The organism is Pseudomonas anatoliensis (genome assembly GCF_017976235.1).
Lineage (GTDB): Bacteria > Pseudomonadota > Gammaproteobacteria > Pseudomonadales > Pseudomonadaceae > Aquipseudomonas > Aquipseudomonas anatoliensis.
Genome location: NZ_JACVHC010000006.1, coordinates 402,519 through 446,770, shown reverse-complemented (window position 1 = coordinate 446,770; position 44,252 = coordinate 402,519). Strand labels below are relative to the sequence as shown.

General features: G+C 56.9%; 41 protein-coding genes and 2 pseudogenes (1 of these 43 only partly in view). 18 read left to right on the top strand and 25 right to left on the bottom strand.

Going from position 1 to position 44,252, the window contains the following annotated elements:
- The 3 genes from ICA16_RS21710 to ICA16_RS21700 form a co-directional block, all read left to right on the top strand.
- The coding region (locus ICA16_RS21710; protein ID WP_210701507.1) for a type VI secretion system Vgr family protein at window positions 1-1,811 on the top strand (1,811 nt) is incomplete at its 5' end.
- On the top strand, window positions 1,808-2,641 hold the full coding sequence (locus ICA16_RS21705) for a DUF4123 domain-containing protein (RefSeq protein ID WP_210701505.1): 834 nt from the start codon (window positions 1,808-1,810) through the stop codon (window positions 2,639-2,641). The genes ICA16_RS21710 and ICA16_RS21705, both read left to right, overlap by 4 nt.
- Before the next feature lie 19 nt (window positions 2,642-2,660).
- Window positions 2,661-5,168, top strand: coding sequence for a LysM peptidoglycan-binding domain-containing protein (locus ICA16_RS21700; RefSeq protein ID WP_210701504.1), 2,508 nt, complete (start codon window positions 2,661-2,663; stop codon window positions 5,166-5,168).
- Between the two features lie 58 nt (window positions 5,169-5,226).
- On the opposite strand, the gene ICA16_RS21695 is transcribed toward ICA16_RS21700, so the two are convergent.
- Window positions 5,227-6,219 (bottom strand): formylglycine-generating enzyme family protein, encoded by a 993-nt coding sequence (locus tag ICA16_RS21695; RefSeq protein WP_210701502.1) that lies wholly within the window; start codon window positions 6,217-6,219, stop codon window positions 5,227-5,229.
- 67 nt (window positions 6,220-6,286) lie between these two features.
- On the opposite strand from ICA16_RS21695, the pseudogene tssI reads away from it, so the two are divergent.
- Window positions 6,287-6,998, top strand: a pseudogene (tssI, locus tag ICA16_RS21690) (type VI secretion system tip protein TssI/VgrG); the annotation flags it as partial.
- A 79-nt stretch (window positions 6,999-7,077) separates the two neighbouring features.
- Here tssI and ICA16_RS21685 read toward each other — a convergent pair.
- Window positions 7,078-8,070 carry a formylglycine-generating enzyme family protein gene (locus tag ICA16_RS21685; protein WP_338049952.1) on the bottom strand — a complete coding sequence of 331 codons (993 nt, stop codon included), beginning with the start codon at window positions 8,068-8,070 and terminating at the stop codon, window positions 7,078-7,080.
- Window positions 8,071-8,146: 76 nt separating this feature from the next.
- Between ICA16_RS21685 and ICA16_RS28235 the strand changes: the two are divergent.
- From ICA16_RS28235 to ICA16_RS21670, 4 genes and pseudogenes are all read left to right on the top strand, one after another.
- Window positions 8,147-8,401: pseudogene (locus ICA16_RS28235) on the top strand (type VI secretion system tip protein VgrG); the annotation flags it as partial.
- The gene (locus ICA16_RS28540; RefSeq protein WP_414704751.1) at window positions 8,388-10,304 is read left to right on the top strand and encodes a hypothetical protein; all 1,917 of its coding nucleotides are present in this window, start codon (window positions 8,388-8,390) and stop codon (window positions 10,302-10,304) included. The pseudogene ICA16_RS28235 and the gene ICA16_RS28540, both read left to right, overlap by 14 nt.
- The gene (locus tag ICA16_RS21675) at window positions 10,297-11,265 is read left to right on the top strand and encodes a tetratricopeptide repeat protein (RefSeq protein ID WP_228734209.1); all 969 of its coding nucleotides are present in this window, start codon (window positions 10,297-10,299) and stop codon (window positions 11,263-11,265) included. The genes ICA16_RS28540 and ICA16_RS21675 overlap by 8 nt, the downstream gene beginning before the upstream one ends.
- A 157-nt stretch (window positions 11,266-11,422) precedes the next feature.
- Entirely contained in the window at window positions 11,423-12,394 is a 972-nt protein-coding gene (locus ICA16_RS21670) for a tetratricopeptide repeat protein (RefSeq protein WP_210701500.1), read from the top strand.
- Window positions 12,395-12,494: 100 nt separating this feature from the next.
- On the opposite strand, the gene ICA16_RS21665 is transcribed toward ICA16_RS21670, so the two are convergent.
- Both ICA16_RS21665 and ICA16_RS21660 read right to left on the bottom strand, forming a co-directional pair.
- On the bottom strand, window positions 12,495-13,217 hold the full coding sequence (locus ICA16_RS21665; RefSeq protein WP_210701498.1) for a tellurite resistance TerB family protein: 723 nt from the start codon (window positions 13,215-13,217) through the stop codon (window positions 12,495-12,497).
- Between the two features lie 203 nt (window positions 13,218-13,420).
- Window positions 13,421-13,606: a hypothetical protein gene (locus tag ICA16_RS21660; RefSeq protein WP_102357616.1), complete on the bottom strand. Its 186-nt coding sequence runs from the start codon at window positions 13,604-13,606 to the stop codon at window positions 13,421-13,423.
- A 404-nt stretch (window positions 13,607-14,010) separates the two neighbouring features.
- On the opposite strand from ICA16_RS21660, the gene ICA16_RS21655 reads away from it, so the two are divergent.
- Window positions 14,011-15,642 carry a glucan biosynthesis protein D gene (locus tag ICA16_RS21655; protein ID WP_150603778.1) on the top strand — a complete coding sequence of 544 codons (1,632 nt, stop codon included), beginning with the start codon at window positions 14,011-14,013 and terminating at the stop codon, window positions 15,640-15,642.
- Between the two features lie 341 nt (window positions 15,643-15,983).
- Here the strand turns inward: ICA16_RS21655 and ICA16_RS21650 are convergent, their stop codons facing one another.
- From ICA16_RS21650 to ICA16_RS21640, 3 genes are all read right to left on the bottom strand, one after another.
- On the bottom strand, window positions 15,984-17,090 hold the full coding sequence (locus ICA16_RS21650) for an NADH:flavin oxidoreductase/NADH oxidase (protein ID WP_210701497.1): 1,107 nt from the start codon (window positions 17,088-17,090) through the stop codon (window positions 15,984-15,986).
- A 252-nt stretch (window positions 17,091-17,342) separates the two neighbouring features.
- Window positions 17,343-19,052, bottom strand: a complete 1,710-nt coding sequence (gene recJ / locus ICA16_RS21645) for a single-stranded-DNA-specific exonuclease RecJ (protein WP_210701496.1) — start codon at window positions 19,050-19,052, stop codon at window positions 17,343-17,345.
- Between the two features lie 51 nt (window positions 19,053-19,103).
- Complete coding sequence (locus ICA16_RS21640; protein ID WP_042557838.1) at window positions 19,104-19,646, bottom strand: YaeQ family protein; 543 nt, start codon at window positions 19,644-19,646, stop codon at window positions 19,104-19,106.
- A gap of 146 nt (window positions 19,647-19,792) precedes the next feature.
- Here ICA16_RS21640 and ICA16_RS21635 point away from each other — a divergent pair, with 146 nt between their 5' ends.
- Both ICA16_RS21635 and ICA16_RS21630 read left to right on the top strand, forming a co-directional pair.
- On the top strand, window positions 19,793-20,992 hold the full coding sequence (locus ICA16_RS21635; protein WP_210701495.1) for a CaiB/BaiF CoA transferase family protein: 1,200 nt from the start codon (window positions 19,793-19,795) through the stop codon (window positions 20,990-20,992).
- Window positions 20,973-21,899, top strand: a complete 927-nt coding sequence (locus ICA16_RS21630; protein ID WP_414704750.1) for a TIGR02285 family protein — start codon at window positions 20,973-20,975, stop codon at window positions 21,897-21,899. Before ICA16_RS21635 ends, ICA16_RS21630 begins: the two co-directional genes overlap by 20 nt.
- 176 nt (window positions 21,900-22,075) lie before the next feature.
- Here ICA16_RS21630 and ICA16_RS21625 read toward each other — a convergent pair whose 3' ends face one another.
- The 13 genes from ICA16_RS21625 to ffh all read right to left on the bottom strand — a co-directional run bounded on the left by ICA16_RS21625 (window position 22,076) and on the right by ffh (window position 33,649).
- The gene (locus ICA16_RS21625; protein WP_150617237.1) at window positions 22,076-22,357 is read right to left on the bottom strand and encodes a DUF3509 domain-containing protein; all 282 of its coding nucleotides are present in this window, start codon (window positions 22,355-22,357) and stop codon (window positions 22,076-22,078) included.
- A 164-nt stretch (window positions 22,358-22,521) separates the two neighbouring features.
- Window positions 22,522-22,929, bottom strand: a complete 408-nt coding sequence (locus ICA16_RS21620; RefSeq protein WP_150617236.1) for a response regulator — start codon at window positions 22,927-22,929, stop codon at window positions 22,522-22,524.
- Between the two features lie 117 nt (window positions 22,930-23,046).
- The gene (locus ICA16_RS21615; RefSeq protein WP_210701493.1) at window positions 23,047-24,420 is read right to left on the bottom strand and encodes a transporter substrate-binding domain-containing protein; all 1,374 of its coding nucleotides are present in this window, start codon (window positions 24,418-24,420) and stop codon (window positions 23,047-23,049) included.
- Window positions 24,421-24,540: 120 nt separating this feature from the next.
- Complete coding sequence (thrC, locus tag ICA16_RS21610; RefSeq protein WP_150617234.1) at window positions 24,541-25,950, bottom strand: threonine synthase; 1,410 nt, start codon at window positions 25,948-25,950, stop codon at window positions 24,541-24,543.
- Between the two features lie 105 nt (window positions 25,951-26,055).
- Complete coding sequence (locus ICA16_RS21605) at window positions 26,056-27,360, bottom strand: homoserine dehydrogenase (RefSeq protein WP_150617233.1); 1,305 nt, start codon at window positions 27,358-27,360, stop codon at window positions 26,056-26,058.
- A 131-nt stretch (window positions 27,361-27,491) separates the two neighbouring features.
- Window positions 27,492-28,223 carry a bifunctional protein-disulfide isomerase/oxidoreductase DsbC gene (gene dsbC, locus ICA16_RS21600; protein WP_150617232.1) on the bottom strand — a complete coding sequence of 244 codons (732 nt, stop codon included), beginning with the start codon at window positions 28,221-28,223 and terminating at the stop codon, window positions 27,492-27,494.
- Between the two features lie 326 nt (window positions 28,224-28,549).
- Window positions 28,550-29,446 (bottom strand): site-specific tyrosine recombinase XerD, encoded by an 897-nt coding sequence (gene xerD, locus ICA16_RS21595; RefSeq protein WP_210701492.1) that lies wholly within the window; start codon window positions 29,444-29,446, stop codon window positions 28,550-28,552.
- Window positions 29,447-29,515: 69 nt separating this feature from the next.
- Window positions 29,516-29,929 (bottom strand): acyl-CoA thioesterase, encoded by a 414-nt coding sequence (locus ICA16_RS21590; RefSeq protein WP_150603767.1) that lies wholly within the window; start codon window positions 29,927-29,929, stop codon window positions 29,516-29,518.
- 149 nt (window positions 29,930-30,078) lie between these two features.
- Window positions 30,079-30,429, bottom strand: a complete 351-nt coding sequence (rplS, locus tag ICA16_RS21585) for a 50S ribosomal protein L19 (protein ID WP_003175895.1) — start codon at window positions 30,427-30,429, stop codon at window positions 30,079-30,081.
- A gap of 45 nt (window positions 30,430-30,474) precedes the next feature.
- Entirely contained in the window at window positions 30,475-31,227 is a 753-nt protein-coding gene (trmD, locus tag ICA16_RS21580) for a tRNA (guanosine(37)-N1)-methyltransferase TrmD (RefSeq protein ID WP_042557825.1), read from the bottom strand.
- A gap of 2 nt (window positions 31,228-31,229) precedes the next feature.
- Window positions 31,230-31,766 (bottom strand): ribosome maturation factor RimM, encoded by a 537-nt coding sequence (rimM, locus tag ICA16_RS21575; RefSeq protein WP_034154824.1) that lies wholly within the window; start codon window positions 31,764-31,766, stop codon window positions 31,230-31,232.
- Window positions 31,767-31,771: 5 nt separating this feature from the next.
- Entirely contained in the window at window positions 31,772-32,023 is a 252-nt protein-coding gene (gene rpsP, locus ICA16_RS21570) for a 30S ribosomal protein S16 (RefSeq protein ID WP_042557823.1), read from the bottom strand.
- A 249-nt stretch (window positions 32,024-32,272) separates the two neighbouring features.
- Window positions 32,273-33,649: a signal recognition particle protein gene (ffh, locus tag ICA16_RS21565; RefSeq protein WP_150617231.1), complete on the bottom strand. Its 1,377-nt coding sequence runs from the start codon at window positions 33,647-33,649 to the stop codon at window positions 32,273-32,275.
- A gap of 210 nt (window positions 33,650-33,859) precedes the next feature.
- Between ffh and ICA16_RS21560 the strand changes: the two genes are divergently transcribed.
- From ICA16_RS21560 to ICA16_RS21550, 3 genes are all read left to right on the top strand, one after another.
- Complete coding sequence (locus ICA16_RS21560) at window positions 33,860-34,672, top strand: cytochrome C assembly family protein (protein ID WP_150603765.1); 813 nt, start codon at window positions 33,860-33,862, stop codon at window positions 34,670-34,672.
- Window positions 34,673-34,684: 12 nt separating this feature from the next.
- Window positions 34,685-35,926: a transporter associated domain-containing protein gene (locus ICA16_RS21555; RefSeq protein ID WP_210554583.1), complete on the top strand. Its 1,242-nt coding sequence runs from the start codon at window positions 34,685-34,687 to the stop codon at window positions 35,924-35,926.
- 312 nt (window positions 35,927-36,238) lie between these two features.
- A complete protein-coding gene (locus ICA16_RS21550) occupies window positions 36,239-37,555 on the top strand; it encodes an MFS transporter (protein ID WP_210554582.1) in 1,317 nt (438 codons plus the stop codon).
- An 88-nt stretch (window positions 37,556-37,643) separates the two neighbouring features.
- On the opposite strand, the gene purT is transcribed toward ICA16_RS21550, so the two are convergent.
- The 5 genes from purT to ICA16_RS21525 form a co-directional block, all read right to left on the bottom strand.
- On the bottom strand, window positions 37,644-38,825 hold the full coding sequence (gene purT, locus ICA16_RS21545) for a formate-dependent phosphoribosylglycinamide formyltransferase (RefSeq protein WP_210701491.1): 1,182 nt from the start codon (window positions 38,823-38,825) through the stop codon (window positions 37,644-37,646).
- A 100-nt stretch (window positions 38,826-38,925) separates the two neighbouring features.
- A complete protein-coding gene (locus ICA16_RS21540) occupies window positions 38,926-39,393 on the bottom strand; it encodes a preQ0 transporter (protein WP_210701490.1) in 468 nt (155 codons plus the stop codon).
- A 143-nt stretch (window positions 39,394-39,536) separates the two neighbouring features.
- On the bottom strand, window positions 39,537-39,752 hold the full coding sequence (locus tag ICA16_RS21535) for a DUF1289 domain-containing protein (RefSeq protein WP_150603762.1): 216 nt from the start codon (window positions 39,750-39,752) through the stop codon (window positions 39,537-39,539).
- The gene (locus ICA16_RS21530; protein ID WP_047538150.1) at window positions 39,749-40,273 is read right to left on the bottom strand and encodes a gamma carbonic anhydrase family protein; all 525 of its coding nucleotides are present in this window, start codon (window positions 40,271-40,273) and stop codon (window positions 39,749-39,751) included. Before ICA16_RS21530 ends, ICA16_RS21535 begins: the two co-directional genes overlap by 4 nt.
- Window positions 40,274-40,324: 51 nt before the next feature.
- Window positions 40,325-40,924 carry a CoA pyrophosphatase gene (locus ICA16_RS21525; RefSeq protein WP_150594921.1) on the bottom strand — a complete coding sequence of 200 codons (600 nt, stop codon included), beginning with the start codon at window positions 40,922-40,924 and terminating at the stop codon, window positions 40,325-40,327.
- A gap of 146 nt (window positions 40,925-41,070) precedes the next feature.
- Here ICA16_RS21525 and ICA16_RS21520 point away from each other — a divergent pair, with 146 nt between their 5' ends.
- The 4 genes from ICA16_RS21520 to nagA all read left to right on the top strand — a co-directional run.
- A complete protein-coding gene (locus tag ICA16_RS21520; protein WP_210701489.1) occupies window positions 41,071-41,622 on the top strand; it encodes an NUDIX hydrolase in 552 nt (183 codons plus the stop codon).
- Between the two features lie 98 nt (window positions 41,623-41,720).
- Window positions 41,721-42,236, top strand: coding sequence for a L,D-transpeptidase family protein (locus ICA16_RS21515; protein WP_150617226.1), 516 nt, complete (start codon window positions 41,721-41,723; stop codon window positions 42,234-42,236).
- 282 nt (window positions 42,237-42,518) lie between these two features.
- Window positions 42,519-43,250, top strand: a complete 732-nt coding sequence (locus tag ICA16_RS21510; protein ID WP_042557811.1) for a GntR family transcriptional regulator — start codon at window positions 42,519-42,521, stop codon at window positions 43,248-43,250.
- A gap of 24 nt (window positions 43,251-43,274) precedes the next feature.
- Window positions 43,275-44,252: the 5' portion of an N-acetylglucosamine-6-phosphate deacetylase gene (nagA, locus tag ICA16_RS21505; RefSeq protein WP_210554579.1), read on the top strand. The gene runs 129 nt beyond the window's last position; the window shows 978 of its 1,107 coding nt (coding positions 1-978); its start codon is at window positions 43,275-43,277; its stop codon lies beyond the right edge, outside the window.

The following is a 44,252-nucleotide window of genomic DNA, read 5'->3' as shown; positions in this document are numbered from 1 at the left end:
ATTCGGTGACCCTGCGCCCGCAACTGTCGTACCTGGCGCACCGCGTCAACCAGCGCATCTTCCAGAACCTCACAGTGCCGAAAATCATCGGCCAAGTGCTGGAAGAGCACGGCATCCAGAGCAACGCTTACGAATTCAAGACCGGTTCGATCTACCCCGAGCGCATCTACTGCGTGCAATACGACGAATCCGACCTGCATTTCATCCAGCGCCTGTGCGAGGAAGAAGGTATCCACTACCACTTCCAGCACAGCGCCACGGCGCACAAACTGGTGTTCGGCGATGACCAGACGGTGTTCCCGAAACTTGCGCCTGTGGCCTACCAGCAAGACTCCGGCATGGTCGCCAGCGACCCGGTGATCAAGCGCTTCGACCTGCGCCTGGAAACCCGCACCAGCCGCACCACGCGCCGCGATTACGACTTCGAAAAACCACGCCTGACGCTGGAAAGCGAAAACCGTGGCGACGCCCTGCCCGACCTCGAAGACTACGATTACCCGGGCCGTTTCATCGACCGCGAGCGCGGCAAACACCTGGCCAAACGCGCCCTCGAACGCCACCGCAGCGACTTCCAACTGGCTGAAGGCAAGAGCGATCAGCCGTTGCTGGTCAGCGGCCATTTCCTCGCGCTGACCGCGCACCCGAAAGCCAAATGGAACGACCTCTGGCTGCTCACCGAAGTCCTCCACGAAGGCAAACAGCCGCAAGTGCTGGAAGAGTCGGTGACCAGCGACACCACCGCGCTCAAAGACGATTTCCATCAGGGCTACCGCAACCGCTTCCAGGCCACCCCGTGGGACGTGCCGAATCGCCCGCCCCTGCGCCACCCGAAACCGCGCATCCTCGGCAGCCAAAGCGCCGTGGTCACTGGCCCCAAAGGCGAAGAAATCCACTGCGACCAATACGGCCGCGTCAAAGTGCAATTCCACTGGGACCGCGAAGGCCAGGCCGACGACAAAACCAGCTGCTGGCTCCGCGTCTCCAGCGCCTGGGCCGGTGCCCAGTACGGCGGCATCGCCATCCCACGCATCGGCATGGAAGTGCTCGTCACCTTCCTTGAAGGCGACCCCGATCAACCGCTGATCAGCGGCTGCCTGTACCACAAGGAAAACACCGTCCCGTACGCGCTGCCGGCGAACAAAACCCGCAGCACCTTCAAAACCCTCAGCTCCATGGGTGGTGGCGGCTACAACGAACTGCGCATCGAAGACAAGAAAGGTCAGGAGCAGATTTACCTGCACGCCCAGCGCGACTGGGACGAGAACGTCGAAAACGACCAGAAAATTCGGGTCGGCAACGAACGCCACGACACCGTGGAGAAGAACAGCTACACGGAATTCAAAGCCGAAGAACACCACACGGTTTATGCCGATCGTAAAGTCGAAGCGCGCGCCAACGATCACCTGACGGTTGGGGTGAATCAGCACATCAAGATTGGGACTGGGCAGTTCATCGATGCCGGCCAGGAAATCCACCTCAGCAGCGGCATGAAAGTCGTGCTTGAAGCGGGGGCGGAACTGACGCTCATTGGCGGCGGTAGTTTTATCAAGATCGATGCCGGCGGCGTGACCATGAGCGGGCCGGTGATCAATATGAACTCCGGCGGTGGACCGGGTAGCGGCACGGGGGCTGCGCCGTTGTTGCCGGGGCCGTTGAAGCAGGCGGATGCGGATAAGGCTGGGCAGGTCGTGAAACCTTCCCTTGGCTCGTTCAAGGTTCAGTCGAAAGCGGGTGTGTTACTGCCGACACCTTCGTGTCATCTCGATGCAACAGGTTGCTGCCCTATTCACCAATCGGGTGCGTCTGCATGATTGTCTCCATTGCGTCGCCCTTCGAACAGCCTGCGGCTACCGGTGTGATGTGTCTGATTCTGGATCGCAGTTTTGATCCGGATCTCCTGAACCATTTGTTTCATGGTGAAGAGCAATCCAGGCCTGACTGCATTCCCCTGTTTACAAGCACACCCTATGCCGATCTCCAGCCTGCCGGCCCCTATGTCGTCATGTACCTGGGAAAACAATCAGCCACAACCTATGCCAGCACGCTACTGGAACAGTCCGACGCAGGATGTGTCGCTTGGTTGAGCAATCCCGGATTGCTGGATCAGGCCCTTGAACACTGGCGCAGCCTGTTGACCGTGAGAACCGATGAAGATCCGCTGCAAATGATGCGTTTTTTTGATCCGCGCTGGCTGGAGCCATTGCTGCTTTCACTCAGTGAAACCGAAAAGGCACAGTTCCTTGGGCCATTCAGCGGCCTCGCGTGGAGAAACGAGATCGGCTGGCGTTATTACGCAATAGCGCCGCAAAACCAGAAGAATGTGGTCCAGCCTCCCGCTTGGTTGTACTTGAGTCCGGAGCGTCAGGCGTTGATCGAGCAGAATCGGTTGAACGTCATAGCGACCCGCTTTGCCAACGATTACCACGAGGTTTTACCCTCAGAAGGCAGCGTCGAGTTCGTCTACCGCCAATTACTGGCCGGACAAGACCAAGGCTATGAACAAATAGCCGAGCAGGAACGATGGCTGCGTTTAGCCATTCAGCATGGTGACAGTTTCTGGACTAACGCCCCTGCCGCCGAATTGCTGGCACGGGAAGACATCGCGCTGGGCGACAAGCTGACTCAACTGGAAAGTCTATAAATCACAAGGACGACGAGCAATGAGCAACACCTACACCGTTAAGAGCGGCGACACTCTTGGCAGCATTGCCGCCGCCAATAAATGCTCTGTGGCTGATCTGCGGGCCCTGAATCCGATCATTACCGACCCCAACCACATCAAGACCGGTTGGGCGTTGAAATTGCCTGCCACTTCGGCCAAGGCAATGCCACCGCCTAAGCACGCGGACAACCAGAGCACGACAGCCGTTAAAGGCGCCGTCGAGTGCAAAGATGAATTGGTCGAAGTCATCCATATCACCGGCGAAGAGCATTTCTACATACTGACGGAGAAACAGTCGAACGCGCTCAAGAAGCAGTCCGACCTCGTCAAAAAACTGATGGACGAGTTGCATCAGAATCTGGCCAGCGCGACCGAAGCCGCCAAGTGCACCAAGACCAAAGACCCTCAAGCCTCTTGCTCCTGCACGAGTTGCGTTAAAGATAAGTGGAATGCCAAGGCTGAAGAAGCCGGCCTGCTGCAGCGCTCCCCTCCAATTGTGGCAAAACCGAAAACCGTCATCGAGCGCAAGGAAGATCTGCAGGGCCAACTGGCAACCGTGCAACAGGCTCGTGACTGGTATAGCCGTTACACACCCCAGCCGGCCTTTGAAGGCAACTATCTGGAAACCAACTGGGAAGGCTTGCGAAACAAAAAAGTCACCGAGCTGAACGCCGAGATTCAATCGCTGCGTACCCGGATAGCTGCGCAAGGCAAGGCCGAAGCTGGGGACAGCTCCACAAGCGCAAACGGTGCAGCACCGGATATCAAGCATGGAAAGGGAAAAGCCTCTGATACCCAGAAGGGAAAGCAGGTAAAAACCGGTATCACCACCGTCGAATACATTTCCTTCCGTGATCCGACCCGGCGTCATTACATCCCGATTCGCACTCGCGAGCAGTTCACCTGGAGTGTCAAAGTTCCTACCACAGTGATGCAAGGCAAGCCTTTCGATAAGAATCTCGCGAAAAATCTGATCAAGGACATCAGAACAGCTGTATCCGATGGCCGCAAAACCAGCCCTCTCGGCAGCCTGGAAGCCAAACTCACTTCTTGGACGAGCAAGGACGACAACCTGCTTAACGCATTGCACAAAGAGTGCTCCTGGACCTCCAACGAAGCGGACTCGGCGATATACGCAGTCTCCGCTGAGGCTCACGCCTTTCGCTTTGCTGCCTCGGCCAGTGCCGGAATCAACAGTTGGGAGCCAGGCAAGGGCAATATCGAGGTCGGCGTCAAAGGCAGCGCGGCGATCTCATTGGCGGAAGGCTCCGTAGCGATGAAGGGCTACTTTCCCGACCAGGGTGGATACGTGGTGCGCATGCCGTACCGTAATGCCGAAGGCAAGGAAGTCGTCAGCGATATCGGCATCTTCCGCCTCGAAGGCAAAGTGGAGTTGTCATGCTTCGTCGGCGCCACCGCGCAAGGTCAGGCCGGCGTCAAAGCCCAATACAAACCAAAAGAAGCTGAAGCCTCTGGCGCAACCGCTTTGCTAAGCACGCCCGACATCGCTGTCGACAAACGACGCGGCGGCAGCCTGGGCGTGAAGGGTAACGCTTTCGCCGGCGTACAAGGCGGCGGCACCGTGACCGGAACATTGAAGTGGCTTGATTCAACTAAACAAGGGGTCGGAAAAATCGTCGCAGGACAGGCAAACGACAGCGGCAGTACGGATTGGTCGAGCCTGGTGGAGGTCAAGGCGGAAGGTAATGCGGCACTGGGTATTGGAGCGGGTTTTGATTTTGGGATTGAGATTCGCGCGGATCGTTTGGCGATTAACTGTAAAGCCAGTCTGGTTTTTGGACCTGGTGCAGGGGGAGGCTTTGGTACAACGGTCGACATCGAAAAAATCGGTGATTTAATCTATGTTTTCTGCAGTGCATTATCTAAAGCCGACTTCCACTATCAGTTGGCGGTAACTGAAGAAGCTTTTAACTATATGGCTATGGGATTATTTCAAGTCATCAGCCAGCCAGGCGAAACGTTAGGTAAGGCTTTTTCAGATAACGTTGAGGACATGAAGGAATGGTGGAAAAAGCGAATTGCAACTAAGCATGAAGCGCAAAAAATAGCTAATTACCTGCTCAACAACCAAGCCATCAAGGTGAATGGCAAGAACATCCCTATTAGCCTCCTGCCACCCGAAACAATTGGACCAATGATCTATCTTCTGACAGAAAGCTTTGTCGAAAGCTGGGCGGAAGACCAAGAAAAGGCTGTTGTATTCTTACTATCCCATCTCCGCACATGGCGACATCTTATCCAGGTATTAGAGCATTGCTCAAAAGACGGGAAAAAAGTTGAGGCAATTAAAAGCCTGAACCGAATCAATGCATTACTGGATGGATCTGAGCAATTACAATTCAACCAATTCATAAAATCTTTGGCAACCAACAATGACTCACTGACCTCGACCACAATGCTCGCTTGGACCCCAAAACTTTCGTGGTATAAGGAAAAAACATTGATCGCCGCCCGAAAGAGCCGTTTATTTGACGGAATAGCTTGAGATTAAGTGCCCCCCCGGGGGGGGGGGGGGGGCTTTAGGGGCGCTTAATAATATCCAATTAAAGCGGCTCACCTTGTTGAATAGCACACCTGAAACTCATAGTACTTGAGTGATATTTATGCATTAATTTCGCAGGCCAACGACGAACTAGCGGAGCTGCCGATAATGGTGCATCCGAAATATTCGAACCTCGCCTAACTTTTAGTTCACCAGACTTTGGCCCCTGCGGATTTTCGAGAGGGGAAATTTTGTAGTAATCTTCCCCATACCAATCATTTACCCAATCAGTGGAATTCCCAGCAAGCCCGTATATCCCAAGGGGATTGGGTGCAAAGCGATTCACCGGGTGGCTTTCACTTTCATTTTCAACGGGGAAATTCTTACCATAATCCAGGCTTCCGGTATTAGTGGGGAACAAAATATGCTGCCCGCGGTTACGGGCCGCAAACTCCCACTGGGCCTCTGTAGGCAAATCAACTTCATAACCACTTAAAGATCCAATCCATGCACAGTAATTTTTTGCCTCCTGCCAGCTTTGGGTAGGTGCTGGGAGTTCAGGTAAATATTGATCTTTCAAATCCTCGCGCTTTCGATCCTCTTCATCATAGAGTGGCTTACCGTTAGCCACGAAAAACAGATCAAAATCCCGCAAGACAGCCTGATACTTCGAAAGATAATAGCTGCTCAATTTTACCGGATGAACAAAATCGTCATCTCCATTCCCGCTTATATTACAAAGCTGCTCCGGCTCCTGCCCACAAGGCCAGGTACAAACATCTTTTTCATCGTACTCACAAATCCAGCCAAAATCGCCCATGTCAAACTGGCCACCTTCGACAAACACCATATTGTCGATCGACTGAACAACCGTATTGAGCACCTTGTCGCGCAGTTCGTTCGAGAGGTCCGGATATTTCGTCTTGATCGTCGCTGCAATCGATGCGACTTTTGCCGCAGGCAAGCTTTTGCTGGTTGGCAAAGGGCCTGACTCGGCTTCGCAACCTACCAGCAGCATAATGAAAGGAAGGGCAAGTAAAGACTGACGTAACACGAGCAATATCCTTATAAGGTGCGTCAAAGCACAAACCTTAACATCCCATACCAAGACTACAAAACACATGAACAGCCACCGCAGCGACTTCCAGCTCGCCGAAGGCAAAAGCGATCAACCGTTGCTGGTCGGCGGCCACGTTCTAGCGCTGACCCAACACCCGCAAACCAAGTGGAACGACTTGTGGCTGCTGACCGAAATCCTTCACGAAGGCAAACAACCACAAGTGCTGGAAGAGTCGATGACCAGCGACACCACCGCGCTGAAAGACGATTTCCATCAGGGTTGTCGCAACCGCTTCCAGGCCACGCAGTAGGACGTGCCCAACCGCCCGCCCCTCAAGCACCCGAAAGCCCGCATCCTCGGTAACCAGGGCGCCGCGGTCACCGGCCCCAAAGGTGAAGAGATCCACTGCAACCAATACGGCCGCGTAAAAGTGCAATTCCACTGGGACCGTGAAGGCCAGGCCGACCACAAAACCAGCTGCTGGCTCCGCGTCTCCAGCGCCTGGGCCGGCGCCCAATACGGCGGCATCGCCATCCCGCGCATCGGCATGGAAGTGCTGGTCACCTTTCTTGAAGGCGACCCCCGACCAACCGCTGATCAGCGGCTGCCTGTACCACAAGGAAAACACCGTCCCATACGCCCTGCCGGCGAACAGAACCCGCAGCACCTTCAAAACCCTGAGCTCTATGGGTGGCGGCCGTTACAACGAACTGCGCATCGAAGACAAGAAAGGTCAGGAACAGATTTACCTGCACGCCCAGCGCGACTGGGACGGGCGCCAAAGGCGCCTTATAAATATTTAAATGAAACAAAAGTGGCCAGATCTAGATAAACAGAAAACTTACTATCATCCTATAATTTTTGATCTGACTGGATAGAGCAACGAAAACTCGTTCCGCCAGAGTATCGATCATTGGAAGGATCTACTGCCCAACGACGAACAAGCGGTGCAGAAGATAATGGCGCCTCCAAAACGGTTGATCCGCGCCGAATTCGTTTAAGACCAGTGCTTGGGCCTTTTGGGTTTTTCAGAGGGGAGTTCTCATAGTAATCTTTGCTATACCAGTCGTTTACCCAGTCAGTCGAATTTCCAGCGAGTCCATAAATACCTAATGGGCTTGGAGCGAACCTACTAATCGGAAAATTATTCCCCTCATCATCAAGTGGAAAATTTTTCCCATAATCAAGACTGCCGCTATCCGTTGGAAAAAGTATATGCTGCCCTCTATTACGGGCCGCGTATTCCCACTGTGCTTCTGAGGGCAAGTCAACAGCGTACGCGCTTATTTCTCCAAGCCATTCACAGTAGTCTTTTGCCTGTTGCCAACTTTGAGTCGGAGCTGGCAAGTCCGATTGGTAGCGAAACTTTAAATCTTCACGCTTACGTTTTTCAGCGTCAAAAAGAGGCAACCCTTTTGCGGTAAAAAACACATCAAAATCACCCAGCGAAACTTGGTACTTTGAGAAATAGTATGAAGTGAGCGTTATAGGATGAACAAAATCATCATCACCATTACGACTGATATTACAGAGCTGCTCCGGCTCTTGCCCACAAGGCCAGGCACACACATCCTTCTCGTCGTACTCGCAAGCCCAGCCAAAATCGCCCATGTCAAACTGGCCACCTTCGACAAAAACCATATTATCGATCGACTGAACTACTGTTTGGAGCACCTTGTCGCGCAACTCGCTCGACAGATCCGGGTATTTCGCCTTGACCGTGGCCGCAATGGACGCGACCTTCTCCGGCGACAGGTTTTTACTGCTTGGCAAAGAGCCGGATTCGGCTTCACAACCGACCAACAGTGTCATAAAAGGAAGGGCAAGCACGAACTGACGTAACACGAGCAATATCCTTATAAGGTGCGTCAAAGCACAAACCGTAACATCCCATACCAAGACTACAAAACACACGACCAGCCACCGCAGCGACTTCCAGCTCGCCGAAGGCAAAAGCGATCAGCCGTTGCTGGTCGGCGGCCACTTTCTAGCGCTGACCCAACAACCACAAGCCAAGTGGAACGTCTGTGGCTGCTGACCGAAATCCTCGACGAATGGCAAACAACTACAAGTGCTGGAAGAGTCGGCGACCAGCGACACCACCGCGCTCAAAGACGATTTACATCAGTACTATCGCAACCGCTTTCAGGCCACGCCGTGGGATGTGCCGAACCGCCGGCCGCCACCCGAAACCTTGCAGCCTGTTTCTCTGGGACGCGGAAAGCTACAAGCCAAAACCCCTCGAACGTCTGGCCAAAACCAACATTCCGCTGCGCGAACTCAGCAGTGCTTCTTCCACGTCGATCCTTAACCACATCAGCCTGAAACATCTGGCTCAAGCGGGTGGCAACGCGTTCCAAGGCCAACTTAAAGAGCTGGCGACCAGTTTGCCCAAGTCGATTGCCAAAGAAGCAGACGATGATCTTGTGTTCAATGATTGGCTGGAACAGGAAGGCGCGCTGCAATTCGATGAAAAAGGCCCATGGTTCGATGAGCATGGTCTGTTCCTGCCAGAAAAATTCTTCGCTGCGCTGGAAGCCAAAGGCTACAAAGTCGAAAGCATCAAAGCCGAAGCCAAGAAAAAAAGCTGGGGCGAAAACCTCAAAGCCATGGTTTTCGAAGACAAACAGCTTCGTAACCTCATGCTTTTTGACAACAGCCCGCAGGCTCAACTGGTGCGTTGCCTGCTTCCGGAAGGTGCCAACCTGCTGACCGAAGTCAAAATGGAAGGACCCACGTTGAAAAGTGGCAGTCCCCAACTCGCGAACGTTGAGGTCGCGCTGGATGTGGCGGCATGGCGAGGGGAAGTGACCTTGCTGAAATTCGAGTACCCCAAACGGGCCAAGGCCGAGCCTTGGACCGCTCAATACACCGCCCACGACGGCAGCATTCGCAGTGTCAACTTCGGCAAATTATCCCTTGATCTGGAGGCCAAGGCCTGGGGGTTCGCCGGTGCCAGCCTCATGCTGTCGCGCGATCTCACTCTCGATCAAAAAACCGGTTACACCAGCCTTGTCGGTGTAGACCTTGCCGAAAAATCCGGCGACCTCGCCAAGTACGAGATATTCGCCGGCGCCCAGGCCGGATGCAAAGTCACCGGCAAACTGGTCTGGTGCCCGCCACCCAGCGTCCTCCCCCCTGCCCCAGTACCCAATCGCGTATTAGCCAACCAATGGCGCCCGTTGGCCAAACTGGAAGTCGAAATGGCGGTTGCACTAGGCGCAGGCATCTCGGGCGATATGCACCTTCGCATGCAAAACGGACACCTTTTGCTGTCGATCAAAGGCTCACTGGTCTGGGGTGCGGGTGTTAAAGGTTATTTGACCTTTGAAGTGGGCTACGACAGCATCGTCGCATTGACGGAACTGGTGCGACAGGAAATGGCCGCGAACCAATACAAGGATCTCGATTGGGTAGATAAGGAAGCCTCAGCCTATATGGAAAAACTGAGTTTCCTTGGCGCCACAGGTATTGATGTCGTATTTGCGTATGTGCGTGGGTATGCAATTGTTAAAGAGATTTTTGATGCGCTGACCGAAGGGGATCGGGGTGGGCAGATTGCGTATACGTTAGTTAGAGATAAGAACCCGCAAGTGATACGGGACTGGGTGATCAATCTTCAACCCCAAGCGCTGGGCCCACTTCTTTTAACTTTGAGCAACGCTCCACAGGCTTTCACTTCTGAAGATGAAGAGCAAACTGAAGCCTTCGACGAAGATCAAGCGTATCTTCTTCAACAGCGAGCTATTGAGAAGTGCTTAACCTGGATTTCGGCCAAACCTAACGCCTCTCTTCAATTTGAAGAAGCGATCATTTGCATGAATAGAGACGGGGCGCGGCCAAGTCAGGCTGGGTTCGTTTACTGTGCAAATAAGCTAAAGCTGGACACTTTTATGGCTGAGGGCGTTTTGTCTTTACAAGTTGGTGCAAACGAAATGAGAAAACGTTATCGATCGCTAGTTTCGACTATGGGTGCTCGCTTAAACGGCCATTGCAGTTATCAGACAGAATACAAAGGACCCGCTTTCGCCCCCGTCCAAAAAATCAAAAGCACCTACAAAGGGCCAAACATTGATTAAGCAACTTACTTTTTTAGTTTTCATGTCATTGGCGCTGTGTGGAACAGCAAGCGCTGAACTAACTTCAACACAAAAAAATGCTAGGGATAAGGGTATCGCCATTTTCCATCAAAGTGACTGGTACGATTCCCAGCCTCTGTTGGAAATTGCAGCAGAAGCAGGAGATCGTGACGCCCAATATTATTTGGGAGAAGCGATTAGACTCAGTCAACGCTACACCACTCCAGAAGCAAAAAAATGGTATGAAGCATCAGCCGAACAAGGAGCCTTATACGCAATGCTTCGATTAAGCAATAAAAATGACTTATGCGGAAGCATGGATACTTGCGCTAATAAAAACGGGATTGATTGGCGAGAACATGCTCTGATTACCGCTCAAGAAAGAGCAAAAAAAGGCGATACAGAGGCAATGACTGTTCTATTTACGGCCGGCCAGGGTCTGTCATGGCTAGAGAAAGCGGCTGAAGCGGGTGACAGTTATGCCCAACAACTGTTGGCTAGCGCTTATAAAAGTGGCGCTGGATGGTTCTTGATTCCGGGCAGTAGAGAAAAAGCAATAATCAAATGGTTTAAAGCATCATCTGAAGGTGGCAACCCAAGAGGCATGTTCCTCTATGCGAACTATTTATATGACCATAACGGCAGTAAAGAAGATATAGCATACTGGGTCAAAAAAGCAGCGGAACACAGCCACATAGATGCAGTGGGCACCTACGCATACAAAGTTTCAGACCCATCTAACGAACTAGGTTACCCAGAAAACCTGGCTGAAGCTTATGGCTTGACGCTTTTACTTTCGAAACTCGAGGCAGGTACAGCACCTGAAGATGCGAACAGACTGCTCCCAGAGTTAGAAAAAAAAATGAGCCCTGAAGAAATAAAAAAAGCAACGGAGTTCTCTAAAGACTGGGAAAGATCTCACGCGCCTTTATCTTATTTTGATCCCATTTACGGTTACTAGTCATGCCGCTACAATCAGAGAAAAACCAACAACACAAAAGAGATGGGTTTATTTAATAAAAACTACAATTAAATAAACCCATCCTATTTTGCTGCCCCTTTTTACCCGCCTCAACACCATAACAACGATCTCAAAGCCATTAACAACGGATCTAACATTGATCAATCGAGCAATTTTAAGTTTCCTTATATTCCTTTTCTTATCCAACGCTTCCGCTGGACAATTGACAGAGTCCGAGGCAAAGGCCAGAGACAAGGGAATTGTTTTTTATCAACAAGGAGCATGGACTTCCTCGCAACCGTTTTTGCGAGCTGCGGCCGAGGCTGGCGATAAAAAGTCTCAATATTTCCTGGGCGAGGCGATACGACTGAGTAATCGATACATGACGGAGGAAGCCAGAAACTGGTACGTAGCTGCGGCAGATCAGGGCGACCTATACGCCATGTTACGTCTAAGTAGTAAAAAGGATCTGTGCAACTTATTAGATGATTGCGCAGGGAAAGGTAATATTGACTGGAGAGAGCAAACTTTAAGAATTGCTCGTGAGCGTGCCGAAAAAGGTGACACTGAGGCAATGGTTGTGCTGTTTACAGCAAATCAAGGATTGGAATGGCTGGAAAGGGCCGCTGAATCGGGTGATACGTATGCTCAAAAACTACTCGCTAGTGCTTACAAAAGTGGAGAGGGCTGGTTCTTGATCCCCGGCAGTCGCGAGAAAGCAGTTAAAAAATGGTTTAAGGCTTCAGCAGAAGGAGGTTACCCCCCGGGTATGTACCTGTATGCAAACTATTTATATGAACACAATGGCAGTAAAGAAGAGATCGGAACCTGGCTCAAAAAAACAGCCGAATCCGGACATATAAACGCACTAGGGGGGTATGCACTAAACATCGCCCATCTTCCTGACACTTATGGATTTCCTTTAGATTTGGTTAAGGCTTACGGATTCACCTACTTAATAGCAAACCTCAAAGGCGGAGCAATCGCACCGGAAGATGCAAGATTGAATCTCGTGGAAATTGCAAAAAAAATGCAACCTGAAGAAATAAAACAGGGAATCGCACTTTCTAAAGAATGGGAAAACAATCACCCTCCTCTTTCTTACTATGCCCCCATTTACGGCTACTAAGCAGTTTCGCTGAAGGGTAGATTTGCAAAGCGCGTAATTTCATCGCCACAAAAATGCAAAAAAATCGCAGCCCAACGCTGCGATTTTTTTTTCGTACCGTTTACACAGCAGCCAACCGCACCTGCTTCTCCAACTCCACCTTCAACCCCGGCTCCAGCTTCAACTGCCGCGCCAGTTCATCCAGGTAGCTCTTCTCCATAAAGCTCTCCTCGTCCACCAGCATCACACTGGCGATGTACATCTCAGCCGCCATTTCCGGGGTGCTAGCGGCGCGGGCGACGTCTGCTGGGTCGAGGGGTTTGTTGAGTTCGGCGTGTAGCCAGTGTCGCAGTTCCTGATCGTTGTCGAGTTTGGTGAATTCGCCTTCGATCAGTTGGCGTTCGCGGTCGTCGATATGGCCGTCAGCTTTGGCGGCGGCGACCAGAGCCTTGAGGATCGCCTGGCTGTGTTGTTCGACTTGCGCCGGTGGCAAGCGGTCGAGGGTTTGTGGTTCTGTCTGCGGAGCTTTGCCTTGCTGGGCGTTCCAGTTGCCGTAAGCCTTGTAGGCCAACACGCCCAGCGCGGCGAGGCCGCCGTAGACAGCCACTTTGCCGCCGACATTTCGCGCCTTTTTACTGCCGAGCAGCAGGCCCATGGCGCCCGCCGCCAATGCACCACCACCCGCGCCTGAGAGCAGACCGCCGAGGCCTCCGCCGCCGGAAGACCCGCCAAGCAAGCCGCCCAAGCCACCGGCAGCCGATTTGTTCTGCGATCCGCCGGCCTTGTTCTGTAACAGATCCTGGCCGGATTTGAGAAGTTGATCGAGCAAGCCACGGGTGTTCATGTTTCGCCTCCAAACTGGGGTTATCAGGATCTATAAGGCCCTCAGCCTAGTTCGAAAGTGCCCTGGACAGACTTACAAGTGTGCTTCCAGATGTTGCTCGCCCTCCCTATCAAGCCCAGCCCCGTGACTACGCGCTTAGCTCGCATTTCCTGCAGGCAAAAAAAGGGCGGACTGTTCAGTCCGCCCTTTTTTCATTTCACAACTCAAAACCGCGAAACACTCCTCATCGCGTCCACCAGATAGCGCATCGCTATCCGATCACTCTCCGAAAGCTCTCGATAACGCTCCACCAGTTTCAGCTCATCGGAGCTTAGCCGGCGTCTTCTGCGGCCGCTGCCCAGACACGGAAAGATGCCCAACATGTCGGTGATGCCTTGTATTTTTGCCATGGACGATGTCCTTCTCTAATACGTCAAAGAACTGCTAAACCACCACATCGCCCTGCCCCTGTCAGCAGCGTCGAGTGCCCCACCGGTCTGAAGGTTCGCAGCCGGTCATGCCTATAGAATAGAAATTAAATCGGTGCTGAAAAGGGTTATTTAGAGTAATTAGTCGATAAAAGCAGATATGTCGTATAAATCAGAAAGCACTGTCGGAAAAAATACAGACATGTCTTGTTTCATTGCCAGATGGCGCCTTGTAATCAATCATTTCTGCTCGACAATCGAACGGTTTAAGCTATCCGGCATCTGTTTATAGTCCGTTGCGTTTGGTCGAAGGCTTGTCCGAACCGTTATTTATGATCCAGCACGTGCCAGGAAAGGCGCGGGATTGCACACGACAGGTTGTATTTATGCACCGCAGGAATTTGCTCAAAGCGTCCATGGCCATTGCGGCTTACACCGGTCTTTCGGCCACCGGCCTGCTGGCCAGTCGTGCCTGGGCGGCCCCCAGTGGTGGCGCCGCCGATGGCGAGGCGCAGGCCTTCGATTTCGAAGCGCTGAAGCGTCAAGCCAAGCAACTCGCTGGCAACGCCTATCAGGACACCAAACAGGTACTACCGCCGACCCTGGCGACCATGACCCCGCAAAACTTCAACGCGATCCGCTACGACGGCGAGCATTCGTTGTGGAAGGAGAACAAGGGTCAACTGGACGTGCAGTTCTTCCACGTCGGCATGGGTTTCCGTCAGCCGGTGCGCATGTACAGCGTCGATGCCAAGACACGCACCGCCCGCGAGGTGCATTTCCGTCCGGCGCTGTTCAACTATGAAAACACCTCGGTCGACACCCAGCAGCTCAAGGGCGACCTGGGTTTTGCCGGTTTCAAGTTGTTCAAGGCTCCGGAACTTGATCGGCATGACGTTCTATCGTTTCTCGGCGCCAGCTATTTCCGTGCAGTCGATGCCACTGGCCAATATGGCCTTTCGGCGCGCGGACTGGCGATCGACACTTACGCGAAGAAACGCGAAGAATTCCCTGACTTCACCAAGTTCTGGTTCGAGACACCGGACAAGAACGCCACGCGTTTTGTGGTGTACGCCTTGCTCGATTCGCCGAGTGCCACAGGCGCTTACCGTTTCGACATCGATTGCCAGGCCGAGCGCGTGGTAATGGAAGTCGACGCACACATCAATGCGCGTACTGCCATCGAACAGTTGGGCATCTCGCCGATGACCAGTATGTTCAGTTGCGGCACCCACGAACGCCGTATGTGCGACACCATTCACCCGCAAATCCACGATTCGGATCGCCTGGCGATGTGGCGTGGCAACGGCGAGTGGATCTGCCGCCCGCTGAACAACCCGGCAACCCTGCAATTCAACGCGTTTGCCGATACGGATCCGAAGGGCTTTGGCCTGGTGCAGACCGACCATGAGTTCGCCAACTATCAGGACACCGTCGACTGGTACAGCAAGCGCCCGAGCCTGTGGGTAGAACCTACAACCGCGTGGGGCGAAGGCTCTATCGATCTGCTGGAAATTCCTACAACCGGCGAGACCCTCGATAACATTGTGGCGTTCTGGACACCGAAAAAACCGGTGGCTGCCGGGGATTCGCTGAATTACGGCTACAAGCTGTACTGGAGCGCCCTGCCGCCGGTGAGTACGCCGTTGGCGCGAGTGCACGCCACGCGCTCCGGTATGGGCGGTTTCGTCGAAGGCTGGGCACCCGGCGAGCATTATCCGCCAGTCTGGGCGCGTCGTTTCGCCGTGGACTTCAACGGAGGCGGTCTCGACCGCCTGCCGCAGGGCACCGGGATTGAGCCGGTGATCACCTGCTCGAACGGCAAGGTTCAGGACTTCAGCGTGCTGGTGCTGGATGACATCAAGGGCTATCGGATCCTGTTCGACTGGTATCCAACCAATGACAGCGTCGAGCCGGTTGAGCTGCGGTTGTTCATCCGTACCAATGACCGCACGTTGAGTGAGACCTGGTTGTACCAGTACTTCCCACCGGCGCCGGACAAGCGTAAGTACCCTTGATGGTTCCATAGCGTCTGAACGGACCTCATCGCTGGCAAGCCAGCCCCACATGGATTCTATGTTCACATTGGCAACTAGTGACTGTACGGGGTCCATGTAGGAGCTGCCGGAGGCTGCGATTTTCTGATCTTGCTGTAGGTTTTCTGAGTCAAAATCAAAAGATCGCAGCGTGCCGCAGCTCCTACACGGAGCGAAGTTGAAATGTGAAGTGTGTTTCACCACAAAACCTGTGTGAGCTGGCTTGCCAGCGATGGCGGCTCCCCAAGCACTACAGAATCAGAAAGATGAAAACAAAGCCCCGACCATCACTGGCCGGGGCTTTTTGTTTTCTGGCGGTTCAATCAATCGCGCAGGTCAGACTCGTGAATCGGCTGATCACGATGGGTCGCGCGCTGATATTGCGCCGGCCATACGGCTTTGCGCCCACCCAGGTCATCATCGGCGTGCAGCGGCCAGTACGGATCACGCAGCAGTTCGCGGGCGAGGAAGATGATGTCGGCCTGACAGGTTCGCAGAATGTGCTCGGCCTGGGCGGGCTCGGTAATCATTCCCACAGTGCCGGTGGCGATGCCTGACTCCTTGCGCACGCGTTCGGCGAAACGGGTTTGATAGCCCGGCCCAACGGGAATCTCAGCGTTGGCTGCGGTGCCGCCCGACGAAACATCGATCAGGTCCACACCGAGGGTGTGCAGGCGACGCGCCAGCTCCACGGTTTCGTCAGGGTTCCAGCCATCCTCGACCCAGTCGGTAGCCGACACGCGGACAAACACTGGCAACTCTTCCGGCCAGACAGCGCGAACGGCTTCGGTGACTTGCAGCACCAGACGAATGCGGTTTTCGAATGAGCCGCCGTACTGATCCCGCCGTTGATTACTCAGCGGCGACAGAAACTGATGCAGCAGATAACCGTGGGCCGCATGCACTTCGACCACACTGAAACCCGCAGTCAGCGCGCGCTTGGCGGCATCCACAAAGGCTTGAATGACGTCGGCGATTTGCCCTTCATCCAGTTGTTTGGGTTGGGTATGTTGCGGGTCGAAGGCAATGGGTGAAGGGCCAACCGGTGTCCAGCCGCCATCATCGGGTTTGACGCTGCCATGTTTGCCAATCCAGGGGCGGTGAGTGCTGGCCTTGCGCCCGGCGTGGGCCAGTTGAATGCCGGCGACCGCGCCCTGAGCGGTAATGAATCGGGTGATGCGTTGCAGCGCTTCGATCTGTTCGTCGTTCCACAGGCCAAGGTCTTCGGCGGTGATCCGCCCGTCGGCCGTGACCGCCGTGGCTTCGGTGAATATCAGCCCGGCGCCGCCCACTGCGCGGCTGCCGAGGTGCACCAGATGCCAGTCGTTGGCCAGGCCGTCGACGCTGGAGTATTGGCACATGGGCGATACGGCGATGCGGTTGGGCAGGGTCAGTTGGCGAAGGGTAAAAGGTTCAAGCAGCAGACTCATGGGGCACCTCTCAAATCAGTGGGCAGGCTCCAGGGTTCTGTTTGAAAAGTCGACGAGTGACAGGAAAAGGTGCAGCACCCGCCCCCGCGGGCAAAAAATTCGACAAGACGTCACAAGGCCAATCAAGCAGTGCTTAGAGCCTAGTCGACAACGGGGGATCGGGGGAAATTCAAGAAAAGATCGCAGCCTTCGGCAGCTCCTACAGGGCGCATTCCCATGTAGGAGCTGCCGAAGGCTGCGATCTTTTGGTCTTCAGCGCGGTTCGATGTGGGCAATCATCAGTTGCACTGTCTCGTTGCCGCGGAACTCGTTGACGTCGAGTTTGTAGGCCAGCTCTACCCATTGAATCGTCGGATTGGGCCAGATATCACGATCGATACCGAACGCAATGCCGTCGAGCTTCACCGAGCCGCATTCGCTTTTCAGAACCACTTTCAGGTGACGCTCGCCGACCACGCGCTGCTCGACCAACTGGAACACACCGTGGAACAGCGGCTCAGGGAAGTGTTGCCCCCAAGGCCCGGCATGGCGCAGGGCGCGGGCCAGTTCGAGGTGGAATTCTTCAACGGCCAGCGTGCCATCGGACAGCAAACGCCCGGTCAGGTCTTCTTCGCGAAGTTGCCTACGTACTTCGGCGTCGAATGCTTCGGCGAATAACGGAAAATTCTCTTGCGGCAAGGTCAGGCCAGCCGCCATCGCGTGGCCACCGTACTTGGCGATCAGGTTTGGGTATTGCGCCGCGACCACGCTCAACGCATCGCGAATATGGAAACCCTGCACCGAACGCCCAGACCCCTTGAGCAATCCGTCGCCAGCGTCGGCGAAGGCAATGGTCGGACGGAAATAACGCTCTTTCATCCGCGAGGCAAGAATACCGATAACACCTTGGTGCCATTCAGGATCAAACAGACACAGGCCAAACGGCATCGACTCAACGGGCAGATCCTTGAGTTGGGCCAGCGCTTCACGCTGCATGCCCTGCTCGATGGATTTGCGATCCTGATTCATGCCATCCAGTTGCGCGGCCATTTCCCGGGCCAGGTTGGCGTCGGCGGTGAGCAGGCATTCGATGCCCAGGCTCATGTCATCCAGACGCCCGGCGGCGTTCAGGCGAGGGCCGACGATGAATCCCAGATCGGTTGAAGTGATACGCGCAGCATCACGCTTGGCCACTTCGAGAATCGCTTTGATCCCCGGCCGCGCGCGCCCGGCCCGAATCCGCTCCAGCCCCTGATGCACCAGAATCCGGTTGTTGGCGTCCAGCGGCACCACGTCAGCGACGCTGCCCAGCGCCACCAGATCGAGCAGTTCACCGATGTTCGGCTGTGGGCTGTTCTCGTACCAGCCGAGGCTGCGCAGGCGCGCCCGCAAGGCCATCAACACGTAGAAAATCACTCCGACCCCGGCCAGCGCCTTGCTTGGGAACTCGCAGCCCGGCTGGTTTGGATTGACCAGCGCATCGGCCAACGGCAGTTCATCGCCGGGCAAGTGGTGGTCGGTGATCAATACTTTGAGCCCGGCCTTCTTGGCGGCAGCCACACCTTCGACGCTGGAGATGCCGTTGTCGACAGTGATCAACAATTGCGGCTCACGGGTCAGCGCGACTTCGACGATTTCCGGGGTCAGGCCGTAGCCGTATTCAAAGCGGTTCGGCACCAGATAGTCGACATGCGCCGCGCCCAACAAGCGCAAGCCGAGCATGCCGACTGTGCTGGCCGTCGCGCCATCGGCATCGAAGTCACCGACGATGAGGATGCGCTGACGTTGTTCCAGCGCCGTCACCAGCAGGTCTACCGCGGCCTCGATGCCCTTGAGTTTCTCAAACGGGATCAAGTGCTTGAGGCTCTTGTCCAGTTCCACCTCGGACTGCACGCCCCGCGCCGCGTACAAGCGCGTCAGCAGCGGCGGCAGATCACCGAGAAATGGCAGAGTGGCAGGCAGTTCGCGAGGTTCGATGCGCATGGGGTAACGGATACTTCTCTTCAATACGTAGGATTAGTCAGCGAAGGCGGATCAGCCGCGCTCGCCTTGCAGCCATTGCAACTGGACTTCGTGTTGACCACGGTCGTCGGTGACGAAAATCGTCCCTTCGCTGATCATCACGTCCCACTTGATGACGCGGGGCATGTCCTTGGCCAGGGTTTCCAGGACTTCTTGCGGGACGGCGGCGATGTTGACGTTTTTCAGGTTCTTGATCGCCGGAATCACCTTGGTCTCCCACACGCGCAGGCTGCCGTAGGCGAGCAGGCTGGTGCGTTCGGTACGGCGCGAGCACCAGGTCAGACGGTCGGAATCCGGCTGGCCGACTTCGATCCAGTGCAGGACACGGTCGTCCAGGCTTTTTTCCCACAGCGCAGGTTCATCCACGTCTGACAGACCACGGCCAAACGACAACTGCTCGTTGTACCAGAGGGCGTAGGCCAGCAACCGCACGGTCATGCGCTCTTCGGTCTCCGAAGGGTGACGGGCGATGGTCTGCTTGACGCTCTCGTAGACACTGCGGTCGAGGTCGGTGAGGTTCAGTTCAAACTTGTAAGTGGTGGAAGGCTGGGCCATGAACGGGCTTCTTGATACGAGGAAAGTCGGCAAGTCTAACCGATGCGGTAGGCAATCATCGAATTGATGGCGATCAACTTTGGGCGCCTGACGGCCGGCTATGTTAAAACGCTGTATACGCTCAGCCTTGTCCTACAGGATTCAGTATGCCGTTCGCCAATAAACCGCTCAGCGGTGTGAAAGTCATTGAATTGGGTACGTTGATTGCCGGGCCGTTTGCCTCGCGCATTTGCGGCGAATTCGGCGCCGAAGTGATCAAGATCGAATCGCCGGACGGCGGTGATCCGCTGCGCAAATGGCGCAAGTTGTACGAAGGCACGTCCTTGTGGTGGTTTGTTCAGGCGCGCAACAAGAAGTCGCTGACACTGAACCTCAAACATCCTGACGGTTTGGCCATCCTGAAAAAATTGCTCGCTGAAGCCGACATCCTGATCGAGAATTTTCGACCCGGCGTCCTGGAGAAACTCGGTCTGAGCTGGGAAACCCTGCACGCCTTGAACCCGAAACTGGTGATGGTGCGACTCTCCGGTTTTGGTCAAACCGGGCCGATGAAGGATCAACCAGGTTTCGGAGCCGTGGGCGAATCCATGGGTGGCTTGCGCTACATCACCGGTTTCGAGGATCGACCGCCGGTGCGTACCGGGATCTCCATCGGCGATTCGATTGCGGCGCTGTGGGGCGTGATCGGCGCGCTGATGGCGCTGCGTCATCGCGAGGTCAACGGCGGTTTGGGCCAAGTGGTCGATGTCGCACTGTATGAAGCGATCTTCGCCATGATGGAAAGCATGGTGCCGGAGTTCGATGTGTTCGGTTTCATCCGCGAGCGCACCGGCAACATCATGCCCGGCATCACGCCCTCCTCTATCCACACCAGCGCCGACGGCAAGCATGTGCAGATCGGCGCCAATGGCGATGCGATTTTCAAGCGTTTCATGCTGACCATCGGCCGTGAAGATCTGGCCAACGACCCAATGCTGGCCAGCAATGACGGGCGCGACAGTCGACGTGACGAGTTGTATGGCGTGATCGATCGCTGGGTCAATTCGCTGCCACTGCAAACCGTGCTGGATCTGCTCAATCAGGCCGAGGTGCCGGTCAGCCGGATCTTCAGCGCCGAGGACATGTTCACCGATCCGCAATACCTGGCCCGGGAAATGTTCCTGCACGCCAAATTGCCGGATGGCAAACCCTTCAAGATGCCCGGAATCGTGCCGAAACTCTCAGAGACACCGGGCTCCTCCGAATGGGTCGGACCGCAGCTCGGTGAACACAATGCGCAGGTACTCCACGATCTTGGCTACGACGAGAAGCAGATCGCCCAGCTGCGTGAAGACGGAGCCATTTGAGCTGAAAAGCCTGCAGAAATCGAACGCCAACCGCGCCCACCACTGGTGGACGTGGCGGCTGTTCGGCCTGTTGTTTCTGCTGGCCCTGCCAGCCTGGGTACAGGCGAAACCGACGTTGGTCTGGTTACTGCGCGATCTGCCGCCACTGACCATTTTTGAAGGCCCGAAAAAGGGTCAGGGAGTCATCGACCACCTTATGCCGATGCTGATCGCCGGCATGCCGCAATACGAACACACGCTGATGCGGGTCAACCGCGCCCGAGGCATGCAGATGCTTCAAGAAGCATCCTTCACGTGCGACCCGTCGCTGATGTGGAGCAAGGAGCGCGCGCAATGGATCGCTTTTTCCATCCCCGCGTTCCGCGCTGTCAGCAATGGGCTGGTGGTGCGTCAGAAAGATCACGGCGTGTTGGCGCCTTTTCTGGTGGACGGTGAAGTTGATCTGGCGGCGCTCCTGGCCAATGGCGAAGACAAGGTCGGCGTCGTGGCGGAGCGCAGTTACGGTGAGCTGGTCGACAATTTGCTGCGCCAGGCACCGAAGGATGCACTGACCGCCCATTACGGCAACGACGCCCTTAACAGTCTGCTGCTGATGCAGCGCCTCGGTCGTTTGCAGGCGGTGCTGGGCTACTGGCCGGAGATCCGTTATCAGGCTCATCTGGCGCAAATTGCCGAAGACGAATTGCGCTTCTATCCGATTCGGGACAACGGAAAATATCTTTCGGGTTACATCGGCTGCTCCGACACACCTGAGGGGCGCCAGGCGATCACCGAGATCAACCAGTTGCTTCGCACTCTGCCTCACGATCCATTGAACCAGCGCTACGCCGACTGGCTCGATCCTGAGATGCGCACCGATTACGTCGAACAGGCCCGAAGGTTTTTCGAACACCAATCGGCGCAGTGAATAAATCGCGGACAAAAGAAACCCCGAGAAGTGGGGAGACGACTCGGGGTTAAACGTGGCCTACATAAAGGCCAGTAGCAGCAAGCGACAAGCACCGGAGCACAATGCTTGATCTTGCTGTTACGGGGTCTGACTGACAGGGATGCAGGAAGGTTCCCACAAAAAATAATTCATCTTTAGAGCACAGGACGTTTGTCCAGAGCGGCATTGCGCAAGGCCGCGATCACGCAGGGTTCCAGGCGTCCTTCGGCAATCAGGATGTCACGGTGCAAGCCGTCGACAACATCGGTCAACTGACGCTTGTCGGTCAGCTGCGCCTGATTGAATTCGCGTTCCACCACAATTGCGCCGCTGCTGTTCTTCAAGCTCACCAGGCATTCGCCATGAGCACCGTTTGGAGACAACGAAACCTGATACGGGCTCAGAGCCTCACCGAGCAATAGACTGATACTTTCCATCTCGATCTCCACTCAATAGTCCGAAAACATTGTGTCTGGGGCATGTCTACATTAAATGACAATCGGCCCGAGAAGAAAGTTCTGTATTCCGGTCGCAAGCATTGGAGTGTCACCGGTCTGTCAGAGCATGCACGGCGAAGGTGACATAAAAATAACCGTACGCATCAGACCTCGACAGGTTGCATAGAGGCGATCAGGTAGCTGTCCAGCAGCCCTCTCATCAATACCGCCGATACCGGCGTTTGCAGACGTCCCAACAGTCGCAATCGATGTTTGCTCAACAACGGCTCAAGATCGCTCAGCAGACTCGGTGCGACCGTACCCAATAGAATCAGCGCACGCGCCTCACGCTGCACCGCCAGATGCTGGATCAAGGCCAGGCCATGGCCGCCCTTGAGCTGTGGATCGCAAATGGCGATATCGACTGCACCGCGATGCCCCAGCGAACACAAGGCCGCTGCCAGCGACGGCGCGGTGAGTACGTTGTATATGCCGATGGCATTGAGCATTTGATGCAATGCCATCATCTGAAACGGATCGGGTTCAAGAATCAGGACTTTAAGCGAGCGCATGGGCGACCTCTGGAGCGACAATCGCGGACTCTCACCGCATTTATCGTCCACTCTAGGGCAGCCGTCTTAAGCCTCCCATCGGAAAAGTAGCCGCGTCTTATAGGACATTTCCGATCTTCAATGCTGACATCGACACCCACTTTCCATCCGACGCTGAGTGATGTCCGTCCAGCCGCCCAGCAAACCACGCAAATTTCCGTCGGCACTGTAGAACGGCACCGTCCACTGATAGATCTCGCGGCGACCGTTCTTGAGCTGCAAATGCCGTTTGATGAAGCATGACTTGCGTGTGCGCAACTGCACCATGAACTCGCCGTGCAGCATCAACGCCGTCGCTTCGGGCAAGGCATCAATTTCGATCAACAGCCGCCCCTGAATCTGATCCAGCCGAACCGAAAGCGCCTCCTCGTAACTGCGGTTGCACATAATCAAGCGCCCTTGCAGATCACGGACGAATACGGGATCGGGCATGGAATCGATCAGCGCATGCTGAAAGGCCAATTGATCGCCAAGGTCTTTCTCGGCCGCCCGCCGCTGCTTGATCACCACCGTCAGCCGTCGATTCCACACCAGCGAGAGCAGTCCAAACACGCCAAAGACTACCGTTGCCCAACAGCCCCACTCAATTATCCGTTGCCAGAGCGAAGGCACCGGAGCCAGGGAAATACCCTCTAGCCACTTCAGTTGAATGGCGCGCAGTTCGGCCGCGGGAAACGCCTCCAGCGCCTTGTTGAGAATACTCAAGAGTTCGGGCATGCCCTTGCGTATTGCCAGGTGATCAGCCTCCCACTTGCCCTCCACCAGAGCGCCGACCTTGAGCAGACCCAATGGATAAAGCTGCGCACCGATTTCGTTTTCGATGGTTGCGTCGGCCTCACCGCTCTCGACCAATGCTCGCGCTTCGGCGTAAGTCTTGACCGAGCGAATCTGGATCGACGGGTAATCGCGGCGGATCATGTCCTCCAGTGCGTGCCTGGCCGGTAGCACCAGCACCCGTTTGGCCAGTTGCTCCAGAGACTCCACCGATGGTGCTCCAGCGCGGCCGACAAACACCCATCCTGCGCCGCCAAATGCGTGACTGAAATCCAGAAACACTTTGCGCTCATCGCTCATGGCCAGGGTGGTACTCATGTCAGCCTGCCCACTCTCGAGGCGCTCGAGCATTTGCTCGGTAGAAAACGACTCGTGATGCTCAAATCGCAGACCGGTCATCGCAGTGACGCGCTTGAGCACATCAATGTTCAAACCGCTCCAGTGCCCATGTTCATCCTGAAACAGATACAACGGGTACTGCACCGACGCCACCGTCACCTTGGGGTTGTCGCGAATCCATTGGCGCTCGCGTGCATCCAGCTCGACAGGCTGGACGCCAGACACCTCGGCGTTTTCTTGCAGTGCCAATTGCGCCGCCACACTGCAGCGCAACAGTCCCAGCACCCCGAAAAAGACCAGGCAAACCAGTGCCGGTTTCAAACCTCTATAAAACAGCATTGCCACATCCTTCGTGATCGACTCACCCGTCCTTCGTGGGTGAAAACCCGAGCAGTGTGGCAGTAGAAACAAAAAAGCCCGTCAGGAGACGGGCTTCAAAATGTGACAGCTTTCGCGGGCTTAAAGTGGCTTGCCGCGGTTGCCATGCTGGCTGACAAAGGCCTGCACGGCTTTCAGGTCGTTCGGCAGAACGGTGCTGCGCTCATTTCGCTCAAACAAATCAGAAAGATGTGCAGGTAGCTCGAGAGCTTTTCCTACACCGGCCTTCTCCACCGCGTCCGGGAATTTCACTGGATGGGCAGTGCCCAAAATGACCATCGGGATGTCCAGGCTGCGACGGCACTCGCGCGCGGCTTTGACACCGATGGCCGTGTGCGGATCCAGCAGTTCACCGGTCTGCTCGTAAACTTCGGCGATGGTTTCACAAGTCTGGGCATCGTCGACAGCCAACGAGTCGAACAGTTTGCGTGCTTCGGTCCAGCGCTCTTGCTCGACGCTGAAACCACCGCCCTGCTTGAACGAATCCATCAGCCCGGCAATCGCTGCACCGTTGCGACCGTGCAGGTCGAACAGCAGGCGCTCGAAGTTCGACGAGACCATGATGTCCATCGACGGCGACAATGTCGCGTGCAGGGTTTCCTTGACGTACTGATTGCCGCTCATGAAGCGGTGCAGGATGTCGTTGCGGTTGGTGGCGACGATCAACTGGTTGATCGGCAGGCCCATGTTGCGTGCCAGGTAACCGGCGAAGATGTCGCCGAAGTTGCCAGTTGGCACCGAGAACGATACCGAACGCGCCGGGCCGCCCAGCTGCAGGGCTGCGTGGAAGTAGTAAACGATCTGGGCCATGATCCGCGCCCAGTTGATCGAGTTCACTGCCACCAGACGTGTGCCTTTGAGGAAGCTCTGGTCGGCGAAGCTGGCCTTGACCATTTCCTGGCAGTCGTCGAAGTTGCCTTCAATAGCGATGTTGTGGATGTTCTCGCCGAAAATCGTGGTCATCTGGCGACGCTGCACTTCGGACACACGGTTGTGTGGGTGCAGGATGAAGATGTCGACGTTTTCGCAGTGTTTGCAGCCTTCAATGGCAGCCGAACCGGTATCACCCGAGGTGGCACCGACGATCACCACGCGCTCGCCACGCTTTTCCAGCACATAGTCGAGCAGACGACCGAGCAGTTGCAGGGCGAAGTCCTTGAACGCCAGGGTCGGGCCGTGGAACAGCTCGAGCACCCATTCGTTGCCGTTCAACTGACGCAGCGGCGCGACGGCGCTGTGCGAGAACACCCCGTAGGTTTCTTCAAGAATTTTTTTGAAATCGGCGTCCGGAATACTGCCGGTCACGAACGGTCGCATAACCCGAAAGGCCAGCTCGTGATAAGGTAGGCCAGCCCAGGAAGCGATTTCTTCCTGAGTGAAACGGGGCAGGACTTCCGGGACGTACAGACCGCCGTCGGTGGCAAGACCTGCCAGCAGGACGTCTTCGAAATTCAGGGCCGGTGCCTGGCCGCGGGTACTGATATAACGCATAAGGGCAAACCTTCGGTTTGAGCTACAAGCTGTGAGCTGCAAGCTACAAGTGAAAAGCGGCTCTGCTTTTACTTGCAGCTTGAAGCTTGAAGCTTGCCGCTGCTGTTAATTCAAGTGTTCGACGCGGATCCGCACAACCGGACCGTCCACGCCGGCAAGGGCCTCGAGAGCGGCGATCGCATCGTTGATACGCTTTTCCACCACACGGTGGGTCAGCAGGATCATCGGCACCAGACCGTCGTGTTCCTCGACTTCCTTCTGCATGATCGACTCGATGTTGATGCCGCGCTCCGAGAGGATGCTCGCCACCTGAGCGAGAACGCCCGGATGGTCCTTGGCCTGAATACGCAGGTAGTAGGCGCTTTCGCAGGCTTCGATCGGCAAAATCGGATGGGCCGACAGCGAATCCGGCTGGAAGGCCAGATGCGGTACGCGGTTTTCCGGGTCGGAGGTCATGGCGCGAACCACGTCCACGAGGTCGGCGATCACCGACGAAGCCGTCGGCTCCATGCCAGCGCCAGCACCGTAGAACAGGGTTGAACCGGCAGCGTCGCCGTTGACCATCACCGCGTTCATCACGCCGTTGACGTTAGCGATCAGGCGATCGGCCGGGATCAGCGTCGGGTGTACACGCAACTCAATGCCGGCGTCAGTGCTGCGCGCCACGCCGAGGTGCTTGATGCGATAGCCCAGCGCTTCGGCGTAGTTGACGTCAGCCGTGGTCAGCTTGGTGATGCCTTCGGTGTAAGCCTTGTCGAATTGCAGCGGAATGCCGAACGCGATGGAGGCCAGAATCGTCAGCTTGTGCGCCGCGTCGATGCCTTCAACGTCGAAAGTCGGATCGGCTTCGGCGTAACCCAGTGCCTGAGCTTCGGCCAGCACGTCTTCAAAGGTGCGACCCTTCTCACGCATTTCGGTGAGGATGAAGTTGCCTGTACCGTTGATGATCCCGGCGACCCAGTTGATGCGGTTGGCGGACAGGCCTTCACGGATCGCCTTGATCACCGGAATGCCACCGGCCACTGCCGCTTCAAACGCCACGATCACGCCTTTCTCGCGTGCCTTGGCGAAAATTTCATTACCGTGAACGGCAATCAGAGCCTTGTTCGCGGTGACCACATGCTTGCCATTCTCGATGGCCTTGAGTACCAGCTCGCGGGCAACGGTGTAGCCGCCCACCAGCTCTATGACGATGTCGATCTCAGGGTTCGTGGCCACTTCGAAGACATCGTTGGTAATCGCAATACCGGTCGTCTGGAACTGAGGCTTTGGCGTGCGCATGGCAATTTGTGCCACTTCGATCCCACGCCCGGCACGACGAGCAATTTCCTCGGCGTTGCGCTGAAGTACGTTGAAGGTACCGCCACCGACGGTCCCTAACCCACAGATGCCTACTTTGACCGGATTCACTGTGAACTCCCCATAAAACGGCCGACGCAGGGTCGGCCGGAAAACAACCGCGTGCTCGCGGTTCTCTATTAATGGCCCGGCGATGCTGCCACCGGACCATGATCGTCAAAGGCTGACCGTGACGATGCGAATTACTTGACGCCCAGCGCCAGTTTGGCGACTTGTGGCGCCGGCTGGTAGCCCGGAATGACTTGTCCGTCAGCCAAAACGATGGCCGGTGTGCCATTCACGCCAATCGACTGACCGAGCGCGAACTGTTTGGAAACCGGGTTCTCGCACTTGGCGGCCTTGATTTCCTTGCCATCGACCATTTTGTCCATGGCGGCTTTCTTGTCTTTCGAGCACCACACGGCTTGCAGTTGCTCGTCGCCCGGCGAACCGAGGCCCTGACGCGGGAACGCCACATAACGCACTTCAATGCCGCGCTTGTTCAGCTCAGGCACTTCGGCGTGCAGTTTGTGGCAGTACGGGCAGGTAGTGTCGGTGAATACGGTGATGTGCGATTTGGTTTCGCCCACGGCCGGGTACACCACGGTTTCGGCAACCGGAATGGCGTTGACCAGTTTGGAGACGCCGAGACGCTCGGTCTTCTCGGTCAGGTTGACGGGCTTGCCGTCCTTGAGCTGAAACAGATAGCCCTGAACGATGTATTGGCCGTCGGCGCTGGCGTACAGCACGCGACTGCCCTTGAGCTTGACTTCATACATGCCTGGCAGCGGGCTGGCGTTGATGCTTTCTACCGGAACCTCGAGTTCGAGTTTTTCGAGACTTTGACGAATGGCTTTGTTGGCCGCGTCATCGGCGACGGCAAAGGTACTGACCAACGCAATGGCTGCGGCGGCGAAAATCTGGGTCAGACGCATGAGAACTCCTGAAGGCGGACAAATGGATCGATCAGAACGCCCGTGCCGAAACACCGGGTCATAACCGTCCATCGTGCAAACCGGCAAAGCCTAACACATAAGGTCACGGTGGCCGAATGCGCTGGATGCCAGAGAAACTGTGATGCTCGATTGGCAATCCTCAGCGTGGCGAGGGGATTTATCCCCGATGGGTTGCGAAGCAGCGCCAAAACCATCCGCCATCATTCAGTCAGGCAAACCGCGTTGACTGGTTTTGCGACGACTTCGTCGCCGAACGGGGATAAATCCCCTCACCACAGGTCAGCATTCCAACATTGGAACCTGCATCAGCCTCTTGGGTGGTGTTTGGCGTGCAGGTCCTGCAATCGAGCGCGGGCGACGTGGGTGTAGATCTGCGTGGTCGACAGATCGCTGTGCCCGAGCAACATCTGCACCACGCGCAAATCCGCGCCATGGTTGAGCAAATGGGTGGCGAACGCATGCCGCAAGGTGTGCGGCGACAGCGACTTGCCGATCCCCGCGACCTTGGCCTGATGCTTGATCCGGTGCCAGAAGGTCTGACGAGTCATCTGCTCACCCCGCTGACTGGGAAACAGCACGTCACTGGGCCGGCCGCCGAGCAACTCGCTGCGACCGTCCCGCATGTAACGCTCGACCCAGACAATCGCCTCCTCGCCCATCGGCACCAGCCGCTCCTTGCTGCCCTTGCCCATCACCCGCAGCACGCCCTGACGCAGGTTGACCTGTTCGAGCGTCAGACTGATCAACTCGGTGACCCGCAGACCACAGGCATAGAGCACTTCAAGCATGGCGCGGTCGCGCTGGCCGATGGCTTCGCTCAGATCCGGCGCCTTCAGCAGCGCCTCGACGTCCGCTTCCGACAGCGACTTGGGCAGCGGCCTACCCAGTTGGGGCATGTCGATGCGTAACGTCGGGTCAACGGTGATGATCTTTTCTCGCAGCAAATACCGATAAAAGCCACGCACGCCGGAGAGAAATCTGGCGGTAGAGCGTGGCTTGTAATTCTGCTCCAGACGCCAGGACAGGTGATCGAGAATAAGCTCACGACCGGCGCTGATCAGCTCCAGGTTCTTTTCCTGCAGCCAGCCGTTGAACAGCGCCAGATCGCTGCGGTAGGCATCGCGGGTGTTATCGGACAGGCCTTTTTCAAGCCATAAAGCGTCGAGGAATTGGTCAATCTGCGGATGGTCGATGGCAGGCATAAAGGCTCAAGTCAGGCAGCAACTGCGGGTGGTCGACAGTCTTTCACAGAGCAACCGATCACGGAACACTCAGCCGGCAAAACCCGGAAGCACCGGCACCGGTCGCTTGTCATCATCAATGGCGACAAAGCTGAACTGGCCATGAATCGCTTTCTCGCGACCGTCGCAGCTCATGCTTTCAACAAACACTTCTACCTCGACCTTGAGGCTGGTGTTGCCGACCTTGATCACCTTCCCCACCAGCTCAACGATCGAGCCCGCCGGGATCGCATGATTGAAGTCGATGCGGTCAGTGGACACGGTCACCAGTGGCAAGCGGCAGAAACGCGTGGCGGTAATGAACGACACTTCATCCATCCATGCCAGCGCAGTGCCGCCGAACAGCGTGTTGTGGTGGTTGGTGGTCGGCGGAAAGACGGCTTTGGTTACGCGGGTCACCGAGAGTTCGGTGCGGCGTTCGATTTCCTGGTCGCGCGGGGTCATGGGGTTACTGCTCTTGTGTGACGGGCTTCCGAATGAAAAGCAAGATCAACAGATCGCAGCCTTCGGCAGCTCCTACAGGGGGGATTGGTGAATTTCGGGCAACAAAAAAGCAGCCCGAAGGCTGCTTTTTTCTGCATCGGAAGCTGGACTTAAGCCAGTTTTTCCTTGATGCGAGCTGCTTTGCCCGACAGGTCGCGCAGGTAGTACAGCTTGGCTTTACGTACGTCACCGCGACGTTTGACAGCCATGCTGTCGATCTGCGGGGAGTAGGTCTGGAAAGTACGTTCTACGCCAACACCGTTGGAGATTTTACGTACGGTGAACGCACTGTTCACGCCGCGGTTACGCTTGGCGATAACAACGCCTTCGAACGCTTGCAGACGGGAACGATCGCCTTCCTTCACTTTCACCTGAACGACAATGGTGTCGCCTGGGGCAAAGGTAGGGATTTCTTTGGTCATCTGCTCTGCTTCGAGTGCAAGGATGATTTTGTTGGTCATGCTGTGCTCCTAAGGTAAATCAACTGATCTACCATCGATACGTTGTTAACTATCGTCCCGCTCGCGGATGTATTCCTCGAGCAGCTTCTTCTCTTCTCCAGAAAGCGAGCGGCTTTCCAGAAGATCGGCGCGTCGTTCATAGGTCCTACCAAGGGACTGCTGTAAACGCCAACGCCGGATATGCGCGTGATTGCCACTTAGCAACACGTCGGGAACACGCTGATCCGCATACACCTCAGGTCGGGTGTAGTGCGGGCAATCCAGCAAACCATCCGTAAAGGAATCTTCCTCAGCGGAGTCCGCATGCCCTAAAGCTCCAGGCAGCAGCCGTGTAACCGCATCGATCAGGACCATGGCCGGCAGCTCACCGCCAGACAGTACATAGTCGCCAATCGACCACTCTTCATCGACATGAGCCTCAATAAAGCGCTCGTCAATGCCTTCATAGCGGCCGGCAATCAGGATCAATGCATCCGATTGTGCCAACTCGCGTACCGCCGACTGATTCAGTTGACGGCCTTGGGGGGACAGGTAAATAACCTTCGCCTCCTCCCCGGCTGCTGCCTTGGCCTGAGCCAGCGCATCTTCCAGGGGCTTGATCTTCATCACCATGCCCGGACCACCGCCAAACGGGCGATCGTCCACAGTGTGATGCCGATCCGTCGTGTAATCTCGCGGATTCCAACAGGTCAGCTGCAAGAGCCCCTGTTTGACCGCACGACTGGTGATGCCGTAGTCGCCAATGGCGGAAAACATCTCGGGAAACAAACTGATCACTTCTACGCGCAAGTTAGCCACGCTTAGAAGTCCGCGTCCCAATCCACCTTCATCTCGCCCGCTGCGAGGTCGACTGCCAACACGCATTGCTCCGTATAGGGCAACAGGCGTTCGCGATCATCCAGGCTGCCAGCGCAAGGCTTGACTACCATTACATCATTGGCGCCGGTTTCCAGAAGATGATCGATTTTCCCGAGCAATTGCCCAAGGGTGTCGATGACCTTCAGACCTTCGAGTTGGTACCAGTAGTACTCACCGTCGGTCAATTCAGCGAACAGGTTGCGCGGCACGCAGATCTCATAACCGGCCAGAAGACGAGCTTCTTCACGATCATCAAGACCCTTGAGCTTTGCGACCAGGAACTTGTCGCTCCCGCGTCCACTGACCAGCTCAACCTGTTTCACATTACCTTCGCGCTTGAGCGTCCAGGTTTTGTACTGCAACAGGTTTTCAGTCGGATCAGTAAAGGAATAAACCTTCACTTCGCCGCGAACGCCATGAACAGAATAAATTTTGCCAATAACGATCAAATCATCGGCAACAGCAGGCGTCGCGTTCATATTGCTCAGGCCGCAGCCTTGGCAGTTTCCTTCAACAACTGAGCAACACGCTCAGAAGGTTGTGCACCAACGCTCAGCCAGTAGGCTACGCGCTCTTGGTTCACGGACAGACGGATTTCCTGACCACGGGCAACAGGGTTGAAGAAACCAACCTGTTCTTTGTGGGAACCGTCACGCGGGTTACGCGAGTCGGTTACGGTCAGGTGGTAAAACGGGCGCTTTTTGGAGCCGCCAAGGGCAAGACGGATTGTTAGCATGTGAACATCGTTCCTGTAGTCGGTGCTGCAAATCTAAAGGCACAGCGGGCATAGGTGCCCGAAAGGCCGCATATTCTAAGGAATATCCGGACTTTTGCAAATGTCTTTTTCCGGCGGCCTATCGGACGCCATGCAGATTTGCTATAGAGCCGTCGTTGAAAACGGCCAGTCAGCTCCCGCCAAGTGCGGGTTTGCTGTTGATCCCGCATCCTTGCGGGGCCTGCGCCGGTGCGACGACCGGCCAGTTTTTTACATTTTCGGCATACCGCCGCCGGGCAACATACCGCCCATGCCGCGCATCATCTTGGCCATTCCGCCTTTGGCGGTGAATTTTTTCATCATCTTCTGCATTTGCTTGTGCTGCTTGATCAAGCGACCGATGTCCTGCACCTGAGTGCCGGAACCCATGGCGATCCGGCGCTTGCGCGAACCGCTGATCAGCTCAGGGTCGCGGCGCTCGGCCGGGGTCATGGAGTTGATGATGGCTTCCATTTGCTTGAACTGCTTCTCTGCGGCGTTCTGGGCATTGCCCATTTGCGACAGGTTGACGCCGCCGATGCTCGGCAGTTTGTCCATGAGCCCGCCTAGGCCGCCCATGTTTTTCATCTGTTGCAGCTGATCGCGGAAGTCTTCGAGATCGAAGCCCTTGCCCTTCTTCAGCTTCTTGGCCAGCTTGTCGGCCTTGTCCTTGTCGAGGGTCGCTTCAGCCTGTTCGATCAGGCTGAGCACGTCGCCCATGCCGAGAATCCGCGAAGCGATACGCTCAGGGTGGAACGGATCGAGCGCTTCGCTCTTTTCGCCCATACCGATGAACTTGATCGGCTTGCCAGTGATGGCGCGCACCGACAGGGCCGCACCACCGCGCGCATCGCCGTCGACCTTGGTCAGGATCACACCGGTCAGCGGCAGTGCATCGCCGAAGGCCTTGGCAGTGTTGGCCGCGTCCTGACCGGTCATGGCATCGACCACGAACAGGGTTTCGACCGGGTTGATCGCGGCGTGCAGCGCCTTGATCTCGCCCATCATCTCTTCGTCGATGTGCAGACGGCCGGCGGTATCGACGATGACCACGTCGATGAATTTAAGCTTTGCTTCTTTAATAGCCGCAGCGGCGATGTCGACCGGCTTCTGGCTCAGGTCGGACGGGAAGAAGGTGACACCGACTTCACCGGCCAGCATTTCCAGCTGTTTAATAGCAGCAGGACGATAAACGTCCGCCGACACGACCATGACCGACTTCTTCTTGCGCTCTTTAAGGAAGCGCGCAAGTTTACCGGCGGTGGTGGTTTTACCAGCACCCTGCAGACCGGCCATCAGAATGACGGCGGGCGGCACGGCGCTCAGGTTCAAGTCTTCGTTGGCTGCGCCCATCAGGCTTTCGAGTTCGGCCTGGACGATCTTCACGAACGCTTGGCCCGGCGTCAGGCTGCGCGACACCTCGGTGCCGACAGCGCGCTCCTTGACCGAATTGACGAAGTCCTTGACCACCGGCAGGGCGACGTCGGCTTCGAGCAACGCCATGCGCACTTCACGCAGGGTGTCTTTGATATTGTCTTCAGTCAGCTTCGCCTTGCCGGTGACATGGCGCAGCGTCTGCGAGAGACGGTCGGTTAAGTTTTCAAACATTGCGCGATCCTTTCAGGCCCTGTGTAGACCGGGATAATGGCGGCCCAGACCGGAATCAACATGTGCTCGGCGAGCCTGCGGCGTGGGCAGGTCGCGGATTATAGCGAAGACTGCGTCTGGCGGACACCTCGCTGTCAGCTTCCTGAGTCTTTCGTGTCATGGCGGTTCTATGCCAAACTCAGCCCCTTTCGGGCTTGCCTAACAGGATTTATGCTCCCCTTGTCACCCAGTTTGCTGACTACCCTCGCCGCCGCCCTTCTATATGCCGCTGCGACCCTTTATCAGAGCACTCGTCTGGCCACCGGCGCCAAGGCGAACAAGCGCCTGCTGGTTACGCTCGGCGTCCTCGCCGTGGTGGCTCACAGCGCCAGCCTGCTCACGCATTTGCTGACCCCGATCGGTCTGGGCCTGGATTTCTTCAGCGCCTCCAGTCTCATCGCGGCGGCAGTGATCGCCCTGACACTGCTCGCCTGCTCGCGGATTCCCGTAGAGAACCTGTTGGTGCTGCTGTTCCCGCTGGGTGCGATCACCGTGTTGCTGGCGCAGTTCGCGCCGGCCGGCACGGTGCAGATCATCGATGAAGAGCCGGGTATTCTTGCGCACATTCTATTGTCGATCCTCGCCTACGGGATGTTCACCATCGCGGTGTTCCAGGCCTTGCTGCTGCTGGTGCAAGACCACCAGCTCAAGCACAAGCACCCGTCCGGGCTGATCAAGAACTTCCCGCCGCTGCAAACCATGGAAAGCCTGCTGTTCGGTTTCCTCTGGGCCGGCTGGACGCTGCTGTCGCTGTCGCTGATCTCCGGCTGGCTGTTCGTCGAGAACCTGTTCGCCCAGCATCTGGTGCACAAGACCTTGCTGGCGTGTCTGGCCTGGATCGTTTTCAGCGTGCTGTTGTGGGGCCGCAATCGTCTGGGGTGGCGCGGCCACAAGGCGATTCGCTGGACCCTCGCCGGTTTCTGCCTGCTGATGTTGGCGTACTTCGGCAGCAAACTGGTTCGTGAATACATTCTGCACATCTGACGGGCGGCATAAATGGACGGTTTGCCCATAGGGCCGATGCTCGCGGTATTTATCCTGCTGGTTTTATGGTCGGGGCTATTTACCGCCGTCGAAATCGCGCAGCAGCACCTGCTCGCACAACGCACAGCCTCGCGTGCCAGCGATAAACCGCTGGCGAAGCTGAGCTTCCCGCTCGACAGCCTGATCCTCTGCAATACCCTGTGCCGTGCGCTCGCGGTGATGATCGCCACGCTACTGGCGATTTTCCTCTGTGAAGAAAACGGCCCGTGGGCGGCGTGCCTGGGTGTCGGTGCGGTATTGCTGGTGTTTGCCGATTACTTCCCGCGCTCCCTCGCCCAGCGTTATCCGGATGCCGTGCTGGCGTTTGGCAATTCGCTGCTGGCGGTGCCGCTGAAAATCGTTTACCCGTTCGCCTGGCTGTTCAGCCGTATCAGCGCTTTGCTGCTGACGCCGCTGGTGCGCAAAGTCCAGGTCGTGCAGCAAAGCGAAGACGATGCGCCGACTGATCGTCACGATGCCCCGGAGCACCCGGTTCGCGCGCACCCGGTGTCGGGTATCCATGCGCTGGACAACATTACGGTCAACGACATTCTGGTGCCACGCAGTGACGTCGACGGTATCAACCTCGACGACCCGATCGAAGAAATCATCGAACAACTGCGCAACACCAAGCGCACGCGCCTGCCGCTGTTCCACAGTGATATCAACCAGGTTGAAGCCGTGCTCAACACCCGGCAGATCCGTCACTTGCTGAACGATGACGACCTGACCCGCGAAGCGCTGCTAGCCGCCAGTTACGAGCCGTACTTCGTGCCCGAAAGCACACCGCTGCAGCTGCAACTGCTCAACTTCCACAAGCAGCAGCGACGTCTGGGTATGGTGGTCGACGAGTACGGCGAAGTGCTCGGCATCGTCACGCTGGAAGACATTCTCGAAGAAATCGTCGGCGAATTCGAAAGCGAGCACAGCCTCGATAATCCGCACATTCACCCACAAGCCGATGGCCGCATGATGATCGACGGCACCGCCTCGATCCGTGAATTGAACAAGTGCCTGGGCTGGCACTTGCCCAGCGATGGGCCGAAAACCCTCAATGGCCTGGTAACCGAGGCGCTGGAGACCATTCCGGAAAGCGCTGTTTGCTTGAAGATCGGGCGTTATCGGCTGGAGATTCTCGAGACCGAGGAGAACCGGGTGAGCAAGGTGCTGATCTGGCATACCTCTTCTGTACCTGCTCTGGTGCCTGCCAGATAGAAGATCAAAAGATCAAAAGATCGCAGCCTTCGGCAGCTCCTACATTTTGGAATGCGGTCCCCTGTAGGAGCTGCCGAAGGCTGCGATCTTTTACTCTTGTTTGATTGTTAGCCACCTTCCTATAATCCAGCCGGCTTACCCAAGCCTCGCCGAACCTTGTGCTTACCCCGCACTACACGGATCTCGACGATTTCCGCTTCACTCCGACGACTGTTCCTACTCGAAACAGCGCTCGCGCCTGATCCCACATCCCTGGGTGCTCAACCATAATAATTCGCTCCACCGGAGCTCATGACTGTCAGGGATCACCGCATGACGACCAGTACCGCTTTCAGCGAAACCACGCCAGCCCAACCGACCAACTCCGCCACCCGCGTAGCCACGGCGAGTTTTATCGGCACCGCGATCGAGTTCTATGACTTCTACGTCTACGCCACGGCTGCCGCACTGGTGATCGGGCCGGTGTTCTTTCCGCAAACATCCGGCACTGCGCAGATGCTTTCGGCGTTTCTCACCTTTGGCATTGCCTTCCTCGCCCGGCCGTTGGGTTCGGCGCTGTTCGGTCACTTCGGTGACCGCATCGGGCGCAAATCGACACTGGTCGCCTCGCTACTGTTGATGGGCGTGTGCACCACGTTGATTGGTGTGCTGCCGGGTTACGCCACCATCGGGGCCTGGGCGCCGATTCTGTTGTGTGTGCTGCGCTTTGGTCAGGGCCTGGGATTGGGCGGCGAATGGGGCGGTGCCGCGCTGCTGGCCACGGAGAACGCGCCGAAAGGCAAACGAGCGTGGTTCGGCATGTTTCCGCAACTCGGCCCTTCGATTGGTTTTCTCGCCGCCAATGGTCTGTTCCTGACGCTGGCCATGACGCTGGATGACGAACAGTTCCGCAGTTGGGGCTGGCGCATTCCGTTTCTGCTCAGCGCAGCGCTAGTGATGGTCGGTCTGTATGTACGTCTGAAACTCCACGAAACGCCAGTGTTCGCCAACGCCATGGCGCGCCAGGAGCGGGTCAAACTGCCGCTGGTCGAACTGTTCAGCCAATATTGGGCGCCGACCCTGTTGGGCGCGGCGGCAATGGTGGTGTGTTATGCGCTGTTCTATATCTCGACGGTGTTTTCCCTGAGTTACGGCGTGTCCACCCTCGGTTACAGCCGCGAGACGTTCTTGGGGCTGCTGTGTTTTGCCGTGTTGTTCATGGCCGCAGCGACCCCACTGTCAGCCTGGGCCAGCGATCGTTATGGACGCAAACCGGTGCTGATCATCGGCGGTGTACTGGCGATTCTTTCGGGGTTTCTGATGGAGCCGCTGCTGACCCAGGGTTCGACCTGGGGCGTGGCGCTGTTTCTGTGCATCGAACTGTTCTTGATGGGCGTGACGTTCGCACCGATGGGCGCGTTGTTGCCGGAACTGTTCCCGACCCACGTGCGCTATACCGGCGCGTCGGCCGCGTACAACCTTGGCGGCATTGTCGGAGCCTCGGCGGCGCCGTTCTTTGCGCAGAAACTGGTGGCGATGGGTGGTTTGAGTTATGTCGGCGGGTATGTTTCGGGAGCGGCGGTGATCAGCTTGATCGCGGTGCTGTGCTTGAAGGAAACGCGCAATAACGATCTGAATCAGATTGCCTGATAGATCGCTATCGCGAGCAGGCTCACTCCTACAGGGGAACGCATTCCAATTGTAGGAGTGAGCCTGCTCGCGATGAACGCGCCTCGGTTTACAGCTCTACAACAACAGCCTGAGCAGCACGGGTCGCCTTGGCACGAGCAGCCTCGATCGACTCATCCCGTGCCAATGCCACGCCCATCCGGCGCTGACCATTCACTTCAGGCTTGCCGAACAGACGCAGTGCCGTATCCGGTTCGCTCAACGCAGCACCCAGGTTGGCGAATGCTGTCTGGGTCGACTGCCCTTCCACCAGAATCACCGCCGAAGCCGATGGGCCGAACTGACGGATCAGCGGCACCGGCAAGCCCAGAATCGCGCGGGCATGCAGGGCGAATTGCGACAGGTCCTGGGAAATCAGCGTTACCAGGCCAGTGTCATGCGGACGCGGCGAAACTTCGCTGAACCACACCTGATCACCTTTGATAAACAGCTCGACACCAAACAGCCCACGGCCACCCAGCGCTTCGGTTACCGCTTTGGCAACACGCTCGGATTCCGCCAACGCAACCGGGCTCATGGCTTGTGGCTGCCAGGATTCCTGATAGTCGCCCTTCTCCTGACGGTGACCGACCGGTGCGCAGAATGTCGTGCCACCGATGTGACGCACGGTCAGCAGAGTGATTTCGTAGTCGAATTCAATGAAGCCTTCGATGATCACCCGCCCTTTGCCGGCACGACCACCTTCTTGGGCGTAGTCCCAGGCTTTCTGCACGTCATCGGCGCTGCGCAGCAGGCTCTGGCCTTTGCCCGACGAACTCATCACTGGTTTGACGACACATGGGAAACCCAGGTCTTCAACAGCTTTGCTGTAGTCCTCGAAGGTGTCGGCGAAGTGGTACGGCGAGGTCGGCAGGTCCAGCTCTTCGGCGGCCAGACGACGGATGCCTTCACGGTTCATGGTCAATTGCGCAGCGCGAGCAGTCGGGATCACGGTGAAGCCTTCGGCTTCCAGCTCGACCAGAGTGGCGGTGGCAATGGCTTCGATTTCCGGCACGATGAAGTGCGGCTTCTCGGCTTCGATCACTGCGCGCAGGGCGGCGCCATCGAGCATGTTGATCACGTGGCTGCGATGCGCGACCTGCATGGCCGGCGCGTTGGCGTAGCGGTCGACGGCAATCACTTCAACACCCAAACGTTGCAGTTCGATCACCACTTCCTTGCCCAACTCACCACAGCCACACAGCAATACGCGGGTCGCGGTTGGCGACAATGGAGTTCCGATACGGGTCATCTCAGGTCCTCAAAGAAGCGGATCATCGAGGAAAGCGTCGCCATGCGCGCTTTCCATGGGGAGAAAGCGCGGCATTTTACATGAACCCGAGGGTTTGGCTTCAGCTGGCGACGGCCTGTTTGCGATCGCGCCAGGCCATGATCAACCAGACAGCGGTGACGCCGGCAAACTTCGAGACCAGCGCAGTGATGATCACCGGCGGAGTCAGCAGGTCAATCATGCCGAAAAAGATGAAGGTGTCGAGGGGAATGCTCAGTGCCGAACTGATCCACAACCGGTCGCGCAATGGGCGCTTGGTGATGCTGAACACCAGCCAGTCGATGCATTCGGAGACCGCGAACGCCGTGGCACTGGCCAGAGCGATGGACGGATCAGACGTGACGTAGGACAACACCAGTGCCGCCAGCATGGCAATGATTGCGCCGTGGCCGAAGCGGGTTTGCACCATGTCACGCAGCACGAACACCAAGCCGCCCCACGCCGACCAGATGATGTCCAGGTGTGGCGCGGTCGAGAAAGCGAAGTTGATGAGTACAACGCTGCTGATGTAGGCGATGAGGAAAATCATGGGGGCGACCTGTCAGATTGGCGCACAGGGTACTTTAGACACAGCAGAATCAAAAGATCGCAGCCTTCGGCAGCTCCTGCATTAACCGTGTTCGCCGCCCATTCCGCAGGAGCTGCCGAAGGCTGCGATCTTTTGATCTTGAATTATTGGCCCGGCGTCTTACCTATCATCCACACCAACCCACTCGCCTTCGCCCGCTCATGACACAACCCCAACACCACCCGCCGCTCATCGTTATTCATCCGGCTCCAGCGCGTAATCTCCGCCACCGTACGCTGGCACCCGGTGCAAATATCAGCCTCATCCAGCGCACAAATATTCACGCACGGCGAGGCGACTGGTCTTTCCGGCGTAGTCATTCTTCCTGCTCAACCAGATCGCGGGCATAACGCTGAGCGTTATGCACATAGTGGGCGGCGCTGGCTTCGAGCATTTTTTTCTGCGGCTCGGTCAGCTCACGTACGACTTTGCCCGGCGAACCCATGACCAGCGAGCCATCGGGAATTTCCTTGCCTTCGCCGATCAGCGAGTTGGCGCCGATGATGCAGTTCTTGCCGATCTTTGCGCCATTGAGAATCACCGCGTTGATGCCGATCAGGCTGTAATCGCCAACTGTGCAGCCATGCAGCATGGCGTTATGGCCAATGGTCACACCGGTGCCGATGGTCAGCGGGTAGCCCATGTCGGTGTGCATCACCGTGCCGTCTTGCACATTGCTGTTCTTGCCGATCAGGATCAGCTCGTTGTCGCCGCGCAATACGGCGTTGAACCAGACGTTGGCGCCCTCTTCCAGCTTGACCTTGCCCACCAGCACAGCGTTGGGGGCGACCCAGCTCTGTGGATGGGTCTCGACACGGGCGTCGCCCAAGCGGTATTTCATCTTGTTTTCCTCAGGGCTCACGAGTGGCCATTCGAACGATGGCTTATGACTTCAGGTATTGATAAAGCTTTTGGGCGGCTGGTGCAGACTGATTTTCGCGTCATAGAGCAGATTGATCAACTCGACAATCATGATCGCCGTCAGCCCCCAGATCTTGTACTCACCGTATCGATAACTCGGCACGTACCAACTGCGGCCCTGATAGTCGATGCGATGGGTGTGTTCGCGGGGATCGGTACGGAAGAACTCCAGCGGGACGCTGAACACGGCGGCAATTTCTGCGTCGTTGGGCTGGTATTCGACAAAATCGGGGATGACGCCGACATAAGGCGTGACTTTGATACCGTGCAGGGAGATCAGCGGGCTAAGCGGACCGATCACTTCGACCAGTCCTGGCGGCAGGCCGATTTCTTCTTCGGCTTCGCGTAACGCGGTGAAGATCAGGTCGGGGTCTTCCGGGTCGCGGCGCCCACCGGGGAAGGCCACTTCGCCGCCGTGGGTCGAGAGGCCGCTGGCCCGCAGGGTCAGCACCAGTTCCGGCTCGTCACTGCGGGTGATCGGCACCAGAACGGCGGCCTCGGGGAAACGTTTGTCGGTCTCCAGCGTGCGCGGTGTGTGGTTGCTTACCCTATGCAGTAGCTCGTCCAGCATGAGTGTTCTCGATCTGTGCCTTACCCTGCATCATGCACCAATCATTGCAGCCGCCCAACCCCCTCACGGGGCCATGTCGCGAAACGACAACTTGCCGACCGACACCGCTGCACGCCAAGATAGGCGCAGCCTTCAGGAACCCAAGCATGAAATTTTGCAGCCAGTGCGGTAACCCGGTGACCCAGCGCATTCCCGAGGGCGACTCGCGACTGCGATTTGTCTGTGATAGCTGTCAGACCATTCACTATCAGAACCCCAATATCGTCGCCGGCTGTGTCGCGACCTGGGGTACTAAAGTGCTGCTCTGTCGCCGCGCCATCGAACCGCGCCTCGGTTATTGGACCCTGCCCGCCGGCTTCATGGAAAACGGCGAGACCATCGAGCAGGCCGCGATCCGCGAGACCGCCGAGGAAGCCTGCGCCCGGGTGCGCAACCTGAGCATCTATACCCTGATCGACGTGCCGCACATCAGTCAGGTGCATGTGTTCTTCCGCGCCGAGCTGGCCGAGCCGGATTTTGCTGCCGGCCCCGAGAGCCTGGAAGTACAACTATTCGACGAAGCCGACATTCCATGGGATGAGCTGGCTTTCCGCACGGTGGGGCGTACTTTAGAATGCTTCTTCGCGGATCGGCGCGCCGAGACCTACCCGGTTCGTTCCGAATCGATTCCGCCGCTGGCCCAGCCGGTCATTATTTGATCCGGCGACGGCACCGGCTAGAAGATCAAAAGATCGCAGCCTGCGGCAGCTCCTACACTTAACGTCATATTTGCGTCACTTCCTGGGGAATCGTTTCAATGCGTTGGTTGCTTGCCCTGTTCTGCCTGTCGTTCGTTACGGTCTCGCAAGCGTCATTCGTGACCACCGTGACGCCTTCAAACACCCCGATGATCGAAAAAGTCCTGGTGCTCAAATCGGCTCATCGTCTGCAGTTGATTGCCGACGGCAAGCCGCTCAAGACCTATCGCATCTCGCTTGGCAAGGGCGCGAAAAAGGGTCCGAAACTGATAGAAGGCGACAAACGCACTCCAGAAGGTTTCTATTGGATCGACTGGCGCAAGACCAGCGAGAAATTCAATCTGTCGATGCACATTTCCTACCCGAACATCACCGATTCGGCCCGCGCCCGCCGTGAAGGCGTCGAGCCCGGCGGGATGATCATGATTCACGGCACGCCTGACACGGAGGAAAACCCCGAAGACCTGCTGCACACCCTGGACTGGACCGACGGCTGCATCGCCATGCGCAACGTCGATATGCGCGAAGTGTGGGGTCTGGTGCCGGACGGCACGATGATCGAAATCCGCCCTTAATCACCGACCGCCGGTCACCTGCAAAAAATAAATCAAAAGATCGCAGCCTTCGGCAGCTCCTACAGGGTTGATACCACTTCCTACTGTAGGAGCTGCCGAAGGCTGCGATCTTTTGCTTTTTACAGTCCAGCCCTAATACCACTTCAAGCCCACCGACCTAAAACCCGCCATTTCATTGGCCTAATGGCCATTTCACTGCGTTGACATGGTATTCAAGTGGTATTAATTTCCGCCCCACAAGCGAGCCACAACAATCCAATACTCGCGCCGGAAATGACCGACATGAATGACCTCCACGTCCTACGCCCCGACGACTCCCAGCCGACGCCGCTGTACCTGCAACTGGCGCGCAACCTGGAAGCGGCGATTCATTCCGGTCAATGGAAAGCCGAACAGGCGATGCCTTCGGAGCGCAATCTCAGCGAGCAGCTCGGCATCTCCCGAGTCACCGCACGCAAGGCGCTGGAAGTGTTGTTCGACCAAGGCCTGATCCGGCGCTTGCAAGGTTCCGGCACGTTCATCACCCCACGCCTGGAACAACCCCTTTCACGCCTTTCCGGCTTCAGTGAAATGCTTCGCCTCAAGGGCTTCGTGCCCAGCTCGCAATGGCTGGAGCGAGAAATCACCCTGCCGACCCACGAAGAACTGATCCGTCTCAGTCTGTCGCCGAACGACAAGGTCGCGCGCATGAAACGCCTGCGCAAAGCCGACGACACCGTGATGGCCATCGAGATGAGCACCCTGCCCGCCTCGATCATGCCCAAGCCGCAAGCGGTGGGCGATTCGCTCTACGAATACCTCGACGGCATCGGCAAACCGATCGTCCGCGCCTTGCAGCACATTCAGGCGATCAACGCCTCGGACGAGTTCGCCGCCCTGGTCGGTATCGCCCCGGGTACCGCCATGCTGCTGATGACCCGGGTCGGCTATCTGGAAGACAACACGCCGATCGAAGTCACCGACACCTATTGCCGCAACGACTACTACGACTTTGTTGCAGAGCTGCGTCGTTAAGAGCAGCCATAAGCGAGAACCAAAATGTCCGAAGACAACATCCTCACCGCCAGCGGCTGGATTCGCGGCCGGCTGATTCACGAACACGGCAAAGTCGTGTCGATCGAAGGCGTGCCTTGCGACCCGGCAGACAACGACCTGCCCTATCTGCTGCCAGGCTTCATCGACCTGCACGTTCATGGCGGCGGCGGCAAAGACATCATGGAAGGCGCCAGCGCCTTCGAGACCATCACCAAAACCCACGTGCGATTCGGCACCACCTCGCTGCTGGCCACCACCATGACCGCACCGAGCGCGGAGATTTCCAGCGTCTTGAAAGAGGTCGGCGAGTTCTGCGAGCAGCGCCCGAAAGGCAGCGCGCGAGTGCTCGGTGTGCACCTTGAAGGCCCGTATATCAATCCCGGCAAACTCGGCGCCCAACCGAACTTCGCCCACACCGCGTTGATGGCCGAGGTCGAAGAGTATCTGGCGCTCGCGCCGATTCGCGTGATCACCATCGCCCCGGAAATCGCCGGCCACGACGCTTTGATTCGTGAACTCAGCAGTCGCGGCATCCGCATGCAGATCGGCCACACCCTCGGCAGTTACGAGGAAGGCGTCGCCGCACTGGACGCCGGCGCGACCAGCTTCACCCATTTGTACAACGCCATGAGCCCGCTGCATCACCGCGAACCCGGGATCGTCGGCGCGGCACTGGCCCACGCCAAATTCGCCGAGCTGATTCCGGATTTGTTGCACGTGCACCCCGGCGCCATCCGCGTCGCCCTGCGTTCGATCCCGTGCCTGTATTGCGTCACCGATTCGACCGCCGCCGCCGGCATGCCCGACGGTGAATACAAACTCGGCAGCCACACCGTGACCAAATGCCTGGGCGGCGTGCGCCTGCCCGACGGCACGCTGGCGGGCAGCACGCTGACCATGGATCAGGCCCTGCGCAATCTGGTGAAGATCGGTTTGCCGATTGCCGAGGCTTCGCAACGTCTTTCGCAATTCCCCGCCGAC

Coding starts and splice junctions, on each gene's coding strand:
- ICA16_RS21540 (WP_210701490.1), bottom strand. CDS start 39,393: ATGATTTTCCTCATCGCCTACATCAGCAGCGTTGTACTCATCAACTTC.
- ICA16_RS21525 (WP_150594921.1), bottom strand. CDS start 40,924: ATGCTGGACGAGCTACTGCATAGGGTAAGCAACCACACACCGCGCACG.
- ICA16_RS21635 (WP_210701495.1), top strand. CDS start 19,793: ATGCCGTTCGCCAATAAACCGCTCAGCGGTGTGAAAGTCATTGAATTG.
- ICA16_RS21555 (WP_210554583.1), top strand. CDS start 34,685: ATGGACGGTTTGCCCATAGGGCCGATGCTCGCGGTATTTATCCTGCTG.
- ICA16_RS21535 (WP_150603762.1), bottom strand. CDS start 39,752: ATGACTACGCCGGAAAGACCAGTCGCCTCGCCGTGCGTGAATATTTGT.
- recJ (WP_210701496.1), bottom strand. CDS start 19,052: ATGCGCATCGAACCTCGCGAACTGCCTGCCACTCTGCCATTTCTCGGT.
- ICA16_RS21590 (WP_150603767.1), bottom strand. CDS start 29,929: ATGACCCCGCGCGACCAGGAAATCGAACGCCGCACCGAACTCTCGGTG.
- thrC (WP_150617234.1), bottom strand. CDS start 25,950: ATGCGTTATATCAGTACCCGCGGCCAGGCACCGGCCCTGAATTTCGAA.
- ICA16_RS28540 (WP_414704751.1), top strand. CDS start 8,388: ATGTGCCGAACCGCCGGCCGCCACCCGAAACCTTGCAGCCTGTTTCTC.
- ICA16_RS21665 (WP_210701498.1), bottom strand. CDS start 13,217: ATGAACACCCGTGGCTTGCTCGATCAACTTCTCAAATCCGGCCAGGAT.
- ICA16_RS21625 (WP_150617237.1), bottom strand. CDS start 22,357: ATGGAAAGTATCAGTCTATTGCTCGGTGAGGCTCTGAGCCCGTATCAG.
- ICA16_RS21650 (WP_210701497.1), bottom strand. CDS start 17,090: ATGAGTCTGCTGCTTGAACCTTTTACCCTTCGCCAACTGACCCTGCCC.
- purT (WP_210701491.1), bottom strand. CDS start 38,825: ATGACCCGTATCGGAACTCCATTGTCGCCAACCGCGACCCGCGTATTG.
- ICA16_RS21560 (WP_150603765.1), top strand. CDS start 33,860: ATGCTCCCCTTGTCACCCAGTTTGCTGACTACCCTCGCCGCCGCCCTT.
- ICA16_RS21550 (WP_210554582.1), top strand. CDS start 36,239: ATGACGACCAGTACCGCTTTCAGCGAAACCACGCCAGCCCAACCGACC.
- ICA16_RS21640 (WP_042557838.1), bottom strand. CDS start 19,646: ATGGCCCAGCCTTCCACCACTTACAAGTTTGAACTGAACCTCACCGAC.
- dsbC (WP_150617232.1), bottom strand. CDS start 28,223: ATGCGTCTGACCCAGATTTTCGCCGCCGCAGCCATTGCGTTGGTCAGT.
- ICA16_RS21655 (WP_150603778.1), top strand. CDS start 14,011: ATGCACCGCAGGAATTTGCTCAAAGCGTCCATGGCCATTGCGGCTTAC.
- rpsP (WP_042557823.1), bottom strand. CDS start 32,023: ATGCTAACAATCCGTCTTGCCCTTGGCGGCTCCAAAAAGCGCCCGTTT.
- rplS (WP_003175895.1), bottom strand. CDS start 30,429: ATGACCAACAAAATCATCCTTGCACTCGAAGCAGAGCAGATGACCAAA.
- rimM (WP_034154824.1), bottom strand. CDS start 31,766: ATGAACGCGACGCCTGCTGTTGCCGATGATTTGATCGTTATTGGCAAA.
- ICA16_RS21520 (WP_210701489.1), top strand. CDS start 41,071: ATGAAATTTTGCAGCCAGTGCGGTAACCCGGTGACCCAGCGCATTCCC.
- ICA16_RS21705 (WP_210701505.1), top strand. CDS start 1,808: ATGATTGTCTCCATTGCGTCGCCCTTCGAACAGCCTGCGGCTACCGGT.
- ICA16_RS21510 (WP_042557811.1), top strand. CDS start 42,519: ATGAATGACCTCCACGTCCTACGCCCCGACGACTCCCAGCCGACGCCG.
- ICA16_RS21515 (WP_150617226.1), top strand. CDS start 41,721: ATGCGTTGGTTGCTTGCCCTGTTCTGCCTGTCGTTCGTTACGGTCTCG.
- ICA16_RS21530 (WP_047538150.1), bottom strand. CDS start 40,273: ATGAAATACCGCTTGGGCGACGCCCGTGTCGAGACCCATCCACAGAGC.
- ffh (WP_150617231.1), bottom strand. CDS start 33,649: ATGTTTGAAAACTTAACCGACCGTCTCTCGCAGACGCTGCGCCATGTC.
- ICA16_RS21660 (WP_102357616.1), bottom strand. CDS start 13,606: ATGGCAAAAATACAAGGCATCACCGACATGTTGGGCATCTTTCCGTGT.
- ICA16_RS21620 (WP_150617236.1), bottom strand. CDS start 22,929: ATGCGCTCGCTTAAAGTCCTGATTCTTGAACCCGATCCGTTTCAGATG.
- ICA16_RS21615 (WP_210701493.1), bottom strand. CDS start 24,420: ATGCTGTTTTATAGAGGTTTGAAACCGGCACTGGTTTGCCTGGTCTTT.
- xerD (WP_210701492.1), bottom strand. CDS start 29,446: ATGCCTGCCATCGACCATCCGCAGATTGACCAATTCCTCGACGCTTTA.
- ICA16_RS21700 (WP_210701504.1), top strand. CDS start 2,661: ATGAGCAACACCTACACCGTTAAGAGCGGCGACACTCTTGGCAGCATT.